The sequence below is a fragment of the Bacillus sp. FSL R5-0439 genome (assembly GCF_038008805.1).
GTDB lineage: Bacteria > Bacillota > Bacilli > Bacillales > Bacillaceae > Bacillus > Bacillus safensis.
The window spans coordinates 690,609-748,279 of sequence record NZ_JBBOZW010000001.1; the positions used below are offsets into that span (position 1 = coordinate 690,609).

53 protein-coding genes and 1 pseudogene (2 of these 54 cut by a window edge) are annotated in these 57,671 nt (G+C 41.7%); 34 read left to right on the forward strand and 20 right to left on the reverse strand.

Going from position 1 to position 57,671, the window contains the following annotated elements; genetic code table 11:
- From pcrA to NST59_RS03430, 4 genes are all read left to right on the forward strand, one after another.
- Positions 1-9: the final stretch of a DNA helicase PcrA gene (gene pcrA / locus NST59_RS03415; RefSeq protein ID WP_047204234.1), read on the forward strand. Its footprint begins 2,214 nt before the window's first position; only the last 9 of its 2,223 coding nucleotides appear in the window; its start codon lies beyond the left edge, outside the window; its stop codon occupies positions 7-9.
- Between the two features lie 44 nt (positions 10-53).
- A complete protein-coding gene (gene ligA / locus NST59_RS03420; protein WP_126681380.1) occupies positions 54-2,060 on the forward strand; it encodes an NAD-dependent DNA ligase LigA in 2,007 nt (668 codons plus the stop codon).
- Positions 2,061-2,075: 15 nt separating this feature from the next.
- The gene (locus NST59_RS03425; protein WP_039176984.1) at positions 2,076-3,272 is read left to right on the forward strand and encodes a CamS family sex pheromone protein; all 1,197 of its coding nucleotides are present in this window, start codon (positions 2,076-2,078) and stop codon (positions 3,270-3,272) included.
- 128 nt (positions 3,273-3,400) lie between these two features.
- A complete protein-coding gene (locus NST59_RS03430) occupies positions 3,401-4,408 on the forward strand; it encodes a phosphotransferase enzyme family protein (RefSeq protein WP_341040099.1) in 1,008 nt (335 codons plus the stop codon).
- 44 nt (positions 4,409-4,452) lie between these two features.
- Here NST59_RS03430 and NST59_RS03435 read toward each other — a convergent pair whose 3' ends face one another.
- Complete coding sequence (locus tag NST59_RS03435) at positions 4,453-5,145, reverse strand: MgtC/SapB family protein (protein ID WP_024424547.1); 693 nt, start codon at positions 5,143-5,145, stop codon at positions 4,453-4,455.
- Positions 5,146-5,312: 167 nt separating this feature from the next.
- A complete protein-coding gene (putP, locus tag NST59_RS03440) occupies positions 5,313-6,794 on the reverse strand; it encodes a sodium/proline symporter PutP (protein ID WP_064497689.1) in 1,482 nt (493 codons plus the stop codon).
- 423 nt (positions 6,795-7,217) lie between these two features.
- Here putP and gatC point away from each other — a divergent pair, with 423 nt between their 5' ends.
- The 3 genes from gatC to gatB are packed head-to-tail and all read left to right on the forward strand — an operon-like array spanning position 7,218 to position 10,424.
- Positions 7,218-7,508 (forward strand): Asp-tRNA(Asn)/Glu-tRNA(Gln) amidotransferase subunit GatC, encoded by a 291-nt coding sequence (gene gatC, locus NST59_RS03445; protein WP_024424549.1) that lies wholly within the window; start codon positions 7,218-7,220, stop codon positions 7,506-7,508.
- Between the two features lie 14 nt (positions 7,509-7,522).
- Positions 7,523-8,980 carry an Asp-tRNA(Asn)/Glu-tRNA(Gln) amidotransferase subunit GatA gene (gatA, locus tag NST59_RS03450; RefSeq protein ID WP_144491780.1) on the forward strand — a complete coding sequence of 486 codons (1,458 nt, stop codon included), beginning with the start codon at positions 7,523-7,525 and terminating at the stop codon, positions 8,978-8,980.
- Positions 8,981-8,993: 13 nt separating this feature from the next.
- A complete protein-coding gene (gatB, locus tag NST59_RS03455) occupies positions 8,994-10,424 on the forward strand; it encodes an Asp-tRNA(Asn)/Glu-tRNA(Gln) amidotransferase subunit GatB (protein ID WP_059374649.1) in 1,431 nt (476 codons plus the stop codon).
- Positions 10,425-10,604: 180 nt separating this feature from the next.
- Here gatB and NST59_RS03460 read toward each other — a convergent pair whose 3' ends face one another.
- Positions 10,605-11,450, reverse strand: a complete 846-nt coding sequence (locus NST59_RS03460) for a TetR/AcrR family transcriptional regulator (RefSeq protein ID WP_039176996.1) — start codon at positions 11,448-11,450, stop codon at positions 10,605-10,607.
- Between the two features lie 131 nt (positions 11,451-11,581).
- On the opposite strand from NST59_RS03460, the gene NST59_RS03465 reads away from it, so the two are divergent.
- Positions 11,582-14,791 (forward strand): efflux RND transporter permease subunit, encoded by a 3,210-nt coding sequence (locus tag NST59_RS03465; protein WP_144490780.1) that lies wholly within the window; start codon positions 11,582-11,584, stop codon positions 14,789-14,791.
- A 31-nt stretch (positions 14,792-14,822) separates the two neighbouring features.
- On the opposite strand, the gene NST59_RS03470 is transcribed toward NST59_RS03465, so the two are convergent.
- The gene (locus NST59_RS03470) at positions 14,823-15,779 is read right to left on the reverse strand and encodes a nucleoside hydrolase (RefSeq protein ID WP_144490781.1); all 957 of its coding nucleotides are present in this window, start codon (positions 15,777-15,779) and stop codon (positions 14,823-14,825) included.
- Between the two features lie 181 nt (positions 15,780-15,960).
- Here NST59_RS03470 and NST59_RS03475 point away from each other — a divergent pair, with 181 nt between their 5' ends.
- The 4 genes and pseudogenes from NST59_RS03475 to NST59_RS03490 all read left to right on the forward strand — a co-directional run.
- Complete coding sequence (locus NST59_RS03475) at positions 15,961-16,869, forward strand: diacylglycerol kinase (protein ID WP_039177003.1); 909 nt, start codon at positions 15,961-15,963, stop codon at positions 16,867-16,869.
- A gap of 61 nt (positions 16,870-16,930) precedes the next feature.
- A complete protein-coding gene (gene rlmD, locus NST59_RS03480; protein WP_341040107.1) occupies positions 16,931-18,307 on the forward strand; it encodes a 23S rRNA (uracil(1939)-C(5))-methyltransferase RlmD in 1,377 nt (458 codons plus the stop codon).
- 254 nt (positions 18,308-18,561) lie between these two features.
- Positions 18,562-19,536: a tRNA dihydrouridine synthase gene (locus tag NST59_RS03485; RefSeq protein WP_017366774.1), complete on the forward strand. Its 975-nt coding sequence runs from the start codon at positions 18,562-18,564 to the stop codon at positions 19,534-19,536.
- 108 nt (positions 19,537-19,644) lie between these two features.
- Positions 19,645-20,094, forward strand: a pseudogene (locus tag NST59_RS03490) (SMI1/KNR4 family protein); the annotation flags it as partial.
- Positions 20,095-20,229: 135 nt separating this feature from the next.
- On the opposite strand, the gene NST59_RS03495 reads toward NST59_RS03490, so the two are convergent.
- Entirely contained in the window at positions 20,230-20,994 is a 765-nt protein-coding gene (locus tag NST59_RS03495) for a MurR/RpiR family transcriptional regulator (RefSeq protein ID WP_341040109.1), read from the reverse strand.
- Positions 20,995-21,142: 148 nt separating this feature from the next.
- On the opposite strand from NST59_RS03495, the gene NST59_RS03500 reads away from it, so the two are divergent.
- On the forward strand, positions 21,143-22,729 hold the full coding sequence (locus tag NST59_RS03500; protein WP_341040112.1) for an alpha-glucoside-specific PTS transporter subunit IIBC: 1,587 nt from the start codon (positions 21,143-21,145) through the stop codon (positions 22,727-22,729).
- A 17-nt stretch (positions 22,730-22,746) separates the two neighbouring features.
- Positions 22,747-24,072: a 6-phospho-alpha-glucosidase gene (locus tag NST59_RS03505; protein WP_341040113.1), complete on the forward strand. Its 1,326-nt coding sequence runs from the start codon at positions 22,747-22,749 to the stop codon at positions 24,070-24,072.
- Positions 24,073-24,168: 96 nt separating this feature from the next.
- Here the strand turns inward: NST59_RS03505 and NST59_RS03510 are convergent, their stop codons facing one another.
- Positions 24,169-24,540, reverse strand: coding sequence for a hypothetical protein (locus NST59_RS03510; RefSeq protein ID WP_039177014.1), 372 nt, complete (start codon positions 24,538-24,540; stop codon positions 24,169-24,171).
- A 184-nt stretch (positions 24,541-24,724) separates the two neighbouring features.
- On the opposite strand from NST59_RS03510, the gene NST59_RS03515 reads away from it, so the two are divergent.
- Together NST59_RS03515 and NST59_RS03520 are read left to right on the forward strand one after the other, a co-directional pair.
- Positions 24,725-25,162 carry an Rrf2 family transcriptional regulator gene (locus tag NST59_RS03515; protein ID WP_107164025.1) on the forward strand — a complete coding sequence of 146 codons (438 nt, stop codon included), beginning with the start codon at positions 24,725-24,727 and terminating at the stop codon, positions 25,160-25,162.
- Positions 25,163-25,227: 65 nt separating this feature from the next.
- Positions 25,228-26,139, forward strand: a complete 912-nt coding sequence (locus tag NST59_RS03520; RefSeq protein WP_341040115.1) for an NAD(P)/FAD-dependent oxidoreductase — start codon at positions 25,228-25,230, stop codon at positions 26,137-26,139.
- Between the two features lie 10 nt (positions 26,140-26,149).
- On the opposite strand, the gene NST59_RS03525 is transcribed toward NST59_RS03520, so the two are convergent.
- Entirely contained in the window at positions 26,150-26,350 is a 201-nt protein-coding gene (locus NST59_RS03525; protein ID WP_064497696.1) for a hypothetical protein, read from the reverse strand.
- Between the two features lie 113 nt (positions 26,351-26,463).
- On the opposite strand from NST59_RS03525, the gene NST59_RS03530 reads away from it, so the two are divergent.
- Positions 26,464-27,111, forward strand: coding sequence for a DUF3885 domain-containing protein (locus tag NST59_RS03530; RefSeq protein WP_341040118.1), 648 nt, complete (start codon positions 26,464-26,466; stop codon positions 27,109-27,111).
- A gap of 32 nt (positions 27,112-27,143) precedes the next feature.
- Here the strand turns inward: NST59_RS03530 and NST59_RS03535 are convergent, their stop codons facing one another.
- Positions 27,144-28,472 carry a 6-phospho-beta-glucosidase gene (locus NST59_RS03535; protein ID WP_144495446.1) on the reverse strand — a complete coding sequence of 443 codons (1,329 nt, stop codon included), beginning with the start codon at positions 28,470-28,472 and terminating at the stop codon, positions 27,144-27,146.
- 197 nt (positions 28,473-28,669) lie between these two features.
- Here NST59_RS03535 and NST59_RS03540 point away from each other — a divergent pair, with 197 nt between their 5' ends.
- Positions 28,670-29,401 carry a MurR/RpiR family transcriptional regulator gene (locus NST59_RS03540; RefSeq protein ID WP_039177027.1) on the forward strand — a complete coding sequence of 244 codons (732 nt, stop codon included), beginning with the start codon at positions 28,670-28,672 and terminating at the stop codon, positions 29,399-29,401.
- A 17-nt stretch (positions 29,402-29,418) separates the two neighbouring features.
- Here NST59_RS03540 and NST59_RS03545 read toward each other — a convergent pair whose 3' ends face one another.
- Positions 29,419-30,618, reverse strand: a complete 1,200-nt coding sequence (locus NST59_RS03545) for an MFS transporter (protein ID WP_058837823.1) — start codon at positions 30,616-30,618, stop codon at positions 29,419-29,421.
- Positions 30,619-30,763: 145 nt separating this feature from the next.
- Between NST59_RS03545 and NST59_RS03550 the strand changes: the two genes are divergently transcribed.
- The gene (locus NST59_RS03550) at positions 30,764-31,243 is read left to right on the forward strand and encodes an aminoacyl-tRNA deacylase (RefSeq protein WP_039177033.1); all 480 of its coding nucleotides are present in this window, start codon (positions 30,764-30,766) and stop codon (positions 31,241-31,243) included.
- A 32-nt stretch (positions 31,244-31,275) separates the two neighbouring features.
- Here NST59_RS03550 and NST59_RS03555 read toward each other — a convergent pair whose 3' ends face one another.
- Entirely contained in the window at positions 31,276-32,184 is a 909-nt protein-coding gene (locus NST59_RS03555) for a LysR family transcriptional regulator (protein WP_041087143.1), read from the reverse strand.
- Positions 32,185-32,287: 103 nt separating this feature from the next.
- On the opposite strand from NST59_RS03555, the gene NST59_RS03560 reads away from it, so the two are divergent.
- The gene (locus tag NST59_RS03560; RefSeq protein WP_268475095.1) at positions 32,288-33,490 is read left to right on the forward strand and encodes an MFS transporter; all 1,203 of its coding nucleotides are present in this window, start codon (positions 32,288-32,290) and stop codon (positions 33,488-33,490) included.
- Between the two features lie 64 nt (positions 33,491-33,554).
- Here the strand turns inward: NST59_RS03560 and NST59_RS03565 are convergent, their stop codons facing one another.
- Entirely contained in the window at positions 33,555-34,634 is a 1,080-nt protein-coding gene (locus NST59_RS03565; protein ID WP_151284122.1) for a DUF3900 domain-containing protein, read from the reverse strand.
- 200 nt (positions 34,635-34,834) lie between these two features.
- Entirely contained in the window at positions 34,835-34,984 is a 150-nt protein-coding gene (locus tag NST59_RS03570; RefSeq protein WP_072367870.1) for a DUF1540 domain-containing protein, read from the reverse strand.
- Between the two features lie 355 nt (positions 34,985-35,339).
- Here NST59_RS03570 and rfbF point away from each other — a divergent pair, with 355 nt between their 5' ends.
- Genes rfbF through NST59_RS03595 form a run of 5 tightly spaced genes read left to right on the forward strand, consistent with a single transcriptional unit; the run spans position 35,340 to position 40,121 of the window.
- Positions 35,340-36,104, forward strand: a complete 765-nt coding sequence (gene rfbF, locus NST59_RS03575; RefSeq protein WP_039177042.1) for a glucose-1-phosphate cytidylyltransferase — start codon at positions 35,340-35,342, stop codon at positions 36,102-36,104.
- Positions 36,105-36,108: 4 nt separating this feature from the next.
- On the forward strand, positions 36,109-37,080 hold the full coding sequence (locus NST59_RS03580) for a GDP-mannose 4,6-dehydratase (RefSeq protein WP_039177044.1): 972 nt from the start codon (positions 36,109-36,111) through the stop codon (positions 37,078-37,080).
- A gap of 12 nt (positions 37,081-37,092) precedes the next feature.
- Positions 37,093-38,004, forward strand: a complete 912-nt coding sequence (locus NST59_RS03585) for a putative nucleotide-diphospho-sugar transferase (protein WP_064497701.1) — start codon at positions 37,093-37,095, stop codon at positions 38,002-38,004.
- On the forward strand, positions 38,001-39,191 hold the full coding sequence (locus tag NST59_RS03590; protein ID WP_059374568.1) for a glycosyltransferase family 2 protein: 1,191 nt from the start codon (positions 38,001-38,003) through the stop codon (positions 39,189-39,191). The genes NST59_RS03585 and NST59_RS03590 overlap by 4 nt, the downstream gene beginning before the upstream one ends.
- Positions 39,192-40,121 carry a putative nucleotide-diphospho-sugar transferase gene (locus tag NST59_RS03595; RefSeq protein ID WP_144490788.1) on the forward strand — a complete coding sequence of 310 codons (930 nt, stop codon included), beginning with the start codon at positions 39,192-39,194 and terminating at the stop codon, positions 40,119-40,121.
- A 221-nt stretch (positions 40,122-40,342) separates the two neighbouring features.
- Here the strand turns inward: NST59_RS03595 and NST59_RS03600 are convergent, their stop codons facing one another.
- Complete coding sequence (locus NST59_RS03600) at positions 40,343-41,578, reverse strand: MFS transporter (RefSeq protein ID WP_144490789.1); 1,236 nt, start codon at positions 41,576-41,578, stop codon at positions 40,343-40,345.
- 146 nt (positions 41,579-41,724) lie between these two features.
- On the reverse strand, positions 41,725-43,764 hold the full coding sequence (gene pbp4 / locus NST59_RS03605) for a penicillin-binding protein PBP4(5) (protein ID WP_341040128.1): 2,040 nt from the start codon (positions 43,762-43,764) through the stop codon (positions 41,725-41,727).
- Between the two features lie 536 nt (positions 43,765-44,300).
- Here pbp4 and NST59_RS03610 point away from each other — a divergent pair.
- Positions 44,301-45,263 carry a helix-turn-helix transcriptional regulator gene (locus NST59_RS03610; protein ID WP_341040130.1) on the forward strand — a complete coding sequence of 321 codons (963 nt, stop codon included), beginning with the start codon at positions 44,301-44,303 and terminating at the stop codon, positions 45,261-45,263.
- Positions 45,264-45,337: 74 nt separating this feature from the next.
- Positions 45,338-45,970, forward strand: coding sequence for a type 1 glutamine amidotransferase family protein (locus tag NST59_RS03615; protein WP_341040132.1), 633 nt, complete (start codon positions 45,338-45,340; stop codon positions 45,968-45,970).
- 131 nt (positions 45,971-46,101) lie between these two features.
- On the opposite strand, the gene NST59_RS03620 is transcribed toward NST59_RS03615, so the two are convergent.
- Positions 46,102-46,446 carry a hypothetical protein gene (locus tag NST59_RS03620; protein ID WP_341040134.1) on the reverse strand — a complete coding sequence of 115 codons (345 nt, stop codon included), beginning with the start codon at positions 46,444-46,446 and terminating at the stop codon, positions 46,102-46,104.
- Positions 46,447-46,538: 92 nt separating this feature from the next.
- Between NST59_RS03620 and NST59_RS03625 the strand changes: the two genes are divergently transcribed.
- A complete protein-coding gene (locus tag NST59_RS03625; RefSeq protein WP_058837813.1) occupies positions 46,539-46,766 on the forward strand; it encodes a hypothetical protein in 228 nt (75 codons plus the stop codon).
- Here NST59_RS03625 and NST59_RS03630 read toward each other — a convergent pair.
- Positions 46,747-47,226, reverse strand: a complete 480-nt coding sequence (locus NST59_RS03630; RefSeq protein WP_024424582.1) for an Hsp20/alpha crystallin family protein — start codon at positions 47,224-47,226, stop codon at positions 46,747-46,749. The genes NST59_RS03625 and NST59_RS03630 overlap by 20 nt on opposite strands.
- Positions 47,227-47,291: 65 nt before the next feature.
- Here NST59_RS03630 and NST59_RS03635 point away from each other — a divergent pair, with 65 nt between their 5' ends.
- Together NST59_RS03635 and NST59_RS03640 are read left to right on the forward strand one after the other, a co-directional pair.
- Positions 47,292-47,549 (forward strand): hypothetical protein, encoded by a 258-nt coding sequence (locus NST59_RS03635; protein ID WP_003213975.1) that lies wholly within the window; start codon positions 47,292-47,294, stop codon positions 47,547-47,549.
- Positions 47,550-47,555: 6 nt separating this feature from the next.
- Positions 47,556-47,789, forward strand: coding sequence for a hypothetical protein (locus NST59_RS03640; RefSeq protein WP_024424583.1), 234 nt, complete (start codon positions 47,556-47,558; stop codon positions 47,787-47,789).
- Between the two features lie 36 nt (positions 47,790-47,825).
- Here the strand turns inward: NST59_RS03640 and NST59_RS03645 are convergent, their stop codons facing one another.
- A complete protein-coding gene (locus NST59_RS03645; RefSeq protein WP_039177068.1) occupies positions 47,826-49,217 on the reverse strand; it encodes an amino acid permease in 1,392 nt (463 codons plus the stop codon).
- A gap of 180 nt (positions 49,218-49,397) precedes the next feature.
- Complete coding sequence (locus NST59_RS03650; protein ID WP_144490795.1) at positions 49,398-50,471, reverse strand: tetratricopeptide repeat-containing glycosyltransferase family 2 protein; 1,074 nt, start codon at positions 50,469-50,471, stop codon at positions 49,398-49,400.
- 132 nt (positions 50,472-50,603) lie between these two features.
- Between NST59_RS03650 and NST59_RS03655 the strand changes: the two genes are divergently transcribed.
- On the forward strand, positions 50,604-52,487 hold the full coding sequence (locus tag NST59_RS03655) for an ABC-F family ATP-binding cassette domain-containing protein (protein WP_058837811.1): 1,884 nt from the start codon (positions 50,604-50,606) through the stop codon (positions 52,485-52,487).
- A 31-nt stretch (positions 52,488-52,518) separates the two neighbouring features.
- On the opposite strand, the gene folE2 is transcribed toward NST59_RS03655, so the two are convergent.
- Positions 52,519-53,415, reverse strand: a complete 897-nt coding sequence (folE2, locus tag NST59_RS03660) for a GTP cyclohydrolase FolE2 (RefSeq protein ID WP_144490796.1) — start codon at positions 53,413-53,415, stop codon at positions 52,519-52,521.
- 143 nt (positions 53,416-53,558) lie between these two features.
- Here folE2 and NST59_RS03665 point away from each other — a divergent pair, with 143 nt between their 5' ends.
- The gene (locus NST59_RS03665; protein ID WP_041087175.1) at positions 53,559-53,984 is read left to right on the forward strand and encodes a MerR family transcriptional regulator; all 426 of its coding nucleotides are present in this window, start codon (positions 53,559-53,561) and stop codon (positions 53,982-53,984) included.
- A 56-nt stretch (positions 53,985-54,040) separates the two neighbouring features.
- Positions 54,041-55,231: an MFS transporter gene (locus tag NST59_RS03670; protein ID WP_039177075.1), complete on the forward strand. Its 1,191-nt coding sequence runs from the start codon at positions 54,041-54,043 to the stop codon at positions 55,229-55,231.
- 46 nt (positions 55,232-55,277) lie between these two features.
- On the opposite strand, the gene NST59_RS03675 is transcribed toward NST59_RS03670, so the two are convergent.
- Positions 55,278-56,831 carry an ABC-F family ATP-binding cassette domain-containing protein gene (locus NST59_RS03675; protein ID WP_024426645.1) on the reverse strand — a complete coding sequence of 518 codons (1,554 nt, stop codon included), beginning with the start codon at positions 56,829-56,831 and terminating at the stop codon, positions 55,278-55,280.
- 152 nt (positions 56,832-56,983) lie between these two features.
- Here NST59_RS03675 and NST59_RS03680 point away from each other — a divergent pair, with 152 nt between their 5' ends.
- A protein-coding gene (locus tag NST59_RS03680) for a DEAD/DEAH box helicase (RefSeq protein ID WP_058837808.1) crosses the window boundary here: on the forward strand, positions 56,984-57,671 show its 5' portion. It continues 455 nt past the right edge of the window; only the first 688 of its 1,143 coding nucleotides appear in the window; it begins with the start codon at positions 56,984-56,986; the stop codon falls past the right edge of the window.

A 57,671-nucleotide genomic window follows, 5' to 3' on the forward strand; every position in this document is an offset into this window, starting at 1 on the left:
AAGCAATAAACTGATAGGACTGACAAAACGGATGAATTGAAAGGAAGAAGCAGATGGATAAAGAAGCAGCGAAACGCCGGATCGAGGAACTGCACCAGATTTTGAATCAATACAACTACGAATATCATACACTTGATCGTCCAAGTGTTCCTGACGCTGAATATGATGCGCGGATGCGTGAGCTGATCTCTTTGGAGGAAGAGCACCCTGACTTAAAAGCAGCAGATTCTCCATCACAAAGAGTAGGCGGCGCTGTTTTAGACGCCTTTCAAAAAGTGCGTCACGGCACACCAATGCTCAGCCTTGGGAATGCGTTTAATGAACAGGACCTTCTTGATTTTGACCGCCGGGTTCGTCAAGCAGTCGGTGACGATATCGCATACAATGTCGAGCTGAAAATTGATGGACTCGCTGTTTCTCTCCGTTATGAAAATGGCGTGTTTGTCCGAGGAGCGACGCGCGGCGATGGAACAACGGGTGAGGATATTACTGAGAATCTCAAAACAATTCGTTCCATCCCGCTTAAAATCAATCGCCCACTGTCGATTGAAGTGAGAGGCGAGGCATTTATGCCAAAACCTTCTTTTGAAGCATTAAATGAAAAAAGAATACAAAACGAAGAAGAGCCGTTTGCAAACCCGCGTAATGCGGCTGCAGGTTCACTTCGTCAGCTTGATACGAAAATTGCAGCGAAACGAAACCTTGATATATTCGTCTACAGTATAGCGGAGCTTGATGAAATTGGTGTTGAAACGCAAAGTGCAGGACTTGATTTTCTCGACGAACTTGGGTTTAAAACAAACAAAGAAAGACGGATGTGCCAAACGATCGAAGAAGTCATCGACCTCATTGAAACATTAAAAATAAAGCGTGCCGATTTTTCATATGAAATCGATGGAATTGTCATTAAAGTCGATTCACTCGCTCAGCAGGAAGAACTCGGCTTCACAGCAAAAAGCCCGCGCTGGGCGATTGCGTACAAGTTTCCGGCTGAAGAGGTCGTTACGAAGCTGCTTGATATTGAACTAAGTGTCGGACGTACAGGCGTGATTACACCAACAGCGATTCTTGAGCCTGTCAAAGTAGCAGGGACGACAGTGCAGCGTGCGTCTCTTCATAATGAAGATTTGATCAAAGAAAAGGATATTCGCTTGTTCGATCAAGTGATTGTGAAAAAAGCCGGGGATATTATTCCTGAAGTCGCAGGTGTCCTTGTTGATCAGCGTACAGGCGAAGAAAAACCGTTTCACATGCCAACTGAATGTCCAGAGTGTCATAGTGAGCTGGTGCGAATCGAAGGCGAAGTGGCCTTGCGATGCATCAACCCAGAATGTCCTGCCCAAATACGTGAGGGACTCATTCACTTCGTTTCCCGTAATGCAATGAATATTGATGGACTTGGCGAGCGGGTCATTACACAGCTCTTCAAGGAACAGCTCGTTTCTCGTGTGTCCGACCTTTATCGATTAACGAAAGAAGAGCTCATTCAGCTTGAACGAATGGGCGAAAAATCTGTCGACAATTTACTGCGTTCAATTGAACAATCGAAAGAAAACTCTCTTGAGCGGTTACTATTTGGACTCGGTATCCGATTTATTGGTTCAAAAGCGGCAAAGACCTTGGCGATGCATTTCGAAAACATCGATCAATTAAAGCAAGCGACGAAAGAACAATTACTTGAAGTCGACGAAATCGGTGAAAAAATGGCTGATGCCGTCGTCACGTACTTTGAGAAAGAAGAAATACTCGATCTGCTGAACGAACTAAAAGAGCTCGGAGTCAATATGACCTACACAGGGCCAAAGCCGGTAAAAGCAGAAGAAAGTGATTCCTACTTTGCAGGAAAAACCATTGTGCTGACAGGAAAATTAGAAGAAATGGCTCGAAACGATGCAAAAGCAGCGATCGAAGCATTAGGCGGAAAGCTGGCAGGCAGTGTGAGTAAAAAAACAGATCTAGTCATTGCCGGAGAAGCAGCGGGAAGTAAGCTGACAAAGGCAGAAGAACTCAATATTGAAATTTGGGACGAAGCTAAAATGCTCGAGGAGCTAAAGAAATAAGAGGAGTGTTTTCTATTGAAAAAATTGTTATTGCTGCTGACAATGCTCACACTGGTATTGTCAGCGTGTGCACCTTTTGGGGGAAAGGAAGAGGAAGAGGTCACACAAAAAACGGATGAAACGAAGGAAACAAAGGAAACAGCCATCATCCCGATGTACAATATCTCAGACTCCTATTACAAAATGGTGCTGCCGTTTAAACAAGGAGCTGCTAGAGGTCTAACAGCGGAGCGTCTCAATACACGCTTGGACATTGATGAATTTGAAACTGGACTCATGCGACTTGCAACAGAGTCATTTAATACAAACGACTATCTTTTCCAAGAAGGACAGCATTTAGATGAGGACACCGTTCTCAGCTGGCTGGCGCGCAAAAAAACAGGCAGTGATCTGAAAAAGGCAGAAAAAGAAGATAAAGACTTTAAGAATCTGGGCTTAAATCCTGCTCTTCCAAACTCAGGTTCAACAAAGTCTAAAAATGAAAATAGTCCAATTTATTTAGCTTCAATGCTAGAGCATAATTACTTAATTCGAAAAGACAAAAACAGCTTACAGCTTGGCGGAGTTGTCATTGGTCTTGCGCTGAACTCGGTTTATTATTACCGTGAAAAGATCGGTGACCCGCAGCAAGAGGTGACCATCGATTCATCGAAAAATTCAAAGAAACTTTTGGCAGAGGGTGAAAAAATCGCTGAACAAGTGATCAAGCGAATTCGTCAAATGGACGGACTGCAAAAAGTGCCTGTCATGATTGCCCTTTATAAGCAAGCACCAAAATCATCTATCGTTCCAGGTAACTTTATCGCCAAAACAGATGTGAAAGCAGGCTCCGCTGATATCGGAAATTGGGATACGATCAAAGAGGAGAATGTATTCTTCCCTTCAGATAGTGCGAAAAGCAGCTACAAAGATGATTCAGAGCGATTTGACCGCTTCAAGACAAAGGTAGAAGATTACTTCCCGAATTACACTGGTGTTGTAGGAAAAGGCTTTTACAAAAACGGCAACCTGCAAAAAATGAAAATCGAAATTCCAATGCAGTTCTATGGAAAAACGGAAGTCGTAGCCTTCACACAATATTTAACCGGAGAAGTCATGGATTACTACAAGAGTACCAATATTGAAATCAACATCACATCTTCTGATCAACAAGAAGCCCTGATCACGAAAAATGCTGAGGACAAAGAACCGACTGTTCATATATATGACTAAATAAGAGGGATTTCCAAACTCTTGTCAAAATATTAGTAGAAACCAAGAAGAAAGGCAGGTATGTTGATGCTCGTATAATGCTGATTACCGTCAAGAACATTTAAAAAGACGATAAAAGGAGAATCAGCATGCATAAAGAAGTAAAAGCACGATACGATGAACAGAAAGTCTTAAAGAAAGCGGCTCACTTGTATGACTTTCAGCTTGACCAAGTGACATTTCTAGCCGATGCAGAAAATTATGTGTATGAATATAAGGCAATGAATGGGGAGAATTATATATTAAAAATCACCCATACCATTCGTCGCTCACCCACATATATTTTAGGAGAAATGGACTGGCTTCGATTCCTGTCTCATCATGGTATTTCCGTAGCAAAGCCGATTTCATCAGCAAGAGGAAAAGACGTTGAAACCATTCCTGATCAAGTCGGAGGCGCATTTTTACTCCGTGTGTATGAAAAAGCACCGGGGAGAAAAGTGAATGAAGGAGATTGGAATGGGAAGCTGTTTGAAGCGTTAGGGTCCTATACAGGACGAATGCATCAAATAACAAAACAATATCAAGTAAAAGATCCTCTCTATAAGCGTCAAGAGTGGTATGAAGAGGAGCAATTAAAGCTTGATCAATATATTCCATCTGATCAAACGGTTGTGCTTCGAAGAAAAGATGAACTGATGCAAAAGCTTCACCAGCTCCGAATTTCGAAGGATGTGTATGGACTGGTGCATGCCGATTTGCATCACGGGAACTTTCATTATCATCAAGGAGAGATTATCGCATTCGATTTTGATGATATTGGATACCACTGGTTTATCAATGATATTAGTATTTTGCTATACAATGTTCTTTGGTATCCAGTGATTCCATATGATGATAAAGCTGAATTTACGGCAGAATTTATGAGTCATTTTCTAAAAGGCTATCGACAGGAGAATGAGCTTGATGACGCGTGGCTGGCAACAATCCCTGATTTTCTCATGCTGCGTCATATGCTTATTTATGGGCTTTTACATCAAGCATTTGATCTCCAAACATTGACTTCTGACGAAAAAGCCATGCTGTCATGTTTTCGAAAGGAAATTGAGCAAAAAACACCCATTACTCCTTTTGACTTTCAACAGCTGGCACGATAAAAGAAACCCCTTGCTGTGTTAAACAGCAAGGGGTTTTTTTATGACTACACCGTATCACACTTCACGCCAACGACGCCTTCTAGATCTTTAATATCAAAGTACACATCGGTTGTATAGCGGTCTTTATGCACACGTACGCGTACTTCCATGATCGGATAGTCTTTTTCTTTTAAATCATCAATTCGTACAGAATGAATGCGAATATTGAGGGCTTTCATTTCTTTTAAAATATCGGTCATGCGGTTTCGGTCAGAAAGAGACATTCTGATGCGGATTTCTTTTTCCTGCAGGCGAATCGGTCCGATCCGCTGGAAGAGCCATGGCAGGAATTCGACACTAATTAGAATAAAGAAAAGACTGAGGAAGGCTTCTTTATAAAATCCTGCACCGGTTGCAACCCCAAGTCCTGCTGCTCCCCAGATCATCGCAGAAGTCGTGAGACCTGAGATGACATCATTGCTTTTTCGAAGAATCACACCTGCTCCAATAAAACCAACACCAGATATAATTTGCGCCGGTAACCTGAGTGGGTCCATTTGAAGCTTAGAGACTCGAGGGAAATTGTAGGCTGCATCAATGCTGATGATGGTTAAGACGCAGGAGCTGACAGCAATGACAATACACGTTTTTAAGCCGAGGGGCTTTTTCTTCAGCTCTCGTTCAAGCCCGATAATCAGCCCGATTAAAGTGGCCACGGCTAATTTTAAGACTGTATCCCATTCAATTGTCCAAAACATGCGTATCGCTCCTTTCACTTCATGTACGTTTCACAACATGTATATGATCTTCTCACAGCCCATATGGCTGCACAACTCTTATTTTATTCAGTTTCTGAAGAAAGAAAAGCTTTTTATTTTATTTAAAAAGAGAGTCATCCGCATAGGGCAGATGACTCTTCAATTCTTTATTTTGTTTCTTCCTCAAGATGATCTTCCATTTTGTTAAATAGCTGTTTTGATGCTTTTGACGGCTTACTTGTCAATAAGCTGACAATAATGGCAGCTAATCCACTTAGCGTAAAGCCTGGAATCATTTCATAAATACCTGTGGCATGGTTGAGACCTGTCGTAATCCATGTCAGAACCACAACTGCACCAACGATCATCCCAACTAGGGCACCATGATGATTCATTCGTTTCCAGTATAGGCAAAGCAAGATGACTGGACCGAATGAAGAACCAAATCCTGCCCATGCATAACCGACAAGATCAAGAATGGTGTCACTTGGGTTAAGTGAAAGGCATAAGGCAATCACAGCGACAACGAGTACAGACATCCGGCCAATCATGACAAGCTCTTTGTCTGAAGCTGTTTTTCTAAAGAACGTTCTGTATAAATCCTCTGTCATTGCACTTGCTGTGACAAGCAGCTGAGACGAAATTGAACTCATAATCGCAGCTAAAATCGCAGAAAGTAAAAATCCAGTGATATATGGATGGAACAATACTTTAGAAAAGACGATAAAGATGGTTTCAGGGTCAGCAAGGTTCATGCCCGTTTCATGAACATAGGCAACACCCACTAAACCGACAGACAGTGATCCAATCACTGAAATAATCATCCAGCTCATTCCGATTCGGCGTGCTGGTTTTAAATCTTTTACAGACGTAATGGCCATAAAGCGCACGATAATATGCGGCTGTCCAAAGTAACCTAGTCCCCAAGCGAGGAAGGAAATAATGCCAATGACGCTCGTTCCTCTAAAAATATCTAGCAATTTAGGATCAATCTGTTGAATATCTTGGAATGTAGCAACAGGTCCGCCTAATTGTGTAAAGGCAACGATCGGCACGAGCACTAATGCTAAAAACATGATAGCCCCTTGGACAAAGTCCGTTAAGCTCACTGCCAAAAATCCGCCGAACAATGTATACAAAATGACAATACTTGATGTTAAGATCAGTCCAAACATGTAGTTAGCACCGAATGCTGACTCAAATAAACGTCCGCCTGATACCATCCCAGACGATGTATACAGCGTAAAGAAAATTAAAATGATGACGGCTGACACAGCTTTTAATAAAGCAGATGATCCTTTGAATCGTTTATCAAAGAAATCAGGAATCGTAATCGCATCATCCGCAATTTCTGTATAAGAACGTAAACGAGGTGCAAGAATGAGGTAGTTCAAGTAAGCACCAACGATTAAACCAATTGCAAGCCAGGCTGTCGATAAACCTGTTTTATACATTTCACCTGGCACACCCATCAGCATCCATCCGCTCATATCCGCAGCACCTGCTGAAAGGGCTGTAACGAATGGACCAAGCCCGCGTCCACCAAGCATATAATCATTTAAATCATGTGTTTTCCTGAATGCATACCAGCCAATGGCAAGCATCCCGATAAAATAAATAGATAAGGAAATTGTAACTTCAATACTCATTTTGTGTTCTCACCTTTTTCGTATTAATTTGACATCACCTCAATCAAAATATACAGAAGTGCGATGGCAGCTTTTTTGTTTGACTGTCCCGCTCACTGCTATGGTTACTTAACCTAACAGAGTATTCCCAAGTGATCAACCTGCCTAAACCTCTTCATTTTGAAGAAAAAATGTACCGATCGATGATAAGAATCAATATGTAAGCGATTACAAAAATAATCAAAAGTAAAAATTTTCTGAAAAATAAAAAGTCACCTGATGAATATTTCTTTTATCGATTTGATCATAAAGACGTTTCAAGAGAACGGACCTTTTACCGCACCTGCGTAAAGTTGCTTTAGAACAGTAAAATTTGATATGATAAAGTGTATATGACTTATGATCATGACCACGATCACGCATCATTTTTGGAGGTGAACCTGCATGTCAAGAATTTCAATAGAAGAAGTCAAGCACGTTGCGCATTTAGCAAGGCTTGCGATTACAGAAGAAGAAGCTGAGATGTTTACAGAACAGCTTGATAGCATCATTTCATTTGCAGAGCAGTTAAACGAGGTAGATACGGAAAACGTTGAACCTACTACACACGTATTAAAAATGAAAAACGTCATGAGAGAAGATGTTCCGAATAAAGGTCTTTCCATTGAGGCAGTCGTCAAAAACGCGCCTGATCATAAAGACGGCTATATTCGTGTGCCATCAATTTTGGACTAAAGGAGGCCCGAGACATGTCACTGTTTGATCACAAAATTTCTGAATTAAAAGAGCTTTTACATAAAAAGGAACTGTCTGTTTCTGATTTAGTGGACGAGTCTTATAAACGAATCAATGAAGTAGACGGGAAAGTACAAGCATTCCTTGCACTGGACGAAGAAAAAGCTCGTGCGTATGCAAAGGAATTGGACGAGGCAGTTGGTGAAAAGGACGAGCTTGGCCTATTGTTCGGTATGCCGATCGGTGTGAAAGATAACATTGTTACAAAGGATCTGCGTACAACAGCTTCAAGTAAAATCCTACAAAACTTTGATCCAATTTATGATGCAACCGTTGTGAACCGCTTAAGAGACGCAGAAGCAGTCACAATCGGTAAATTAAATATGGACGAATTCGCAATGGGATCTTCTACGGAGAACTCAGGCTTCAAAGCGACGAAAAACCCGTGGAATTTAAACACCGTTCCAGGCGGATCAAGTGGTGGATCAGCAGCTTCTGTTGCAGCAGGTGAAGTACCGTTCTCACTTGGATCAGATACAGGCGGTTCTATTCGTCAGCCGGCATCTTTCTGCGGAGTTGTAGGTCTTAAACCGACATATGGCCGTGTATCCAGATACGGATTAATTGCATTTGCTTCATCATTAGACCAAATTGGTCCGATTACACGCAATGTAGAGGACAACGCTTATGTTCTTCAAGCGATTGCTGGTGTCGATCAAATGGACGCAACAAGTGCAAATGTCGATGTGCCAGGTTTTCTTTCTTCATTAACTGGCGACATCAAAGGTCTGAAAATCGCTGTGCCGAAAGAATATCTTGGCGAAGGCGTTGGCGAGGAAGCAAAAGAGTCTGTTCTTCAAGCGTTAAAAGTATTAGAAGGACTTGGTGCGACGTGGGAAGAAGTGTCTCTACCGCATTCTAAATATGCGCTTGCGACTTACTACTTACTGTCTTCTTCAGAAGCATCTGCAAACCTTGCACGTTTTGACGGTATCCGCTATGGCTACCGTACAGATAATGCAGACAACCTGATTGATTTATACAAAAATACTCGTTCTGAAGGCTTCGGAGACGAAGTGAAGCGCCGCATCATGCTTGGTACATTCGCGCTAAGCTCAGGATATTACGATGCGTACTATAAAAAAGCGCAAAAAGTCCGTACATTGATCAAAAAAGACTTTGAAGATGTTTTCGAAAAGTATGATGTCATTGTAGGACCGACAACGCCAACTCCCGCATTTAACATTGGTGAAAAGACAAGCGATCCATTGACTATGTACGCAAACGATATTTTAACGATCCCTGTTAACCTTGCAGGCGTTCCAGGAATCAGTGTGCCTTGTGGATTTGCAAATGGCCTTCCGTTAGGACTGCAAATCATCGGCAAGCACTTTGACGAAGGAACAGTGTACCGCGTGGCTCACGCTTTTGAGCAAGCAACAGATCATCATAAAGCAAAACCTGAACTGTAAGGGGTGAATCAGAATGAACTTTGAAACGGTAATTGGACTTGAAGTCCACGTAGAGCTAAAAACACAATCGAAAATTTTCTCAAGCTCGCCGACACCTTTTGGTGCAGCTGCCAACACGCAAACAAGTGTCATCGACCTTGGATATCCTGGCGTACTGCCTGTACTGAACAAAGAAGCGGTGAACTTTGCGATGAAAGCGGCTATGGCGCTGAACTGTGAAATCGCAACGGATACAAAATTTGACCGTAAAAACTACTTCTATCCTGATAACCCAAAGGCGTATCAAATTTCTCAATTTGATAAACCGATCGGTGAAAACGGCTGGATTGAAATTGAAGTAGAAGGCAAAACAAAACGAATCGGTATTACGCGTCTCCATTTGGAAGAGGATGCAGGGAAACTAACGCACACAGGCGACGGTTACTCACTCGTCGATTTCAACCGTCAAGGAACACCACTTGTTGAAATCGTATCTGAGCCAGACATTCGCACTCCAGAAGAAGCGTATGCTTACTTAGAAAAATTAAAATCCATTATTCAATATACAGGCGTTTCTGACTGTAAGATGGAAGAAGGCTCACTTCGCTGTGATGCCAACATTTCTCTTCGCCCAATCGGCCGTGAAGAGTTTGGTACAAAGACAGAGCTCAAAAACTTGAACTCATTTGCTTTCGTACAAAAAGGCCTTGAATTCGAAGAGAAGCGTCAAGAGCAAGTATTGCTTTCTGGCGGCTTGATCGAGCAGGAAACACGCCGTTATGACGAAGCGTCTAAAAAGACAATTCTCATGCGCGTTAAAGAAGGCTCTGATGATTACCGCTACTTCCCAGAACCGGATTTGGTGGAGCTGTACATTGATGACGAGTGGAAAGAACGCGTAAGAGCATCCATTCCAGAGCTTCCTGACGAGCGCCGCAAACGCTACATCGATGAGCTTGGCCTTCCTGCATACGATGCAATGGTACTCACGCTGACGAAAGAAATGTCTGATTTCTTTGAAGCGACCATTTCAGAAGGTGCAGAAGCGAAGCAAGCATCGAACTGGCTCATGGGTGAAGTATCTGCATACTTAAACTCTGCTCAAAAAGAGCTGGAAGATACAAAGCTAACGCCGCAAGGGCTGGCTGGTATGATCAAGCTGATTGAAAAAGGAACGATTTCCTCTAAGATTGCGAAAAAGGTATTCAAAGAGCTCATCGAAAATGGAGGAGATGCAGAAACAATCGTCAAAGAAAAAGGACTTGTCCAAATTTCTGACGAAGGTGCACTGCTCAAACTTGTCACAGAAGCACTTGATAACAACCCGCAATCCATTGAAGACTTTAAAAATGGTAAAGACCGCGCGATTGGTTTCTTAGTCGGACAAATCATGAAAGCATCGAAGGGCCAAGCGAACCCACCGATGGTGAACAAGATTCTCCTTGAAGAAATCAAAAAACGCTAAATAGCAAAAAAACCGCCTGATGAAAAAGGCGGTTTTTTTGATTGAAATGACAGGGTCTTACTATAGATTCGGACCACAGCCGTATATCAATTTAGAGATACTTTTCTTATAATGAAGCATAAGCGAAACTGCACATTCGAAGGGGGAAAGGTGAGCTAAATCAAAAAACAGCACGTTATGTTACTGAAGAAACAGCCTCAATTGTTCCACTGCTCTTAGAACAGCAGGGTCCTCGCACTTTTCTAAATTTGTCAGCATTCCTTGGATGACTGGCTTACGAGGTTCAGCTTTTGCCAGCTCTTCTTCAATCACTTCAATGGATACAACGGTATCATCAGAAAGCAGATGCTCCAGCTTTAACAAACGAAGTTCCTCTTGAAGGGAAGCAGCACTAGGCGCTTCGTCGTCCCAAATGGTTTGCTTCAAAATCGGCTTCGTCTGAGAACGAAGCAATCCTTGAACCAGATCATCAAACCGTTCGAGTATAAAGGATGAGAGCTCATCAAATGATAATTGCATTTGATCCTGTAAAAGCAGAACCTGCACATACGATTGGATAATTCCTTGAATCATGACTGACAGGTCAGTTATATATGGTTCGATCTCCTGTCCATAAGTGGTCAAGATGGAAATTTGAATTTCATCATTCATTTGCTTTTTCACAGTTTTTGAATACTTTTTAATTTGCTGGTTTTCCGGAATAATGTTCTCGCTGAGGATCAGAATGATAAAATCCTTGTTCTCAGCAAAATGCTGAAACTGTTCAGCAATTTGTTTCTGAAAGATCTCTCTCGGCGCGAGATGCTGATTCTCTTTTCGAATCGTTTCGATTGTTTGCATCGAAGTGTCGATATAATATTCAAACGCTCGGTTGAAAAGCTGTTCTTTTGATTTGAAATGTAAATAAAATGCGCCTTTTGATATTCCGCATTCATCTGCAATTTCCTGAATGGTCGTAGAAGAAAAACCCTTTTTCGCAAACAATTGGATGCTTGCTTTAATGATTTTTTCTTTTTTTTCGTTCATGAAATAAGGCCCCTTCAGCTTTAGAATGTTACGTCAAACGCAAGTGAAATGGTTGACGGCATTGTATATCACCGTTTATTATGATATAGAATGACCAGTCAGTCAATACATAAAGGAAAATGGAGGATATAATGAATTCGATCATCAATTTTGTATTAAAGAATAAGTTCGCTGTATGGCTCATGACGATTATCGTAACAGTTGCTGGTCTATATGCCGGATTGAATATGAAACAAGAATCAATCCCGAATATCAACACTCCAGTCATTACGGTTTCTACAACGTACCCTGGCGCAACGCCGGACGAAGTATCAGATAAGGTGACAGATCCAATTGAAAAGTCAATTCAAAACCTCAATGGGGTCAGCGTAGTCACTTCTAATTCTTTTGAAAATGCATCATCCATTCAAATCGAGTACGATTACAGCAAAGACATGGATGAAGCAAAAAAGGAAATTGAAGATGCGATTAGCAATATTGATTTCCCTGAAAATGCAGAAAAACCTAAAATCGCACGCTTTAGTATTAATGCGATTCCAATTCTAGCCCTTAGTGTCTCAGGTGATAAAGAATCATTACAAGACCTTACACAAAAAGTAGAAAATGACCTCGTTCCTTCACTTCAAGGATTAGACGGCGTCTCTTCTGTGGAAGCTTCAGGACAGCAAATCAAAGAAGTTGAATTTTCGTTTAAAGAAAAGAAACTAAAAGAATACGGTTTAGATGAAGAAACCGTCCAAAACATGATCAAAGGCTCTGATGTGAATGTACCATTAGGTCTATACACATTTGGCAACAAACAAAAATCAGTTGTCGTGGACGGCAATATTTTAAGCGTCAAAGATTTGAAAAACATGCGAATTCCAGTCACACCAAGTGCAGGCGGCGGTGCGGGAAGCGCTGGAGCTGGATCCCCTTCTAGCAGCGCAGGTGCGCAAGGTGCCGAGCAGCAGGCGGGAAGTGCAAGTCAGCAGCAAGCAGCAGCACAGCAGCAAACAGGTGCAGCAAGCAGTCAATCTGTAGAGCTACCAACGATCAAGCTGTCTGAGATTGCAGATATTAAAGTCGTCAAAGAGGCAGAATCGATCTCTAGAACGAATGGGAAAGACAGTATCGGTCTGCAAATTGTCAAAGGCTCTGATGCCAACACAGTGAGTGTTGCAGAAGAAGTGACAAAAGAGCTTGAGAAATTCAAAAAAGACAACAAAGGAATCAAAGTAAGTACCACATATGATCAAGCAGAGCCGATTAAAGAGTCTGTCAGCACAATGCTGAACAAGGCGATCATCGGAGCAATCTTTGCGATCATTATCATTCTCTTGTTCCTGCGAGATATCAAATCAACATTAATCTCGGTCATCTCCATTCCGTTATCTCTGTTGATTGCTGTTTTACTATTAAATCAGCTAGATATCACGTTAAATATCATGACACTTGGTGCCATGACCGTCGCCATCGGGCGTGTTGTCGATGACTCGATAGTGGTCATAGAAAATATCTATCGACGAATGGCGTTAAAGGATGAACCGTTAAAAGGCAAGGCACTCGTCAGAGAAGCCACAAAAGAAATGTTTATCCCAATCATGTCTTCAACGATTGTGACAATTGCGGTATTCTTACCGTTAGCATTAGTAGGTGGAATGATTGGTGAACTATTCATCCCATTTGCCTTAACGATTGTGTTTGCGTTACTTGCTTCACTGCTTGTCGCCATTACAATTGTTCCAATGATGGCACACACTCTATTTAAAAAGAACCTGTACGGCACAGCGAAAAAGGTAAAAGAACATAAACCAAGTAAGCTTGCTGGCGGTTATAGACGTGTACTGAATTGGACACTCAACCATAAATGGATCACATCAGGAATTGCCATTCTTATGCTTGTCGGAAGCTTATTCTTAGCACCACTTGTTGGTGTCAGCTTCTTACCACAGGAAGCAGAGAAAACCGCGATGGTGACATATACACCTGAACCTGGACAAACGAGAGAGCAAGCAATTGATGAAACGAAAAAAGCTGAAGAATATTTGATGAAACGTGACCATGTCAATACAGTTCAGTATTCTCTTGGCTCTTCAAATGCCATGACAGCAAGTGTTGGCGGTAACTCTAACGGTGCATTATTCTTCGTACAATATGACGAGGACACACCGAATTTTGATAAAGAAAAAGATCGTGTAGTCAAAGCCCTGCAAGACAAAGCGTCTAAAGGGGAATGGAAATCACAAGACTTCTCATCTGCTGGCGCCAGCAATACTGTGACGTACTATGTGTACGGTGACAAAGCAAGCGATATTGAGGGCACAGTAAAAGATGTTGAGAACATCTTAAAAGATGAGAAAAACCTGAAAAATGTCAGCACAAGCTTATCTGAGAAATACGACGAATATACGTTTAATGCAGATCAAGAAAAACTGGCGAAACTGGGTCTAACTGCTTCACAAATCGCTCAAGCGATTGCACCTCAAAATAGTGAAACAACACTGACGAAAGTCACAGAGGACGGCAAAGAACTTGATGTGAAGCTTCAAACGGAAAAAGATGAATATAAGAGCAAAAAAGATTTAGAAAATAAAAAGATCACTACACCAACAGGGCAAGAAGTCCGAATTGGTGATGTCGTCAAAGTAAAAGATGGGACGACAGCAAATACGGTGACAAAACGTGATGGAAAAATCTACGCAGAAGTGTCTGGTGACATGACAACAGACGACGTCTCAAGTGTGACACAAGATGTTCAGAAGAAAGTTGACAAGCTTGATCTGAAATCCGGCGTAACGATTGACACAGGCGGCGTAAGTGCGGATATCCAAGAGTCCTTTACACAGCTTGGCCTTGCAATGCTTGCAGCGATTGCCATTGTGTATCTCGTTCTCGTCATCACATTTGGCGGAGGTCTTGCACCATTTGCAATTCTCTTCTCACTTCCATTTACAGTTATTGGCGCTCTCGCTGGATTGTTTATAGCAAAAGAAACCATCAGCTTAAATGCCATGATTGGATTGCTTATGCTGATCGGTATCGTTGTAACAAATGCCATTGTCTTGATTGACCGCGTGATTCATAAAGAACAAGAAGGTCTCTCAACAAGAGAAGCGTTACTTGAAGCAGGTGCAACAAGATTACGTCCAATCTTAATGACGGCACTTGCGACAATTGGTGCACTGCTACCACTCGCATTAGGTTTTGAAGGCGGAAGCCAGATCGTATCAAAAGGACTTGGTGTTACCGTAATTGGCGGTTTAACAAGTTCTACACTTCTCACATTGGTCATCGTTCCAATCGTGTATGAAATGTTAAGCAAGTTTAAACGTAAGAATAAATACGCAGAAGAAGAATAAGAGGAAGCCCCGCTCATTGGCGGGGCTTTTTTTATTTTGAAATCTGGCAAACAGCTTTTCTCATAAGTTCTTCAAATGCGTGGAAAAAGGCACCACGATCGACATGGTCAATCACTTGAATTGATTTTCCATCTGGATGTTCTTCTGTCCGTCCTTGCTTTGGCGTCTCGGTATAAACGATCGCATTCACTTCTTTTGAACGGGTAAATGATGTAGAAGCAAGAGTAATTGTTGTCAGCACGTCCCATAAGTAATACGTCGAATTGGTTTCATGATGAATGAGCGGCGGACAAAAGGCGTAGCACTGACCGATAAAATCTATTCCAATATGAGAACGAAGAGAAGCCCAGCGCTGACGTACATCAAGTGTAAGCGGGACTTGATTTGTACTTTCAAGTGCAACCATTTCAATAGGAAACGGTTCCTGAAAGACAGTGCTCACAGCATAAGGATCCCAAAATGCATTCCATTCTGCTGTCCCGTCATGCTCAGGTTCTTCAACATTGCCTTTTTCAAGGAACGTGCCGCCCATCCACACCAATTTCTCAATTTTGTTAGAGATTGAAGGATCTTCTTCTAAAGCGCGTGCAAGATCTGTGAGCGGACCAGTAAAGAGCAGGGTGACAGGTTCTTTTGCCTTCTTAACTGTTTCAATCAGATGAAGGTGTGCTGGCAGCTTGGACACCTTTGTATTATCAACATTGCCTTTTTCATTTAAAATTGGCAAAGCATCTACATAGAAAGCATGCATACGCCACTCCTTCGGAAATGGATTGACGCCTCTAGAAGTTGAAGCAGCGACTTCAATTTCATAAGGGCTGAATCGATCAATGATTTTTTGAGATGCACTGAGAGCAGGCTCTAAATAACAATCAGCAGGAATCACAGACATTCCGATGACTTTCAGATGTTCCATTTGAAGGAGAAGAAATAAAGAGACGAGGTCATCAACACCGCCGTCATGATTAAAATAGACAGGCTTTTTCATCGCATATCATCCTTTACAGCGTTTTCTTTTATCTTATCAGAATGCTTTCTTACTGAGGGAAATGTGCTTGGAGATTTTACATATTAGGCGGTTGTTTTGTTGCCATTTTCAAATCTCATAGTATAATTAAAGGTTGTTAGTGGTGAAAATAGATTGCATAATGAATATAGGATGATGATGAATGAAACGTGCTCGAATTATATACAATCCGACATCTGGGCGTGAACTCTTCAAGAAGAATTTACCGCAGGTTTTGCAAAAATTTGAACAAGCTGGCTATGAAACTTCTTGTCATGCGACGACATGTGCAGGAGATGCCACGCAAGCAGCAGAAAAAGCCGCACAGAGAGATTTTGATTTAATTGTAGCAGCAGGTGGAGACGGCACGATCAATGAAGTCGTCAACGGACTAGCACCGCTTGAAAAAAGACCAAAACTAGGAATTATTCCAGTTGGAACGACAAATGATTTCGCAAGAGCACTTGGAATTCCACGAGAAGGTGTTTTGAAAGCGACAGATGCCATTATTGAGGGTGTAGCGAAGCCGCTTGATATCGGTAAAGTCAATGGCCATTATTTTATTAATATTGCTGGCGGCGGCCGGTTAACAGAGCTCACCTATGAGGTGCCTAGTAAGCTGAAGACCATGCTTGGACAGCTTGCTTATTATTTAAAAGGCATGGAGATGCTTCCATCTATCCGCCCGACAGAAGTCGAAATTGAATATGACGGCAAATTGTTTCATGGAGAAATCATGCTGTTCCTTGTTTCACTCACAAACTCAGTAGGCGGCTTTGAAAAACTAGCGCCAGATTCCATTTTAGATGATGGGATGTTTGACCTGATTATTCTAAAAAAGGTCAATCTAGCAGAAGCCATTCGAGTAGTCAGCCTTGCTCTCAGAGGCGAGCATATTCATGATAACAATGTCATCTACGCAAAAGCGAATCGCGTAAAGGTAGATGTAAAAGATAAAATGCAATTGAATTTAGATGGTGAATACGGCGGCATGCTGCCAGGTGAATTTGAAAACCTGTATCGCCATATTGAATTTATTGTGCCAAAAGAAACAGCTGAAAAAATAGGGTGAAGACTGAACTTGGTTCCTTATGGCGGCCAAGTTTTTCTTTGCAAATGAGGTGATAAAATTGGTGAAAATGAAACCGCCTGTTCAAAAGAATGAATACTACAATGTAACCTTCGAAGACTTAACGCATGAAGGTGCAGGTGTAGCAAAAATTGAAGGATTCCCTGTCTTTGTACCAAATGCCCTTCCTGACGAACAAGGGCAAATCAAAGTCACACGAGTCAAAAAAGGATTTGCTTTTGGACGACTCATGGAGCTGACAAAGGAAAGTCAGCACAGGCAAGATGCGCCATGTCCCATTTACAAGCAGTGCGGCGGCTGTCAAATTCAGCATATGAGCTATGAAGGCCAGCTGCTATTTAAACAAAAACAAGTAAAGGACGTTTTAGAGCGGATCGGCAAGCTTGATATGAGCCGTGTAAAAGTTCATCCTGTACTCGGCATGGAAGACCCTTGGAATTACCGAAACAAAGCACAAGTTCCAGTTGGCGAACGCGAAGGCGGACTTGTTGCAGGATTTTATCAGCAGCGTACCCATGAAATCATTGATATGGAAAAATGCTTGATTCAGCAGTCAGAAAACGACGAAGTGGTACAGGCAGTAAAAGACATATGCAATGCGTTTGGCATCAAAGCATATAACGAAGAGCGGCACAAAGGCTGGCTGCGTCATGTGATGGTTCGCTACGGTATTGCAACAGGTGAAATGATGGTTGTGTTTGTTACTAGAACAGCTGACTTTCCGCAAAAGCAGCAGGTGATTGAGCAGATTATAGCACGCTTCCCACACGTTCGGTCAATTGTACAAAACGTGAATTCAAAGAAAACAAATGTCATTTTCGGAGACGAAACAACCGTTTTATGGGGCGAAGAATATATTTATGATACGATTGGCGACATCAAATTTGCCATTTCAGCCCGCTCGTTTTATCAAGTGAATCCAACCCAAACAAAGGTGCTTTATGACAAAGCGCTTGAATATGCCGAGCTGCAAGGCGAAGAAACTGTTATCGATGCCTACTGCGGAATCGGTACGATTTCCTTATTTCTCGCACAAAAAGCAGGCAGAGTATATGGGGTTGAAATTGTTCCAGAAGCAATTGAAGATGCAAAACGCAACGCTGCCTTAAACGGAATCAATAACGTCGAATTCGCAGTCGGCGAAGCAGAAACCGTCATCCCAAACTGGTACAAAGAAGGCATCAAAGCAGACACCCTCGTCGTCGATCCGCCAAGAAAAGGCTGCGACGAAGCACTGCTTGACACGATTTTAAAAATGAAACCAAACCGTGTTGTTTACGTCTCCTGTAACCCAGGGACGCTTGCTCGTGATTTGCGCATTCTTGAAGATGGCGGGTATGTGACGGAGGAAGTGCAGCCTGTGGATATGTTTCCGCATACGTCACATGTGGAATGTGTAGCAAGTCTTGTGATTAATTAGTAATGTATTGAGACATCCCGATTTCGTGAAAAACATCGATATTGGGGTGTTTTTATTTTTGTATGTTCAATCGGCACTAAAAAATGATATTTGGAAGTGGAATCAATATTTTCCCCCCACAATTCATTACCAAATGCCCTTTTTTGCAATTTTGCCCGGTTCATATTAAAGTATATAATGATAAAAATTGCTGAAAGACTTTATAGAAGGACATGCCCTTTAGGCGCTATGTCATGAGAGGAATTGGATGAAAGATGAGTAAAAATTTCTGGCGTGATTTACCACGGCCATTTTTTATATTAGCACCAATGGAAGAAGTGACAGATGTTGTGTTTCGTCATGTTGTGAGTGAGGCGGCGAGACCTGATGTGTTTTTTACAGAGTTTACGAATAGTGAGAGCTATTGCCATCCTGATGGCATTCAAAGTGTGAAGGGGCGTTTAACGTTTACAGAGGATGAACAGCCGATTGTTGCTCATATTTGGGGAGACAAGCCTGAGAACTTTAGACAAATGAGTATTGGAATGGCGGAATTAGGATTTCAGGGGCTTGATATTAATATGGGCTGTCCTGTTCCAAATGTCACGCAAAACGGGAAGGGCAGTGGCTTGATTCTTCGTCCAGACGTTGCCGCAGAGCTGATTCAAGCGGCAAAAGCTGGGGGATTACCTGTCAGCGTGAAAACAAGACTTGGTTTTACTGAGGTCGACGAATGGCGCGGATGGCTTAGACACATTTTGGAGCAAGATATTGTGAATTTATCAATCCATCTTCGTACAAGAAAGGAAATGAGCCAGGTGGATGCGCATTGGGAGCTCATTCCTGAGATTAAAAAACTTCGTGATGAAGTAGCCCCTGATACTCTTTTGACAATCAATGGTGATATTCCTGATCGTCAAACAGGCTTAAAGCTCGCTGAACAGTATGGAGTGGACGGAGTGATGATTGGGCGCGGGATTTTCCATAACCCATTTGCCTTTGAAAAAGAGCCGAAGGAGCATACAAGTGATGAACTGCTTGGTCTTTTAAGATTACATCTTGATCTCCATGATCAATACTCATCATTAGGCTTGCGTCCATTCAAGGCACTGCACCGTTTCTTTAAGATTTATGTAAAAGGATTCAGAGGAGCGAGTTTCTTAAGAAATCAATTAATGAATACATCATCAACAGATGAAGTGCGTGCCATGCTGGATGAATTTGAAGCGAGAAATCAAGAACAATCATGACCAACAAGAGGAGGGGGCGAACCCTTCTCTTTTTTATTAAATAGGACTATTAAACTAGTTCTCTTAAATGGTAAAATGAGATAGAAATAACAATTGGAGGTATTTTATTTGAAACCATTTTGGGATAAAGACAGTGAAAGCGATGAAACATTTAAGAAAATCAATGAGAAAGGCATTGCAAAAGCGGAAAAGAAGCTAGGCGTCATCTTGCCGGATACATATAAAAAACTGATTCTCGAACAAAATGGCGGGTATACCCTGCATAACGCTTTTCCCACGGACCAACCGAATGGATGGGCAGAGGATCATGTGTCATTTGATCATTTAAGAGGAATTGCCAAGAATGAAGGCATTATGGATAGTGATTATTTAATAGAAGAATGGGAATTGCCTGAGGGACTTGTGCTCATTTGTGGAGATGGTCATACGTGGATTGCATTGGATTACAGAGAAACAAAGGAACATCCGCCGGTTCATTACTTTGATCTAGAATATGAGACGGATTTCAAATTAGCAGATTCGTTTGATGAACTGCTTGCTGGGCATTATACTGCTGAATAGGAAAAGGCAGCCGCAAGTAGATATATTTCATTAAATCCGCTGTTATACAGTGTTTTTTGAGAGAGACAAAAGAGTCTCTCTTTTTTTTGCGAAGCAACATTGAATCTCTCTCCAAAACTGTACCTGTTATGTTTAAGTCCTATTATTCAATTGGTTCACTTTCCACTCACTAAATTTTCTGACGATAATATCTGCCACAATGTAAAATGGCAGAAAGCTGGAGTTGTCCACTTTGTTATATAAGTGAAACGGGGTGCTGCTTACATAGATGTTAAACATGGCATTTTGTGCAAGGAGGTTATTCCTTAATGTGGTCATGCTGATAAATTTGATATGTCTCGTTTTCACCAATTGAATGATTTCATCTAAATTCTTCGATTCACCCGATAAAGAAATGATAAATAAAAGGTCATCCTCACCAAATTCAATGATTCCATCTGTTAAGTCCCGCTTGCTTCGTAATACTTGAGATTTCTTATGCAGTGACCATAGCTGCCGCTGTACATCATTGGCCAAATCGAGCTGTGCAGTTCCTGTACCATAAATATAAATATACGGTGCGCGATCTATCAGTTGATTTAATTGATGAAAGTCCAGCTGCTCCATATATTTTCTTGTCTGCCGGATATCTTGATCGAGCAGCTGCATTAAATCTTGTGTTGTCTCTTCAGTGAAAGCATTTAATTTCACATAAGACTTTAAGTCACTATAGCCGTCGAACCCTATTTTCTTGGCAAGCCGATGGATGGATGAGATGGAAGTATGAGCATAACGAGCAAGGTCCTGAATTTTCATTGTCTTCATTTCTTCAAGATGATCATGGATCGTTTTAATAATGTGCAGGTCATTCTTATTTAAATCTTCGAAGTATTCATTAACCAGCTTGTCCAGTATCATGCGATGTGCCCTCCAACATGAAAATATTTTCTTCCTATGAAAATATAATCTAATGTTACAACTTGATTTCTAAATACGTCAAACCTATTGGTTTTTGTAAGCGCTACCTTTACAGTGGTGTTATGGATCAAGCAAAGGGGTAATGCTTATGAATGCAATCAAGCGGTTTGGCAGTGCTATGGTAGTTCCTGTACTTTTATTCGCGTTTTTTGGTATTGTTGTCGGCCTCGCGACTTTATGTAAGAATCCAGCGATTATGGGGGAAATGGCTGCAGAAGGTACGATGTGGTATAAGGTTTGGACACTGATTGAAAGCGGAGGATGGACGATTTTCAATCATATGGAATTAGCCTTTGTGATTGGATTGCCCATCTCACTTGCAAAAAAAGCGCAAGCTCGTGCGACGCTCGCAGCTTTGATGATTTATCTCGTATTTAACAATTATATTCATGCTATTTTGACACTTTGGCCGTCTACTTTTGGTGTTGATTTATCGCAAGGTGTTGAGAATGTAGCGGGAGTAAAAGAAATTGCGGGTATACCTACGCTGGATACAAGTATCATTGGTGCGGTGATGATATCTGGAATCGTCATTTGGATCCATAATCGTTTTTATGATCAAAAGCTGCCTGAAATGCTTGGGATTTTCCAGGGGCTTGTATTTGTTGTCATCATCGGATTCTTTGTGATGATTCCTATTGCTTTTGCCGTTGCGTTTGTCTGGCCCTATGTTCAGCAGGGGATTCAATCTCTCCAAGGGTTCATGGCACAGTCTGGTTATATTGGTGTCTGGCTGTTTCATTTCTTGGAAAGGGTGTTAATTCCAACAGGACTTCACCATTTTATTTATACACCTTTTGAGTTTGGTCCAGCGGCTGTAAATGGGGGGTTAAAACCATATTGGATTGCTCACTTAAATGAATTTGCGTCCTCAACTTCCGATTTAAAGGATCTTTATCCATACGGATTTTTATTGCATGGGAATATTAAGATGTTCGGCTGTTTAGGGATAGCTTTAGCCATGTATTTTTCTACACCGAAGGAAAATAGAAAAAAGGTTTTGGCTTTGGTATTACCCGCCACATTGACAGCCATATTTGCGGGAATTACAGAACCGCTTGAATTTACGTTTCTATTTCTCGCGCCTTATTTATTTGTGATACATGCACTTCTTGGAGCGACCATGGTGACAATCATGAATATGTTTGGTGTTGTCGGAATGATGGGTTCCGGGCTGATTGAAATAGCTGCATTGAACTGGATTCCGCTCTCTTCAAATCATGGAGGGATTTATCTGATCCAAGCGATGATTGGACTTCTCTTTACTGCATTGTATTTTGTCATATTTAGATGGATGATTGTGAAATTTGATATTCCATTACCAGGACGAAAAGATGAGGAGGAGACGAGGCTATATACAAAACAAGATTATGAGAGTCATAAAAAAGGTCATGACAAAAAGGAATCACCCGTTTATGCATCAGAGTATGAAAAGAAAGCCGTTTATTTCTTAGAAGGCCTTGGCGGTAAAGAAAACATTAAAGATGTGACAAACTGTGCCACGCGTCTGCGTATTACAGTGATTGACCCTAGCTTGGTGAAAGATAGGGACTACTTTACAGAGAATAAACTGGCACACGGCATGGCTAAGAGTGGTCAAAGCATTCAAATCATTGTTGGCTTAAGTGTACCGCAAGTAAGAGAGTCCTTTGAGACTAAACTTTCATTAGATTGAAAAAGGAGCTGGATATCATGAAAAGATTTAATATTACCATCGCTGGAGGCGGAAGTACATTTACACCGGGAATCATTTTGATGCTGTTAGACTATTTAGATGAGTTCCCAATTCATACAATTAAACTCTATGATAATGATGAAAATAGACAAAAGACGATTGCAGATGCATGTGAGATTATGTTAAAAGAACGAGCACCAGAAGTACGATTACTGGCAAGCACGGACCCAGAAGAAGCGTTTACTCAAGTCGATTTTGTGATGGCACATATTCGTGTCGGAAAATATGCAATGCGTGAATTAGATGAGAAAATTCCATTGAAGCATGGAGTTGTCGGACAGGAAACATGCGGTCCAGGCGGGATAGCTTACGGAATGCGTTCTATTCCAGGTGTATTAGAACTTGTCGATTATATGGAAAAATACTCACCTGAAGCTTGGATGTTAAACTATTCGAACCCTGCAGCGATAGTAGCAGAGGCAACACGTAAGCTAAGACCGAATTCTAAGATTTTAAACATATGTGATATGCCAATTGGCATCGAAGAATTAATTGCAAAAAATTTAGGCTTATCTTCACGGAAAGAACTAGAAGTAGATTACTATGGTTTGAATCACTTTGGCTGGTGGACAGATATTCGAGATAAATCAGGAAATAGCTTAATGCCTGAGGTGATTAAGCATGTAAGCCAGCATGGTTATGCAACAGATGGAACATCTGAACTAGAACAGCAGAAGAGCTGGAACAGCACATTAAAAAAGGCCAAAGATATTCAAGCGCTTGATCCAAAAACGGTCCCTAATACGTATTTGAAATACTATCTATTTCCAGATGAAGAAGTAGCACATTCCAATATAGAATTCACACGTGCCAATGAAGTCATGGAGGGACGGGAAGCTTTTGTTTTTAGTGAGTGTCAGGCCATCATTGATAAAGGAACTGCAAAGGAAACAAAGCTGACCATTGATGAGCACGCTTCCTATATCGTTGATTTGGCAAGAGCCATTGCTTTTAATAAAAAAGAACGGATGCTGATGATTGTAGAGAACAATGGCGCCATTAGAAACTTTGACCCAACAGCAATGGTCGAAATTCCTTGTATCGTTGGCAGCAATGGTCCAGAAAAATTAGTAGTTGGAGAAATTCCTAGATTTCAAAAAAGTCTCATGGAGCAGCAAGTTGGCGTAGAAAAATTAGTAGTAGAAGCATTTGAAGAAGGGTCCTATCAAAAACTATGGCAGGCCATCACATTATCGAAAACGGTGCCAAGTGCAAAAATAGCAAAAGATATTTTAGACGACTTAATTGTGGCAAATCAAGCATTTTGGCCAGAGTTAACATAACAGGAGAATAAGCAATATGGGCGTGACAGCGCTCATATTGCTTATTTATTGTGATGGAGACGAATAGACCCCTTACCAAAAGGGGCCCGTCATTCCTTACTCCGCACTCTCCTCAACCTCACGGCTATCCTCAGTTTCACCAATATAAATAGGGCCGTTTGCGTGGTCGATTCGGATTGGCCATTCGTATGGAATTTGAAGACGTCTAGCAATGGCTCTCCAGAATTTTGTGGAATCCAATTCGAATTCTTGGAAGTCTTTTAATAAGTCTTTGTAAGACGAGCCATCAAATTGAATGTACATATCTTGAAGGCGCATGAACGCGACATGTCTCACTTCTAGTGCTGCTGCGGCTTCCATTTCTTCTTCTGTTGCTTCTCCGATGATTGTACCTGCAGGCGGTAGCATGTCGTATACGTTAAATTCCTCTTCTTCTTCGTGTGCTGCATTGTGCTGTTGATCTGACATTTTTCTTCACTCCTTCTCGTTTTCAAGCAAAACTTTATTCCGTGCTTACTTCTATTATCGGAAGGAAATGTGAAATGTGGAATGAAAAGAGGAGCAGATCCACAGCACTTGCTTTTTTCTCTTGAATCATCTATGATCAATTACAGATATAAAAGGTCTATAATAGATAGAAAGGAGCTTCCTTATGAAATATTCTAAAGCGACCAACTATGCGCTGCATACGATGGTGTTTTTAACTCTTGCGCCAAAGGGTAAAGCGATTGGCGTTGAGCCACTTGCTAAGATGCAAGATCTTTCACCAACCTATTTATCCAAAATTTTAACAAAGCTTGTGAAGGCGGGATTGATTGAATCAACACCTGGTGCAAAGGGAGGATACACCCTTATCAAACGAAAGGAAGACATTTCGTTTTTAGATGTCATTCAGGCTGTAGAAGGACAAACGAATTTATTTCGCTGCTCTTTAGAGCATGACTCCTTCATGCCTCATGATGGCTGTTTGATTGAACAAGTCATGCAGGATGTGGAAACGAAAATGCAGGAGACGTTAAGTCAAAAACGGTTAATTGATATTGCGAACCAAATTGAGCAGACAGAAAAAAATCCATTTTTCAAGATGTGATTTTTTTTGAACTAATTATAGATATTAAGAGTCTTTAAAATCTTTAATAAAAAGGAGAGATTGATATGTTATTAGATTGCGCCATTATCGGAGGCGGGCCAGCCGGATTAAATGCAGCACTTGTTGTGGGCCGGGGCAGAAAGCAGGTCATTGTATTTGATGACGAGCTGCCGAGAAATCGAGTGACTCAGGAATCACATGGATTTATTACAAACGATGGAATGACACCGTTTGAGATCAGACAAGCCGGAGAGGCAGATCTTCAAAAATACCCTAATATCCAAATCAAACGAAGTAGAATTAATGATATACAAAAGCGAGAGGAATTCTTTACGTTACTGACACACGAAGGGGATACATTCGAAGCGAAAAAAATCATCTTGGCAACTGGACTTCAGGATATATTACCAGAGATCGAAGGAATTCATGATGTGTATGGAAAAACGTTGTTTAGCTGCCCTTTCTGTGATGGATGGGAATTAAAGGATAAAGAGCTTGCCCTTATTGCGGAGAATCAGCGAGCCTTGCATATGGCTAAGCTTCTATCCAATTGGACAAAGGATTTGATCGTGTTTACGAATGGGCACGTGTTGGCTGAAGAGGACAAGTCACTTCTGACGGAGCATTCTATTCAAGTCATTGATGTGCCTATTGTATCGATTGATCATGACAATGGTGAGCTGCGCTCTCTCCAGCTTGCAAATGGGGAGACAGTAAAAAGGGAAGGCGGTTTTGTCGCAAGTGAATTCAAGCAGTCAGCCCCATTTGCTGAAAAGCTTGGCTGTCAAATGACGAAGAATGCAGGTATTGAAACAGATATTCTTGGACGTACAACCGTCAGTGGTGTCTTTGCATGTGGTGATAATTTAGGCGGTCCTGCTCAGTTAGTTCTCGCAGCAGCAGCTGGAAGTCAGGCAGGAATGGGCGTCATTCATGAACTTGTGCAAGAAAAGTTTCAGGAAAAAACATCTCTATGAAAAGAGATGTTCAGCGATGAGCGGTTTTCTGTTTTGCTAAGACGTGAGCTGTCCATTCAAAAAGTGCGTAGATGACAAAGAAGATCAGGATCCAGCTGCTGGCATCGACCCATACATTGGTGATATGAATGATGTTCGCCTGATCAAGTCCAGTCTGTATCCACATAGTGATCAATGCGGTGAGGAACACCTGTAAAAACCATTTTTTCAATTGGTCACACCTCCATCTCTTTCTATCATATAAGAAATGACAGTTAATTCCTAATTGTTTTCCTGTATGTTTCAACGGTAAAATAAGAAATAAAATCAATGGAAGGACATGACATGAGCGATCAAACAAATAGCTTTTTAAAAAGTCATTTTCCTGATCTTGTCCTCACCCCGCCTCTTTTTTATGGGTGGCCTTTTGGTCTTCGCTTTGAAGTGGCAGATTGGTCATTAGGAAAAGAATCGATTGTATTAGAAAAATCGGGAGATCGTGCTTTTGAGATTGTAAAATATGCTTTTGATCCAGAAGACGAAATGCTGCTTGTAACGGATGTGTATACAGAACATGAACATGAATTAACGAAGCGTAAGCTCCTGGTTTATCAAAAATATGTGCATCGGCAAGTAAGGAAGCGGTTGCGTCACGAGCTTTTGACTTATGTACGTCCAGAAATAGAAGATTCACTGACATTAGAGAGATTTACACTCAAATGCCAGCTGCAAGACATTCGATTGCGTCCGCTTCTCCATGCGATCTGCCAGGAGGACTTTTATACACCGAATCAAATCTTGAAGGGGAAACTTGGTTATGAAATTTACCTAATGAATGTCTCGAAAAAAATGATTTTTCATTTATATGATGATCGAGCCTGTGATCTCATTGCAGCAGAGCCTGAGCGTTTAAGACCAGTCTATGAAGGCTTACAGCACTGGCTATTAGATTATGATCGTCCTAAGATGGACCGGCTGTTTGCAGCCGAATAAAAAACCGCACTTTCGACAAGTGCGGTTTCTTTTTATGCTTCTACTTTATTGAAAAACTGTGGCAGATAATCTTTGTGTGCTTCTAGCATTTCATCTAGGATGCTTTTTGCAACAGCATCTGATGGGACAAGCGGGTTGATGGTCATTGCGACAAGGGCAGTGTTGTAATCGCCTGTCACAGCTGCTTCAGCAGCTACACGTTCAAAGGATTTAATTTGAGAAATAAGTCCTTTGACAGCGACCGGCATTTCACCAACAGCGATTGGTTTAGGACCGTCTTTTGTGATAACGCAGTTGAGTTCAACGGCAGAATCATTTGGAATGTCACTGATGGCGCCATTGTTAATCGTGTTGACAGGCTGAATGTCATGCTTATCGTTATAAATGGATGCAATTAAGTTACAAGCTGCATCACTGTAGTAGGCACCGCCTCGTTTTTCAAGCTGTGGCGGCTTGATGTCTAGATCAGGGTCTTTGTAAAGCTCGAACAGATCATTTTCTAATGCGCGAACGACTTCTGCACGAGTTCCTTCGTTTGCTGCTGCTTTCTTTTCCTCAGCCAGCATATCACTTGTTTTGTAGTAGTAACGGTGATACGGACAAGGAATAACGCCAAGCCCTTTTAAGAAATCAGCATCCCACGGAATCGCTTGAATGTTGTTCATCGACATGCTGGAGTTTGGATCCGCCATGTCTTCGATCACTTGATCCATGATGCTTTTGCCGTCTAAGAATACATTGAGTCCAAAGACCATATGGTTTAATCCAGCAAAGCTGACTTCGACTCTGCTTGCGTCGACATCAAGCCCTTTGGCGATTCCCATGCGAATGCCGATTGGCACGTTGCATAAGCCAACGACTTTTCGATGGTTTGAATAACGAAGTACGGCTTCAGTGACCATACCAGCTGGATTTGTGAAATTCACAAGCCATGCATTCGGGCAAAGCTCTTCAATATCTTTGACAATATCAAGAATGACAGGAATGGTGCGAAGTCCTTTGAATAGACCCCCTGGACCATTTGTTTCTTGACCAATGACATCATATTTTAAAGGAATGCGTTCATCCTTCATACGTGCTTCAAGAAGTCCGACACGGAATTGTGTTGTAACAAAATCAGCATCTACAAGCGCTTTTCTACGATCTAATGTTAAATGAACCTCGATTGGAAGTCCTGCTTTTTTGACCATGCGTTTTGCAAGATTTCCTACGATCTCAAGCTTTTCTTTTCCCGCTTCAATATCAACGAGCCAAAGCTCGCTAATCGGAAATTCATCGTATCGTTTAATAAATCCTTCTACAAGCTCTGGTGTATAGCTTGATCCTCCGCCAATTGTGACAACCTTTAATCCTTTTGCCATGCTCTGCACCTCCGAATAATGTAACGCGCAATGTTATAATAGAGAAAAGTCTTTTTTATTTTGTACATCTATAGCTTATCGTGAGAGCATCTCATGCGTAAATGACTTCAGCGTCTTTAGGCAAGGGTGCCCTATTTAGAGATTTGTTACATAAAAGAAACACCTTGTGACATGTTGTTGGAGAAAGGGGAAGTCAGATGTTTTCAAGTGAGGTCATTTCCAGCTTTAATGAACTAGAAAGCGCTTTATACCGATATATCATGGAAAACAGTGAAAAGGTCGTATACATGAGAATTCGAGACCTTGCAGATGCTGCACATATTTCCACCTCGTCTGTCCTTCGTTTTTGCCGAAAAGTAAATTGTGAAGGCTTTTCAGAGTTTAAAGTGAAGCTCAAAATGTATTTAGAATCAGAGCAGACACCTTCTTTAAAAAGCACACAGCACTTTCTATATGAATTTATTGAACGAACATTAAAGGGAGACTTTGAGGGGAAAATTAAGGAGGCAGCGAAACTCATTGCTGAGGCAAAAAATGTGCTGTTTATCGGGACTGGCAGTTCTGGCATTTTGGCGCAGTATGGTGCGAGGTACTTTTCAAGTCTTGAGAAATTTTCATTTTACATCAATGATCCGTTTTTCCCGATGAATATGCAGTATTTAGACAATAGTGTCACCATTGTGCTGTCTGTATCAGGGGAGAACAGTATTACGATCGATCATATTTCAAAGTTAAAAAGGGAAGGCAGCACAATCATTAGTATTACGAATAACCAGCACTGCACGATTTCGCGCATTTCAGATTTAAATATTGCCTACTACGTCACAGATGAGCGGGTACACAGAGCCAATATCACCACACAGACGCCAGTTGTGTATATTTTAGAAGCAATGGCCCGTGACATGTTCGCGATGTTAAAAGAAAAGTAAAAGAGCCGCTGCATGAATCAGCTGCTCTCTTTTTTCTGCTTCATAAAAGAAAGGATGGCAATACCAGAACAGACGAGCACAAACAGACCGCCTAGCAAATACACAGACCTCGCCCCATATGCATCCGCAATCAATCCAACAAAGAAAATAGATAAACCGACAGATACAGAAGAAAGGACGTAATGAGCTGAGTACACCTTTGATAAATCTTGGACAGGTGTTTCCGTTTGAAGAATGGTTTGCTGCGAAACATCACGAATTTGATAAGCAGGCCCCATCAAAATACAAAGCAGTAATGCAAGCCATGGCAGGTTGTTCAGTGAATAGACAATAGTCAGCACTGCATAAATGAATGACCCAGCTGCCATAAAGAGAAGAAGCTGTTTTTGAATAAATTGACTCATCCATGCAGCTAAGAGACCGCCTAGAATGGTGCCGATATAATAAGCGGCATTGATAAAGCCCCACCATTCCTCACCTTGCTTTAAATCTTGTGTGACAAAGGCAAGCGTAATTGCCCCGATCCATACAGCACCCGCAATATTTTCACAAACATCCATAAACGTCAGGGTGCGCACCGTTTTATTTGTCCAAATGATCGTCCAGCCATCTTTGAAGCTGTTCGTCTTATTTGCTTTTCGAACCGTCTCTTCTTGCTTGAGAAGAGGAAAGACAGGGATGAAAAATAGGTAAGACAACACAATCATGACACAAGTGATCCACATTAAATAAAATGGCCCGATCCATAGGACGAGCATTCCAGTGAACGAATAGCCGGCGATTTGAACCATTTGATGAAATATGGACGCTGTACTGTTTGCTTTCACAAGCTGATTTGCTGGCACAAGCATCGGCATGATCGCCTGCATTAAAGGACTGATGAACCCGCCTGTGAGGGAAATCAAAATGAGTGCACTAAACAGCCAGACCATATGCTGCTGAAAGAAATGAAATTGGGCTGTAAACACGATGAGCATCCCAAGACGTAAAAGCGGGACCCATTTCAATAGGCGGCCAGCTTGAAAGTAATCAGTTAAAACAGGAGAGAAAAGCCCAGCCAATAGCTGGCATATCGTTCTGATCAGTGGAAAGACAGCCGCATAGGCAACAGATTGTGTATCTTGATAAATGACAAACGTGATCGTCATGACAAATAAAATATCACTCAACATGAGAAGGCTTTTACTGCTTGTATAACACCAAAACTTGTTTCCCATATTAAACCGGCTCCTTTTCAAAAACATGTTTAGTATAGCATGGTGATGAAGGGTTCAGAGGCTTTCCATTGAAAAATACATCTTAAGGATGAGAAGATTGTGATAAGCTAAATGAAGGACATTGTAAGGAAAGGGGTTCAATCACTTGAGAAAATTACCAGCACATGACTTTTTGGACAAACATGGCATCCCATATGAGATCAAAACATTTTCTGCCGAAACAGAAAAAGGAGCAGCAAATGTAGCGGCAGCCCTTGGTTTTCGTGAAAGACAAATGATCAAAACATTGATCTTTGAAACAGGAGAAGGGGAGCAGCTGCTTGTGATGGTTGGCGCTGACCAGCATATTAAGTCAGGGAAACTAAAGAAAGCGGCCGGCTCCCGTAATATTAAAATGGCTTCACCGGAGAAGGTTCTTGAAGTGACGGGCTATCGAATTGGTTCGATTCCGCCGTTTTGCTGGCAGCCAGAAGGATTCCGCACGATCATTGAAGCTTCATTATTAGAGGAAGAGATATTAGGGGTTGGAGCAGGAGAATGGGGAAATGAAATCCTCATCACACCAGAACAATTAGTGAAAGCCTCAAAGGCTGTACCGTTTGACATCGTGCAGCCAGCCGAATAAAAAAAGTGCCTGTTTTTGGAGCAGGCACTTTTTTAATTGGCAGCAGGCGTAGTGAATGGACCGATACCTTTCATTTGCAGGAAGGCATCCACGGTTCTATTTTCTTCAAGATCATTCGCCCGCTTGCACACAACAACTGGTCTGACGATCTCAATGCCTTCAATGTACACCCGCCCAATTTCTTTCCGCTTGAGACTGCCTTGAACCGCATCACGGGGAACAAGTGTGATACCATATCCAGCTTTGATCATTTGTATCGCTTCATGAACACCGCTGAACTGTAAGTCCACGGTCGGTTTTTTGATCCCTTTCGAGGTAAAAAGAGAAAAAAGTTTATCTCTTGTGGAACTGCCTTCTTCTCGCATCAAAAAAGGCTCCTGGCTCAGCCGCTCTAGCGGGACAGTTTTTCCGTTCAACGGATGGTCTGCCGGGACAATAAAATCATAGCTTAAATTCGTTAAATGAGAGGTGAGAATCTCCTCATGGTGCAAATCCTCGATCACAGCGATGGCCACATCTGATTCATATTGAAGCAGGCTTTCTAAAACCTGAGCGGAGTTTCCACTTTTTAATTCAATTTCCGTTTCGGATGAAGATGTTTTAAAAGCAGCGAGCCAATCTGGCAGTAAAAAGTTGAGTGGTACATAGGTAGAAGCGATGCGGAGCCGCCCCTTTTTTCCGTTTTGTAAAAGTGCAATCTGATATTCTACTTCCTTTTCAGCCTCGAACACTTGCCTGGCATAAGGGTATAGAATTTTCCCCATTTCCGTAAGTGTAATCCCTCTGCCATTTCGTTTAAAAAGACGGAACCCGATCTCACTTTCAATGCTTCTAAGCTGAGCCGTCACAGCTGGCTGTGTCAAAGATAGCACGTCTGCTGTTTGTGTAACACTTTTTGTCTCTGCGACTTTTGCAAAAATTCGAAGAGCATGTAAATTCAACTTTGCACCACCTATCAATTATTTTGATGGTTCAATCAAAAACATTCATTAGATTTATTATAAGGCATCCCTTATGGTAAAGATAGCGAAGGGGGAAGGGAAAATGGATCATCGTCAAAAGCAAGTGGTGTCAATATCGCTTATCACAGCATTTGCACTGATTGGGGATTCAATGCTTTATATTGTTCTTCCGATCTATTGGAAAGAGATTGGTTTATCATCTATTTGGGAGGTTGGGCTGTTACTGTCCATCAACCGATTCATCCGCATCCCGCTAACGCCTGTCGTTTGGTGGCTCTATCGGTTTGTCCCAATGAAAACAGGTGTATTGATCGCTATATTGATTGCATCAGTAACCACGATGCTATATGGTGTGAGCGGTTTTTGGCTGCTACTGATTTGCCGCTGCGCTTGGGGGCTGGCATGGACGTTATTGCGTATGAGTGGAATGAGGTTAATTGCTGAGATGGACGAAGGCTCACAGGGGCATTATACGGGCATTTATAATGGGCTTTACCGGCTGGGCAGTTTATTTGGCATGTTATTTGGCGGAATATTTGCCAGCCTGATCGGCTTCCAGTCCATGACACTTGTTTTTGGTTTACTCACATTACTAGGGGTCATTTTTTATGTCTCTTTGGATGAGATTGAAAAGGGAGAAGAGGGGCAGGTGTATCAAGTCATCAAACAGCGGTGGCTTGCACGAGATGTTGTAAAAGTATTAATGACAGGTATGCTGATCGCACTTGTGATACAAGGGTTATTCGCATCAACACTCAGTCATGTCATTGAAGCAAGGATCGGTGATGGTGAATTTGCTCTGTTCGGCTTTGTCATCGGAGCTTCGGCTTTAAGTGGAATCATTCAAGCGCTCAGATGGGGGTGGGAACCATTTGTAGCACCGAAAACGGGCAGATGGTTTGATGGCCTTGTGATGAAGGAACGAACGCTTTGCTGGATGTTTCTTTCATTTGGAGGTCTCAGTCTTCTGGCGGTCATGCTGAAGGTCAGCGGCTGGTTTCTTGTGATGCTGCTTTTGATCCAGCTGCTGTCAACAGTCTTAACGACATTAACAGATACGCTTGCCTTTCAAAAAGCCTCTGCTCAAACCGATAAAAACCGCTTCCTCGCAAGCTATTCCTTTGTTCAAGATATGGGAGCAGCTTTAGGACCCTTGTTCGGATATACGATGATTCAGTTTTTTGGATCAAGCAGCGTCTTTTGGCTGATGCTCATCATAAGCTTATTGCTTGTCAGCATGTGGGCAAGAGGCAGGGAGCTGCATGTTTCTTCTGATCCAGCATAATAAATTCAGGTCTTATACAAAAAAACTGCCTCTTGCGCTGAATGCAAGAGGCAGTCATGGTTTCTTATTCTACATCTGAATCATAGGCTTTTTGCGTCAGCTGGCTGACCACCTCTTTTAACCCATTTGGTTTATGAAACTCAACAGGTGTGCTTCCTTTTTCGAAGACGATTTGATCTGCTTCAACGAGCACGACATACCGATTGTTGAGCTTTGCAATATGGATCGAGTGGCCAAAGTCTGCTAGAAGACCTTTGATTTCCGTCTCGCCTAGACGCATTTTCATTGTGATATCAGGAGTTTGTTCAACAATATGAGAGGCTGCTTGTGTAACCTGCTCTGTATCGAGTGTTTCTCTAATTTCTCGTTTTTCACTCGCTTCCCATATTTCAAGATCCTCTTCAAACTGCTTTAATTCTTCACTTTCATCCTGTAATGTTTCAAAAACCTGTTCCTGTACCATATTCATGACCTGTGATTTCATGATTTCAGGCATGGATTCACCGTATTCGACGAACTTCAAAAAGTCCTCAAAATAACGAGCGTGTGAGGATTGGTGAATTTTCACTTCCGCTTCCTCAGTCATGCCCTCTTCTGGCATAAACGGGTATTGAATTGATTTCATGTTTTTTGTCGTAATGGCCATTTCGACTTTTCTGATCAAGGTAGATGTATCAGCGATTGAAGCCACTTTCTGTTCGAAATCGCATTTCATAATAAAGACAAAGGATTCGTCGAAATACTTTTTAGGAACGGCAGAAGCCACTAAAAAAACGCCGCCTCTGACAGCACTTGTATCTAAATATGTGCGAACAAACTGTTCACTGCATTCATTAAACAATTCTTTTGTATCTGCAAATCTCGTTTGATGAAATAGGTTGTAGTTTGGGTTTGAATCGAGCTCATGACCGGGTTCTACAATAAATCGGCCAATTTTGGTCGGTACTTGTTCAGATTTAGGGTGTCTGTCCACTTTTCGTTTGACGATTTTTTTCAGTTCACCGTCTAAAAAGTCCTTCAGCTCACTTTGTTCAAATTCCTCTTGATCTAGTGTTTGATAATGTTTAAATCGTTTATTTGCTTGTTCATCTTTGCCTTCGATTTCCACGACAAAGAATGATAGAAAACGTATCGTAAAATCCATTGATTGGTCACCACTTTTTCTTCTTCGGATATGTTGAGTATAGAAAAAGGAGTGAAAATCGTCAACGAATGGAGAAATATCGTGTCATTATTTCCCGAGAAATGTTTATTGAAAAACACTTGATAATAATTATCATTCTTGATAGAATGATAAAAGAAAAGAAGGAACCTGCCAGTTCCTTCATCTCAGAGAAAAATAGATTATTTTGTTTCAAATGTTTCGCAATCAGTTTCAGTATTGCGAGTCACTTCAGTCATCGTGTTTTTACCAATTTTAATGGTAGAAGCGGTACAGCTGTTTTCAGCCCAGAAACGGCAAGAGTTCACTTCACAAAGAACGTTTTGTGCCATGGGAATTCACCTCCGTGATTCATATTGAGAATGAAGCAAGCTGCCACTTGTATTCATTCAATCTAGTAGTCTCTTTATAGAAAGAGGCTGTTTGTGCTGGTTATGCACATGTTTATCATACCATCTACCCTGAAAATATACAATTTAAACTTTGAAAGAGCGAGAATATGAATCTCGCTCTTTTTTTATTTGTAAAAATAGTTAAATGCTAGGTGGCACACTCTCTCATTTCGACATATGAATAGAGTAGATTCAAAACCTGATGTCGGACAAAGTATGAGGGTACATGTACTGATTTTCCGCATAAAGATAGGGTTTTTAATCAAAAATCTTCATAGAGAGATGAGGGGAGAAGATGAAAGCAGTCATTCTCTGCGGAGGAAAGGGAACGAGAATGAGTGAGGTCACACAAGCGCTTCCTAAACCACTTGCTATGATCGGAGATCGGCCTATTCTATGGCATATTATGAAAATCTATCAGTATTACGGTGTAGACGAATTTATCCTATTGCTTGGTTATAAAGGAGAGAAGATCAAAGAGTACTTTCTAAACTACGACTGGCAGCACCACAGCATGCAGCTCGATATGGCGACAGGAGAAATGAAGCTATTAGGGAAATCGGAGAACTGGAAAATCACCTTTTTAGATACAGGTGAAGATACGATGACAGGCGGACGTTTAAAGCAGGCACAGGATTACATTGGTGATGAGACCTTTATGATGACGTATGGTGATGGACTGGCCAATATCAATATGTTTCATTTGCTGAAACGTCATCAGGATCTTGGTGCAGCTGCGACTGTCACAGGCATTGAAAAGAAGTCCCAGTACGGGACACTGAAGGTGTATAACGGGATGGCACAATCCTTCTCTGAGAAGACAGACAGTATCGGGATGATCAATGGAGGATTTTTTGTGTTGTCTCCAAAGGTATTTGATTATTTGACAGACGATGACCAATGCGTGTTTGAAGCGGAGCCTCTTCAAAACCTAGCGGATGATGGAGAGCTTGCCGTTTATGAGCATCACGGATTTTGGACAGCAATTGATACGTATAAAAACCTGAAGGAAATCAACGACATGTGGACAGATGGAAAACAACCATGGAAGGTTTGGTGACAGCATGAGCGGATTTTGGAATGGAAAGAACGTATTTGTAACTGGATGTACAGGGCTGTTAGGGAGCTATCTCGTCAAGGAATTGATTGATCAAGGGGCAAACGTGACTGGACTTGTGCGTGATCAGGTGCCTCGATCGAATTTATATCAAGGCAGTCAATTTGAAAAAATGAATGTGGTGCAAGGCGCATTGGAGGATATGCAAACGATTGAACGTGCGTTAGGTGAATATGAAATTGACACCGTCTTCCATTTGGCTGCCCAAGCCATTGTGGGGGTCGCAAATAGACATCCTGTTTCTACATTTGAAGCGAATATCTTAGGGACATGGAATGTACTGGAGGCTTGCAGAAGACAGCCGCTGATCAAACGAGTGATCGTGGCATCAAGTGACAAAGCATACGGTGATCAAGAGCAGCTTCCATATGATGAAGACATGCCATTAAACGGGAAACATCCGTATGATGTCTCGAAGAGCTGTGCAGATCTCATTTCTCATACGTACTACAACACATATGGTCTTCCGGTTTGTATTACACGCTGCGGTAATTTATACGGAGGCGGAGATTTGAATTTCAACAGAATCATTCCGCAAACCATTCAGCTTGTGTTAGAAGGAAAGGCGCCGGAAATTAGAAGTGACGGGACATTTATTCGTGATTACTTCTACATTGAAGATGCAGTGAAGGCATATTTGCTGCTAGCTGAGAAGATGGAGGAAAAAGGGCTGGCGGGAGAAGCCTTTAACTTTAGTAACGAAATTCAGCTGACAGTGCTTGACCTTGTGGATAAGATTTTAAAGGCAATGGGAAGTGAGCTGAAGCCTCGTATTTTGAACCAAGGAACACATGAGATTAAGCATCAATATTTGTCGGCAGAGAAAGCAAGAAAGCTGCTTGATTGGAAGCCTGACTACTCCATTGATGAAGGTTTAGAGAAGACGATTGAATGGTACCGCGAATTCTTTCAAAAATAGAGGTGTAAAAAGATGAACAGCATATATTGTACGGTTCTTTCAAGTGGAAGACTTTATCAAGCCATTGCGTTTTTCTTATCGTTGAAGCAAGTAGAAGATGATGCTGTCATCAAGACGTTATGTATGGATGATGCTGCATTTGATTTGCTTCATCAAATGAATTTCCCGCATGTGGATCTTGTTCATGTACGGGAGCTCGAGACACCAGAACTGCTAGAGAAAAAAGAGGAACGGGATGCATCGGAATATTGCTGGACCTTAAAGCCGATTTGGATTGAGTGGTTATTTGAAGAGGAGCAGGCAGAGAGCGTGACTTATCTTGATGCGGATTTATTCTTTTATGAGAGCCCTCAGGTTATTTTTCAACATCAGCCGAATGCCTCTGTTTTAATTTCAAGAGGGGATATTGTCATTCCAAGCTTTGATGCTGAGGAAGTGAAGATGCTACAGAAGCTTTTAGGCCGCTATAATTCAGGCTTTCTGCATTTTAAAGGAGATGAAGCCGGACGAAAATGCCTCAGCTGGTGGAAAGAAGAATGCTTAAAAGAATGTAAAAATGCACCGGGAGAAGGCAAGTTTGGCGATCAAGGATATCTGGATCATATGCCGAGGCTGTTTGACAATGTAGAAGATATTGAGACAAAAGGCGTGAATATTGGTCATTGGAACTATGGGCAGCATTCTTATCGGGAGGAGAATGGACGTATTCTCTTGGAGGATGGGCACCCGCTCATTTGCTATCATTTCAGCGGCTTTCGGATTGTGAGCAAGGATGAGATGCAGCAAATTCATGAAAAAGGACGAAATGACCTGCCGTTTTTCCAAGAAGCCTATCGGGAAGTGCTTCGCCATGTGATTGAATCTGTGGAGCAGGTCGATCCGCTGTTTAACGGCTATGCCAAACGTGAGGAGGATGACGCATGAATGAAAAGCCAAAGGTAAGCGTCATTATTCCAAGCTATAATGCCAAAGAGCGTTTAGAAGGAAGCCTTTTTTCCTTAACACTTCAGGAAACAGATATTCCATTTGAGGTCATTGTTGCCGATAATGGCTCAACAGATGGCACGATGGAAATGCTCGAGAATATTGAGGTGAACTTCCCATTTAAAAAGGTGCGTATTCCTGTCAATCAAGGGATTGCAAAAGGGCGTAATCATGCCATTCGCGAGGCGGAGGGAGATCTGCTCATTTTTCATGACAGTGATATGCTGGCAGAACCGAGATTTATTGAAAAGCATGCAGAGGCTCATGCTGGCAGAGAGGATCTCGTTATTTGCGGTGTGTGCTGGAAGCGGATTTATCGCTATTTTTACACAGCTTTTGATAAGGATCATATGAAGCGGTTGAAAAAGCAAGGGCTGTATAAACGGAAAATGGAGGACAAAACGCCTCTTTTATCATTGGAAGAAGTCGAAAATGGTGCATTTCTTGAGAAAAGTTTCGATTTGCAGTCTGAGTTTATAGATATCCTGAAAGACATTTTAAATACGTACCACTATGATTTAGGTTCTTATGAGCTGCCATGGCGATTTTTTATTACAAATAACTCCTCTGTCAAACGGAAGCATGTCATGGCACTAGGGATGTTTGATGAAAATATCGTTCGGTACGGATTTGAGGATTATGATTTAGGGATTCGTCTGCATCAGCTTGGTCTCTCCTTTGAATTGCGAGAGGATATCATGAGCGTGCATCAAGAGCATCCAAGTAATTTAACGTCGTTTGATGACATCAAATACAACATTTTGTATATGTGTGAGAAGTACAACAATATTGATTCTATTGATGTCCATTTGGCTTTCTCCGGTCCGTTTTCTCATACTGTGACAAATGATATTGTGAAAGAAGTTCGGCAGCTGCGTGAGAATTCAGCATTTGATGACCTGTTATCTTATTTTTTAGAACTGATTCACTTGATCACAGAGCGGAATGTAGGCATCAAACGCGATAAAAAAGATATGCTGACAGCCAAGCATGTTCCTTTGAAAAAGCTGGCAGAAGCCGCGCAGCTTGCACGGCAGGAGTATGGCTGCACGGTACTTGTAGAAGCCATTCAAGGGCTGACGAAAGAGCTGTTGCGCGTTGATTTGTTCCAAGTGGATGTGTTGTAAATGGCGTCTTATCACTTTACAACCATTGTGTCGAATACCCATGTCTTTAAGCTTTTGGCGCTGATTCATTCGCTTGAACAAAACGCTCATGCCTTCAAGCTGTCCGTTTTATGTGCAGACCCTTTGGCTTATAAGGTGTTAAGGGAGTTCCCTCATCCGCATGTTCAATATGAACAGCTTGAGGACATTGAAGATGACACGCTGCGAAAGGCAAAAGAAGATCGAACGTTCCATGAGTATTGCTGGACGTTAAAGCCTGCTTTTCTGCTCAAAATTCTTGAGTCCTCAGATGCGGATTATCTTGCCCATCTGGATACAGATTTGTATTTTTATCATGATCCAGAGGCGATTTTTGCAGAGAATCCAAGCGCTCATTTATTTTTAACGGATCATATGAATTCCGAGCGGTTCTATCGTTATTACGAGTTGTCTGGCCGTTTTAATACTGGGTTTGTAGGCTGTCGTAACACAGATGTTGCCAAACAGGCAGTCACGCAATGGAAAGAAAACTGTCTTGCACATTGTACAGTAGAAATGGATACAGAAAAAAAGACGTATGGAGATCAGCGATATGTGGAAAGATGGGTTGATGATTTTGAAGGGGTTCATATCGTTACATCTAAAGGAGCCAATGCGGCGATTTGGAACATTGAAAACTACAAGCTTTCAGTTGTAAAAGGGGATATGTATCTCGACGAATGTCCACTTTTGTTCTATCATTTTTCTGCCTTTACGATCATTGATGAGAAGAGCTTTAATCTGAATTGGTATTACTATATGACAGAACAAAAGCTTGTGGATCACCTGTATATTCCTTATGCTGACTTGATTCATCGAAAAATCAAACAGGTGCAAAAGGTATTTCCGGAATTTAAGCAAGGGTTTATTGCAAAGAAGCATGTTCCTGACACGCATTTTTATGAGAGATGAAAACCGCTCATTTATTGAGCGGTTTCTGCGTGTAGACAAACCCTCGCATTCTTTGTCAGTCCTGCGCGCTGGTGCTCACGAATGTTCAATTCGCTCCGCGCCAGTGCTCGTCCTTCCTAGACTGCAAAGGTTTTCTATCACGCTGAAAAGAAGACAAAGGGCTAAAATACACATCATTTTAACAATCGGAAAAAACCGCTCATTATTGAGCGGTTTTCTTTTTATGATTCATTCCATTTGGAGATGGTTTGGTCGCTGGGAAGTAAGAAGGCTAGGATGCCTAATATCGGTAAAAAGGCAACACCGAGCATGGTAGGCGTTAAGCCAAAGGCATCAATGAATGAGCCGAGGGCAACCGATCCGATTGCACCCATACCAAACGCAAGCCCAACAGTTAAACCAGACATTGTGCCAATTTTCCCGGGAAATAGTTCTTGGGCATAAACCACGGTGACAGAGAAGCTTGATGTCAAAATGAGCCCAATCAGCCCGAGTAAAACATAAGCAAAAACGGGTCCGGCAAATGGCAGCAGCAGGGCAAGCGGGAAGGATGCCAATAAGGAAACTAAAATCACGTTTTTCTTGCCAAAGCGGTCTGCAAGTGGCCCGCCTAAAAATGTCCCAATTGCACCTAGAATGAGAAATAAGAAAATATAAGTCTGTGATTCTTTAATCGTCAAACCGTATTGTTCAATCGCATAAAACGCATAGAAATTCGAAATGGCATTTCCATACCAAGAGCGGGCGAAGATGAGAAAGACGATAATGCCAAGTGCAATGAGTGCTGATTTACGATGAATATCAGATCTAGCAGCTTTTGCAGGTGTTTTTTTCGCTTGGGCCCGAATGGTTTGAAGTCTTCCGGCATACCATCTTGAAATATAAAGAAGAAAACCGACCGCTATCATTCCAACAATCGTAAACCAAGCCACGCCTGTCTGACCGAGCGGTACGAGCATTAATGCAGCGATAAGCGGAGCAAAGGCTTGACCTGTATTCCCGCCTACTTGATAGATGGACTGTGCAAGTCCTCGTCTTGGACCAGCTGCCATGTTCGCAACACGGGAGCCCTCTGGATGGAAGATCGCAGAGCCAAGTCCGATAAAGACAACGCAAAGCAAAATGGTGGCAAAAGATGGAGCAAACGCGAGTCCGAATATACCGATAGCACTTGAAAATAAAGCAATCGGAAGTGCATAAGGCATCGGCCGTTTATCTGTGTACCAACCAATAGCAGGCTGCATCACGGAGGAGACCATATTTAATGTAAAGGCAATCAGCCCTAATTGTGTAAAGGTCAGCCCCATTGAGCGTTCCAAAATAGGGAACATCGCAGGAATAACGGCTTGAAGTGTGTCGTTCAGCATATGACAAATACCAATAATCAATAGGATGGGATAAACCGTTGAGCCGGTAACAGAATGTTGTTTATCCTTTGTACGAGCAGCAATGGCCAATGAGACTTCCTCCCTTCATTTATCTGTTTTCTGATTTTTGCATTCTTCTCATTTTATTCATAAGGTGAACTATAAAACAATAGCAAATTGTCATGATTTAGAAAAAAGAGACACAAGCGCTTGATTGAGCTTGTGTCTCTAAAGAGTTATTTGTAAAAAGAAGCAATCACAGGCTTCATTTTTTGAACGACAAGTCCACTGCCGCCGCGGTTTTTCACACCTTCGATCATGCCGACGAGGACGTAATCTTCTTTTTTAGGATTAAACGCAAGTAAAAATCCATTTTCAGTGCCGTCTGTTGCACCTTGTTTGCTCTTTAATTCTGCCGTACCCGTTTTAGCGGCAATATCCGCTCCTTCGATTTGTAAGGAGTGGGCTGTTCCGTTTGGACTGGTCACGACCTTAGTCAATGCGTCTTTCACTGTGTTTGCCGTGCCTTCTTTGATGATTTGTTTTGGTGATGCTGTTTTTTCATCTTGAATCACTCGAGGGTAGACAAGCTTGCCTCCTGTGGCAAATGGAGAATAGGCATGTACTTGTTCAATTGGTGACATGAGTAATTCGCCTTGGCCATACGCCGAGTCAGCCAGTAAGATATCCGATTGAATGCCATCGTTCGATACTTGTGCAGGCTTCATTGTAAATGGCATGTGTAAGTCTTCGCCAAACCCAAATGCTTTCACTTTTTGCTCGTAGGTGTCTTTGCCGATTTCGAGTGCTTCCTGTCCAAAATAAATATTGTCTGAGTATACAAGGGCATCGACCATATTTACTTTTTCTTTATCGTGAACCCGTGTGATGCGATAATTTCCCCAAGATTGATCCTTTTGCCATTTTAGTCCGTGAATGGTACGCACTTTGTCAGGCTTTGTGACACCTGTTTCCAGCCCAATGGCTGCTGTAATGGTTTTGAATGTGGACCCTGGCGCATACCGGCTCGCATATCGAGCTTGGAATGGAAGGTCTGGATTTTCACTGTATGCCTGATATTGCTTAGGTGTAATCCCGTTTGTCATGAGATTGACATCGTAGGAAGGGGTGCTGACAAGCGCTAATAGATCGCCTGATGATGGATTCATGATTGTGACGGCCCCTTTTTCGCCTTTCAACTGATCATAGGCTTTTTTCTGTAAAGAAGCATCAATCGTCAGCTTCACTGTTTTTCCATCTTTTCGATCTGATTTTTGCAATGTTTCTTCAATACCTGTTTCATCATGGACGATGAGAATGCTTCCGCCATCTTGTCCGCGTAAGTTTTTGTCAAATGTAAATTCAAGGCCGGTTTTGCCGATGATTTGATCTGCCTTTAATGCTGGATTTCTTTTGATATCATCCGCATTTGCTTTTCCGACATACCCGGTGAGATGAGCGGCGGCTTTGTTATATGGATAGTAGCGCATTTCCTTCGTTTGATAGGTAACGCCATTTACGTCCTTTGGAATCGGTTTTTGTTTTAACATCGATTTGAGCGGGACAAACGTGTCGTCTGTGACCCATGCTTGTTTCAATTGATTGTTGATTAGTTCTTCCTCTATATCAAACGCTTTGCTGATCTTTTTGATATTGCGTTCTTTTTCTTCTCCTGTTCCGAGCTTTCCTGGGATGACGCCAAGTGCGTTTCCACCAGTTGTTTCTGCCAGTGTACGTCCTTTTCGGTCGACAATGTTTCCGCGGACAGCAGGGTCAGCTTTGACCTTGATGGTATCTCCTTTCTCCATTTGCGGGAAGATGAGATTTGGCTTCCAGTCCACTTTCCACTTGTCGTCCTCTTCGGAAAGAACGCCCTTGTAAGACAGCTTATGCAGCTTGCCAAGAGACGTTTTCATCGTGACATCATAGGAAAATTGATATCCATTTCCTTTGTCCTGTTTTTCAACGTGGAGCTTTGAAATGTTCAGGTCATAAGCACCAATACCGTTGAAAATATTGTCGTATTTTTCGGCTAGTTGTTTTTTTGAAAAGTCATTGGCTCTCAAAGATGCACTTGTCACCTCATCTGCCAGCTTCGTAAAGTCTTTCTTCTTCATATGTTCCGTAAAGTTTTGAGCGGCTTTTAAAGCTTCTTTTTCTTTTGAGAAAAGAGTATCTTTTAAGAAAAAGAAAGCAGCAGCAACTACGATGATACTAAGAATGGGAATTATGACTTTTTTCTGTTTCCAAAATGATTTTCGTTGACCCGTATACAATGAAAACACCTCAATTTTTGATTAGATCCTCTATATTTTACAGTGATTGGTCTTGATTTGTATAGTTTCTCATAGAAACCTAGCGAAATAGATAAGAAAAACGAGCTGTGATTTGTCGTTTAGGATACCCGATTTTATTAAAAAAATTTAAATTCTCTATTGAGGAAAAAGGTAAAATCATTTAAGGTACAGACCTAGCCTTGTATGATTCACAGTAAAAAGACAAATTTAAAATTCTTAAAAAATATGTGGCTAGATATTAGAAGATAATGCCCTACAACTAATTCTTAATTTACGGTTATGGCGGGGTAAACCAATTAGAACGTGATCTTATCCGTATGCGACAGCATGAACCGAATAAATTAAAAAAGCTTATAGGTCAGCTAAAGAAGTGCCGTGATGAAGTAAAGCTTAATCAAGAGGAACATATCATTTTAAATCAAATGTGTGTAGAGCTTCAATATATAGAAAGCTGCCGGAAATGAATAGTTGTTCCGGACATTGTATAAATAAATCTCATATAAAGGAGGTATTATATGCCTAAAGTTGACAACCTGTTAGCCATTCTATGGATGCTTCGCTCAGATAAAAAAATAACTGCAAAACAAATTTCAGATAAGTTAGAGATGAATATAAGAACTGTTTATCGTTATATTGATACACTTTCAACGAGTGGTGTACCTATCATTTCAGAACCAGGTCATAACGGTGGATATAGTTTAATGAACAATTTTATAGAGGCTCCTCTATTTTTTGATTTTGAGGAGCAAATTTCACTATTTCACGCTGCTGTTTTTGCAGAAGAAGCGGGATATTATGGAGGTGAAGCGCTACAAAGAGCCATTTCAAAACTTAGTAAACACTCAAATCAAGAGCAAGAAACAAAGGTAAACCAACATATAACTAGTCTTGAAGTAATAAGTCGAACCAGTTCAATCTCTTTGGAACCTTCCTTGAAAAAGTTGGAAAAGGCAATAGCGGCCAAAAACACGGTGAAAATTCTTTACCATAAAAATGGAGAAAAGCAATTACATCATAGATGTGTCGATCCATACAGAATGATCTATTGGAATAATAAGTGGTATGTGATTGGATTTTGTCATCTTAGAAATGATATGCGCAGTTTTAGAGTAGATCGAATTGAAAATCTAATGGTGACTGAAAATCAGTTTGACCAGCAAGAAAATTTTTCAGCACGTGACTTTTTTATCAATAGTCTCCTACCAACTTTAAAAGATAAGGAAGAGATTATTTCTTTGGTGATTCATGGGGATAAAAATGTATTGGCTGATATTTGCCAACATTGGTTTTTAGGACATTATTTACAAGAACGGAGTTCACATCAAGCAGTTTTTCTTCTTCCAAAAGATATGATACATACATATGTACCTTATTTACTTTTACCTTACAATAAATCTATTAAAGTGGTTGAGCCAATTAGTCTTAAAAAAAGAATGATTGAAGTTTTGTCGGATTTAATCAAATTTTACCAAGTATGATAACTTCCCTGACGCTAACTGTCAGGGAAGTTATTTTATAATCGCTATATCAACTGTGATTGGAGCGTGATTGGATGCAAACACAAAAAGCTTATCTATATGTATTTGATACGATGTCTGACTGGGAATATGGATATTTAATTGCTGAACTAAACTCAGGTAGATATTTCAAAAAAGATTTAGCACCTTTAAGAGTCATTACAGTAGGAGTTAATAAAGAAATGAAGACGACTATGGGAGGTTTGAGTATAAAACCAGATATTTCCCTTGAAGAATGTAACCTTGAGAACAAAGATCTTTTCATTTTACCAGGAGGTACGACTTGGGGTGAAGACATTCACCAACCTATCTTGGAAAGAGTTGGCCAAGCTTTAGAGCTGGGCACTATTGTTGCTGCAATTTGTGGTGCAACTGAGGGGCTCGCGAATAGAGGATACTTAAATACTAGAAGGCATACAAGTAATAACTTAGAATATACTAAAATGGTATGTCCTAACTATAAAGGAGAGAAGTTCTATGAGTTGGCACCTGCGGTATCTGATGCGAATTTAGTTACTGCATCTGGAATAGCCCCTTTAGAATTTGCAATGGAAGTGCTGAAAAAAATAGAAGTATTTACACCAGATACCTTACATTCTTGGTATAACCTGAATAAGACACATCAATCTGATTATTTCTTCAGGTTGATGAATTCAATAAATAAATGAAGTAACTGAAAAAGCTCAATTTCTCTATTTTGATTAGTAGAGAAGTGGAGCTTTTTATTTTGGACTTACCTTATCGTTTTCAATTTGCATGTTCCTGATACTGGCCCGATTGTACTAAAAAGCCGAGCGCCTTAAGAAGAAGGCTTTGATCGAATTGAGACGACCGGTGTTTTTGTTTCTTTTGGCTTCGGTGTTTGTGTGGATTTTTTGATGCGCGTTTCCTTTGGCGTGTAATAGGTTGCCCCAATATTGAGCCTGCCTTGAAGCTGGTCAATAGAAAGCTCCCCAAATTCTAAATGGTAATCAATTTTGTCCACGTGCAGGGATTCGATATGAATATGTGTATCCTCTGAGACAGGAGGAGCTGGTGCAGACATTTTTTGCTCAAGAGCGGCGAGTCTTTTTTCTAGCTCAACGACAGATGGGGATGGACTGTATTCAGTTTTTTTAAAGAGTGATTGAATGAAATGTTTCAAGTAGACCACAACCTTTTCTTCCGCCTTGCTCTAGTCTATGGAAAAGCTGCCCAGTATATACTTATAGAGATGACAAGAAAGGGGAGAAGCATATGCTGCCTACTCAGATTCACATTGCCCATATGAAAACGAATTCGATTGGCACAGGATCATCCATGACGTTTGGCTCGACGTTTGTTCGCAAACATTGCAGTACGATCAAACGAAACAATGGCTTTGGGGAACAGAATGCTGATGGCGTGATCACGATCCTGCCAATTGAAACAATTGATGATCGTGATCAAATAGACGCAGTGAGTATCAATATTCGTCATCTATGATGATAGCAGTCGCTTTTCCTTCATCCTTTTGCAGACGGATGTAAAGTACCCCGTCTTTAAAGGCAGCATTCATTTGACCAAGAATCATTTCTGGAAGGCGGATTTTCTTTTCAAACGGACCATACTTCCCTTGTTTTTGGCGAAAGTCCTGCTCGTTAAAAAAGGAAAAACGCTGTCCTTTCACAACCAAATATTCACCATATGATAACACCTGAACATCTTCCTTTCGGTATCCAGGCAAATAAATTAAGTATTGAATTTCTGCATGGGTTTCCACCATGTCGATTGGTGGAAACGACGCATCTGATCCCCGCTGATCCTGCTGTGTGAATGTAAATGGAGATGGACCGTTTGCCATAAAGGGGGATCTTTGCTCATCGTCGAAGATCATTTTCCAAAAATCATCTCCATGCATTTGCTGGGCAATATCCATCCACTGTTTCATTTTTTCGAAGTCCATGTGAAGACCTCCCGTTAACATACTTGATGGGTGCTTGCATATACCTATAAAAAGGAGGTTTATCTGTGGTTCAACCAACTCCGTATATCAATATTAATATTTTCATGTTAAAAATTAATTCCTTTGAAAATGCGTCGGCGGTGAATGTCGGACAAAATTTGTTAGCAGAGTGGCAAAACTCAGATAAAAAAAATCAGGGTTACGGACAGAATTTTGGAGATGCCAGCGGTTTTGTCGGTACAAAAAGCCATGTAGATGATCGAGATCAAGTGGACTCACCTGCCTCTTTTTCACCAGCAGCTAAACCCATTCAAAGGAAGTGACGTGTGATGTTATTCTCACCTTCAGTCGTCAATGTCGGTGCTTTTAAAATCAATGCAATGGATCGGGGTGCATCACTGACGCTAGGACCTTATCAGCAGATTGATTATTTTCTCTCGATGAAATTGAATCAAGGTTTTGGTGAGGACAATGGAGATTGTTCACCGCTTGTCATTCCGATTTCAAGCGTGTTAGATCCAGATATGGTGGACTCAAATTCAGTCAAAAACAGCGTGGTTTAAGGAAAAAAAGAGACCGGGAATTCTCGAGTCTCTTTTCTAATTTGTTTCATTCAGATGGCTTTTTCGTCTTGCATAGGTGAAATAGACAACAACACCGATGGCGATCCAGATGAGGAAGGCTCTCCATGTCTCCCATTTCAGTGTGGCAGCCAATGTCATACAAATGATCGCACTGATAATCGGAAGCACAGGCACGAACGGTACTTTAAATGCTGCTTTAAGATTCGGATGTTTTTTCCGTAAAATGATGACCGCAATGGAAATCACCGTGAAGGCTGCTAGTGTACCGATGCTGACTAAATTCGCAAGCGTCGATAAATTCACAAAACCTACGATACACGCTGCGACTGCACCTGTCAGCCAAGTGTTGGCAACGGGCGTTTGCGATTTTGGATGAACCTTTGAGAAAATATTTGGCATAAGCCCATCGCGGCTCATCGCAAAAGTTAAGCGAACCTGTGCATAAACCAAGGCAATGAGAACCGTGGTAATCCCAATAATAGCACCGGCTGATATGATACCCGCCACACTATTCAGGCCAACTACTTGAAGAGCAAATGCGACAGGATCACTGACATTCAGCTTCGTATAGTGAACCATGCCTGTTAAGACAAAGGAAACCCCGATGTATAAAATGGTACAAACACCGAGCGCTCCGATAATCCCAACCGGCATCGCCTTTTGCGGATTTTTGACCTCTTCAGATGCATTGGCGATCGCATCAAATCCGAGGTAAGCAAAAAAGACGGTTGCCGCGCCTGCGATTACGCCGTTAAAGCCCATTGGCATAAACGGTGTCCAGTTTTCAGGTTTGACGTAAGCAAAGCCTGAAATGATAAAGAGTAGGACGATGGCAATTTTGATCAGCACAATGATGTTATTCAGCTTTGTACTTTCTTTGACGCCTCTTGAGACGATAAAGGTGATAAGCAAAATAATGAGTGCGCCTGGAAGGTTAAAGACGGCCCCGTCAGCGGCTCCAGGTGCAGCTGATAAAGCCTTCGGTATGTGAAGACCGAATCCGCTGAGCAGTGATTGGAAATAGGACGACCATCCACTTGCCACAGCAGAGAGCGCAATGACATATTCAAGCATGAGATCCCAGCCCATTAAGAAGGCGAGAAATTCTCCAAGTGTTGCGTAGGAATACGTATAGACGCTTCCTGACACAGGAATGGATGAGGAGAATTCAGCGTAGCAAAAAGCAGCAAGGGCGCATGCGATCGCAGCCAAAATAAAAGATATAATAATCGCAGGTCCTGCATCATTTGCAGCAGCAACCCCCGTAATGACAAAGATCCCAGTCCCGACCACACAGCCAATGCCAAGCAAGATTAAATCAAACGTATTCAAAGAACGGCTGAGCCGCTTCGTTTGACTTTCAAGCATGAGCTGGTCGAGAGATTTTTTTCGAAATAAAGAACTCATGTTGACCTCCTAATGGATAAATCTTTTCGTAAGACGAATGTTAGTATATGCGCAAATGACAATTTAGTCAATTGGTTGAAAAACGCTTTAAATCACTAAAGTGTTAAACCTCACAACCGAATAAGCCTTTAAAAAGAAACATCCGCCGAGAGATCGAAGGCGGATGTGGTGTCAGACAATCTAAGTCTGTTCAGCAAATATTTTTTCATTGTACAGCACACTTGGATGAGTTGGATGATGGGCCGAGGAGGCACGGTGATGTATTTTGGCTTGTTCCAGGTTGCCGAGCTGATAATAACAGTAGCAAAGCTGAAGGTGAGGATACCACGTTTTATATTGTGTCAGTGTGAAGGCTGTTTCGTTTTCAGGAGCCTTCAGCGCCTGCTCATACCAAAAGATGGCTGCCTGATGTTTATTTTGTATTTTTAAATGATCCCCGATCCGGCAGCAAAATTCTGGCCGGGGCTGATCATATAAGAAGGAACGTAATAATGAGGATAAGGCTGCTTCCTCATAGCCTACCGCATAATAGCAGTCCGCTAAATATTGGCATGTGCGAATTTCATCCTCAATCCAGCACTGTTTTGTGTTTAAAAATTCATGATAAAAACGAATCGCTTTGACACGCTGACCGTTGTCTCTTAATTCATTGGCAAAGTAAAAGAGATCACGGGGCGTCATATCCTCTCCTTTTGCCAGCATGTCTTCATAAATTCGCAAGTTGCGCCCAGGCTCACCAGCAGTTGTTTTCTTGCGTTTTTGATGTGTGACGGCGATATCTGCAGGAAGGATGTTTCCATACACTTGAAGAAACTCATGAACGGCCCCGTACCACTGAAAGTTCAAGGAACGCTTCACAAGGCGATTTCTTCTATATTTGAAATTGACTTGACCGTTTTCATCGAATCCCACATGATAAAACATCGAAACAGCATCCACCGAGGGATCAAGTGTCTGCTTGAGCTGAAGCAGTTTTTGGCGGTCTTCTTCAAGCAGAACATCGTCAGCATCGAGCCATAAAATATACTCTTTCGCTGCATGTGAGAAAGCAAAGTTGCGTGCTTTTGCAAAATGCTGGACCCATTCAAAATCCAGCACTTTTGCTGAAAAGGAATGAGCGATTTCCTTCGTTTGATCTGTTGATCCTGTATCAACGATGATCATCTCATCGACAATGTCTTGAACAGACGAAAGGCAGTCCGCCAGCACCTCCTCTTCATTTTTCACAATCATACATAAGCTAATGGTTATCATCTTTAGATCACCTCTTCATAGTGTATCGAGCATCAAAAGGAAACATTCTTTTCTGCAGCGGGTTTTTTAAAACTAGTTTTCTGCTACTGGCTGATTTAAAATAAAGAAAGAATCTATGTAAGGGCTGATAAAATGAGTTTATTGAATGTTGAAGGATTATATAAAACCTATGGCGAGAAAACGCTGTTTGATCATATTTCTTTTCATATAGAACCAAAGGAACGCATCGGATTGATTGGACCAAATGGAACAGGGAAGTCAACGCTTCTAAAGGTCATTGCAGGACTTGAATCGTTTGAGGAAGGTGACATCACGAAGGCAGGGACACTTGATATCGAATTTCTCGAACAAGATCCTGAAATGAGCGGGAATGAAACGATTCTTGACTATATTTTTTCGGGAACGGCACCAATGATTCAAACGATGAAGGCGTATGAAAAGGCACTCGCCGATTTAGAGCATGATCCGCAAAATGAGGCAAAACAAGAGGCACTGATGCGCATGCAAAATCGAATGGATCAAGAAGATGCTTGGGATGCGAACCTTTCAGCCAAAACGATTTTGACAAAGCTTGGCGTGAAAGATGTAAGCCGCTCTGTACATGCATTATCAGGCGGACAGAAAAAACGTGTCGCCATTGCTAAAAATTTAATTCAGCCTGCTGGTTTGTTGATTTTAGATGAGCCAACCAACCATCTTGATAATGCAACGATTGAATGGCTTGAAGGATACTTAAGCCAATATAGCGGTGCTGTCATCCTCGTGACGCACGATCGTTATTTCTTAAATCGGGTAGCCAATCGGATTTATGAGTTAAATCAAGGACAGCTTTATACGTATAAAGGAAATTATGAAGTCTTTTTAGAAAAAAGAGCGGAGCGGGAAGCAGAAGCTCAGGTGAAAGAAACGAAGCGTCAAAACTTGCTTAGACGAGAGCTTGCATGGCTAAGACGAGGAGCGAAAGCAAGAACGACAAAGCAGAAAGCACGTATTGGCAGAGTCGAAGAGCTGAAGGATCAAAAAGGACCTGATGCGAAGGGAGAGCTTGATTTTGCCATCGGCTCGCACCGCTTGGGGAAACAAGTGATAGAGGCAGAAGACTTATCAATTTCATTTGCTGGCCAGACTCTTGTGGAGCGGTTTACAGATTTAGTCGTGCCGGGCGATCGTATCGGATTTATCGGACCGAATGGAGTCGGCAAAACCACTTTACTGAACTGTCTAGCAGGTAAGATTGAACCGACTTCAGGACAATTGACCATTGGACAAACCGTTCGTATTGGTTACTACACGCAGGATCACAAGGAAATGAATGATGAGCTGACCATCATTGAGTACATCAAGGAAACAGCTGAGATCGTCAAGACGTCTGATGGCGCCATTGTAACAGCAGAGCAGATGCTGGAGCGCTTCCTTTTCCCAAGATCGATGCAGCGGACGTATATTCGTAAACTGTCAGGGGGAGAACGCCGCAGATTGTATTTATTGAAGGTCTTAATGGAAGAGCCGAATGTTCTCTTTTTAGATGAGCCGACGAACGACCTTGATACAGAAACCCTCAGTATTTTAGAGGATTATTTAGAGCAGTTCCCTGGCGTCGTCATCACCGTGTCCCATGATCGTTATTTCTTAGACCGAGTGGTTCACCGCCTGCTTGTCTTTGAAGGAAATGGGCGAATCTCACACTTCCAAGGTGCATACAGCGATTATATGGAACAGGAAAAAGAGCAGAAACGGACAGAGACAAAGCCTGCTGAAAAACAAGTAGAAGCTGCGCCTAAAAAGAGAAAAAAACTTTCTTATAAAGACCAGCTTGAATGGGATGGGATTGAAGACCGGATACAAGCATTAGAGGAAAAACATCAGCAGCTTGAAGCCAGCATTGCAGAGGCAGGCAGTGATTTTGGGAAAATTCAAGAGCTGATGGACGAACAAAAAGCCGTTGCGGAAGAATTAGAACAAGCAATGGACCGCTGGACAGAACTATCTCTTATGATTGAGGAAATGAATGAATAAAGATGTGGAAATAAAAAACCTGTAGAGCGATCTACAGGTTTTTTTGATAGGAGCATTTGGCATACGCATCATGCTGGTGGATGGATTCCTCATTACGACACTCGACTTGAAAGCCTCTGATCCATGGCTGCTCATATAATTCAATGGCAATTAACCTTGTGATATCTTCTACAAAGCGCGGATTTTCATAAGCCTCTTCTGTCACTTTCTTTTCATCAGGTCTTTTGAGCACGGGATAAAGCGGTGCGCTCGCATTGGACTCAATGATATGTAAAAGAGCGGTCTTGATGTCGTCAGGGAGCGCTACTTGTTCAAACAACTCTACTTGAATGGAAACAGACCCACGCTGATTATGGGCACCATATTCACTGATTTCTTTGGAACAGGGACATAATGTCGTGACCTGTGCATCGCACCCAACGTGACAGGTCCATCCGTCCTTTTCATGAAAATGGACGTCATATTTGACAGTTGCATGCATCAAGCCTGACCGCCCGGTGACTGGACTCTGTTTTTCCATGTACCATGGAAATGAAACTTGAATGGAAGCAGAGGATTGATTCATTTTCCGGGCGAGCGCTGCCGTCAATTCTTTTAGGGTATTCACATCAAGAGGCTTGCTGCTCTCATAAAACGAGTGCAGCTGTTCAGTGAGACGGCTCATATGAATGCCTTTTTGATGGGCTGGCAGGGATGTGCTCAGTGAGAATTCAGCAGTGGTTGTTTGGCGCTGTGGTGCTGTTTTAGATACGATATGTATGGGATAGGACATGCGGCAGATCCCGACTTGTTCAAGATGAAAATAAAAGTCCTGCTCTGTTTTTTGAATGTCAGACATGTCCTCTTTTTGCCAAGGCTTTGTGCCAAGACTTGGCGGTACTGATCCAAATAGCTGGTGCCGTTCTACTTTAGGTGGAAATGAGCGCATATAGTACCTCCTATAAATCGTAATTATTACTATTTATTTTGCGATAACATATGAAATAAATCAAGTGTTAAAACTTTGACGTTTACGTTAAGGTTATAAAGGTGTATAATAAAACATGAATTGATGAGCAGGAGGCACTGGCGATGGAATGGATGAAAATTGATCAAGTGGCGAAAAGAAGCGGACTGACAAAACGGACGATTCGTTTCTATGAAGAGATTGGTTTATTATCAGCACCAAAGCGGACTGAGGGCGGTGTCAGACTTTACTCAGAGGACGATATGGAAGAGCTAGAGAAAGTGATGCAGGCAAAAGAGGTACTCGGTTTTTCTTTACAGGAGCTTCAATCGTTTATGGAAATCGGAAAGCAGCTAGAGTTGAATAAAGAAGGCTACTTGCTGTCGCTTGATCCGAAGGAACGATTAGAGAAGCTTTTAGATATTGATGCGCAGCTCAACATACAGCATCAATTGATAACAAAAAAGCTTGAAACGATTCAATCCTTTAAAAAGGATCTTGAAGCGATGAAAGAAAGAGCGGCTCATGCAATTGAGCAACTACAAAAATAAACACCTCTGCGTGTTTATTTTATTTTGTCAACATTTGAAGGAAAGGTTCTGATGGAATGAAGGAAGAAGAAGTGTTGAAACAGCGTACAAGTCTGCTTAGGCAGCCAAAAGCCGTTTGGGCTGTTGCCTTTGCGTGTGTGATTTCGTTTATGGGAATAGGACTCGTCGACCCGATCCTGCCAGCCATTGCATCGCAATTACACGCATCTCCAAGCCAGGTCTCTCTTTTATTTACAAGCTACTTACTTGTGACCGGCTTTGTGATGTTCTTTACCGGCTTTATTTCTAGTCGGATTGGTGCGAAATGGACGTTATTAGTTGGACTCATTTTTATTATTGTTTTTTCTGCTTTAGGTGGTACTTCTTCAACGATTAATGAATTAATTGGCTTTAGAGGCGGATGGGGCATTGGGAATGCTTTATTTATTTCAACTGCACTCTCTGTCATTGTTGGTGTATCTGTTGGAGGAAGTGCGAAGGCTATTATTTTATACGAGGCAGCACTAGGTCTTGGGATATCGGTTGGACCGCTGCTTGGCGGTGAGCTTGGCACAATTTCTTGGCGCGGGCCTTTCTTTGGTGTTGCCGTGTTAATGCTTATTGCTCTTTTAGCGATTACCTTTATGCTTCCACCTATGCAAAAGCCGCAGAAAAAAGTGAAATTATTTGAGGCTGTCGGGGCGTTAAAATATAAAGGGCTTTTAACGATGGCATCTGCCGCTTTCTTATACAATTTCGGTTTCTTTGTGCTTTTAGCGTATTCGCCATTTGTGCTCCATCTTGATGAGCATGGACTTGGATATGTCTTTTTTGGATGGGGGCTATTCTTGGCTGTGACCTCTGTCTTCTCAGCGCCAGTCATTCATCGCAAACTTGGGACATTGACCTCGCTTGTCGTTCTGTTTGCTTCGTTTGCTGTGATTTTATTCGGTATTGGGGTATGGACGTCTCATGCTGTGGTCGTGATCTGCGGAATTGTCATTGCTGGGGGAATTCTCGGTATGATCAATACAGTGCTCACGACAGCTGTGATGGGGTCAGCACCGGTTGAACGTTCAATTGCTTCATCCTCTTACAGTGCTGTACGATTTATTGGGGGCGCGATTGCTCCTTGGATTGCCGGAGTTCTCGCTGAATCCTATACAGCAAGTACACCTTATTATGTCGGGGCTGCTGTGGTTCTCTTAGGCATGATCATCCTCCTCCTTGGACGTAAGCATTTGGTGAATATCCAAGCAGGTCATTAATGAGAAAAAGCCTTATATCTTTAGAAGATATAAGGCTTTTTTGTCGTTATAATACTTTTGTTGTCCAAGATTCGCAATTCCAAGTTTCGGTTGCCACATCTTGATAAAATTCAGGTTCGTGAGAAATCAATAAGACGCTGCCTTTATATTCTTTTAACGCGCGTTTTAGTTCTTCTTTTGCATCGACATCTAAGTGGTTTGTCGGCTCATCGAGAACAAGTAAGTTGGTTTCTTCGTTGATCAGCTTGCAAAGACGGACCTTTGCTTTTTCTCCTCCACTTAAAACAGATACACGGCTTTCAATATGTTTTGTCGTTAATCCGCATTTTGCAAGAGCGGCTCTGACTTCATATTGCGTGTAAGAAGGGAAGGTGCTCCATACTTCTTCAATACAAGTATTGCTGTTCTGCTCTTTTACTTCTTGCTCAAAGTAGCCAATATGCAAGAATTCTCCACGTTCCACCTCACCAGAAATAGGTGTGATTTCCCCAAGAAGACTTCGGAGCAGCGTCGTTTTACCGATACCGTTAGCACCGTACAACGCAATTTTTTGCCCGCGTTCCATTTTCAAATTCAATGGGCGGGAGAGCGGTTCATCATAACCGATGACCAAATCTTTCGTTTCAAAAATCAGTTTCCCAGAAGTACGTGCCGGTTTAAAATGGAATTCAGGTTTTGGCTTTTCTGCTGCGAGTTCAATCATATCCATCTTATCCAGTTTCTTTTGGCGGGACATCGCCATATTTCTTGTGCTGACACGTGCTTTGTTTCTTGCGACAAAATCCTTTAGTTCAGCCACTTCCTGCTGCTGTCTTTTATAGGCTGCTTCGAGCTGCTGCTTTTTGACTTCGTACACTTGTTTAAATTGGTCGTAGTCGCCAACATAGCGCGTGAGTTCTTGATTTTCAACATGATAAATCAAGTTGATGACACTGTTTAAAAACGGAATATCATGTGAAATGAGGATAAACGCATTTTCATATTCTTGTAAATAACGCTTCAGCCACTCAATATGCTGCTCATCCAAATAGTTGGTCGGCTCATCGAGAAGGAGAATTTCTGGCTTCTCTAACAGCAATTTCGCTAGCAGCACCTTCGTACGCTGACCGCCGCTGAGCTCCGTCACATCACGGTCCAGCCCGAGATCCGTTAAGCCAAGACCTCTTGCAATCTCCTCGACCTTAGAATCAATGATATAGAAATCATTGTTTGTCAGTGCATCCTGAATGACGCCCACTTCCTCTAACAGCTTTTCCAGCTCATCAGGATCGGCTTCACCCATTTTGCCATAAATGTCATTCATCGCGGCTTCCATTGAAAATAAATAATGGAATGCATCCTGAAGGACTTCACGGATCGTTCTTCCCTTTTCTAGCACGGTATGCTGATCAAGATAGCCGACACGGACATTTTTTGCCCATTCGACTTTTCCTGCATCTGGCTCCAGCTTGCCAGTAATAATATTCATAAACGTTGACTTTCCTTCACCGTTGGCGCCGATTAAGCCGACATGCTCGCCTTTTAATAAACGGAAGGACACTTCGTGGAAAATGGCTCTGTCGCCAAAGCCATGACTTAAATCTTTAACAGATAATATCATTTTTTACACCTCAAATAGATTCAAAACGGCTAGTGCCTCTCATGATTATATCGAACTGTCCGGCTCGATAAAAGCATCAAAAGAAAAATTGCGTTTCAAAGCTGATTTTGAGATACTAAAGGATAGATTGAATGAGGATAAAGGAGATCGACATGACGGAAAATTGGGCATTTTTGAAAGAAGCAAAGCCATTTATTCAAGAGAACTTTCAAGCGGCTGGCTTCGAAAAACCAACAGCTATACAAGAAAAAACAGCAGAGTGGATTACGGAGAAGCGTGATGTGATCGCAGAATCGCCAACTGGAACGGGGAAGACACTTGCGTATGTTCTGCCGCTTTTAAATAAAATTGATGTCAATATCAAGCATCCGCAAGTCTTAATCTTGGCACCTTCAAGAGAGCTTGTGATGCAAATCTTTGATGTCGTGCAAGAGTTCAAACAAGGATCAGACATCAAAGCGGTTTCCTTGATTGGTGGAGCGAACATCAAGAAGCAGCAAGAAAAGCTAAAGAAACACCCGAACATCGTTGTGGCGACACCTGGCCGAGTACAAGAATTAATCAAAATCAAGAAACTGAAAATGCATGAAGTCAAAACGATCGTATTAGACGAAGCAGATCAACTTCTTGTGCCAGAGCATATGAAAACGATCCAAGCGATCATTAAGTCCACATTAAAAGAAAGACAAATCCTTTGTTTTTCTGCCACGTTGAAAGAAGAAACCGTTCAGCTGATCAAAGAAATGACATCTGAACCAGAAGTATTGAAAATTGCTAGAAGTGAGGAAGAAGCGCAGAAAGTGGGTCACTATTATCTGTTATGTGATCAGCGTGACAAAG

Bases quoted from the DNA above. Each gene is read 5' to 3' on its own strand.
- ligA (WP_126681380.1), top strand. From the start codon at position 54: ATGGATAAAGAAGCAGCGAAACGCCGGATCGAGGAACTGCACCAGATT.
- NST59_RS03430 (WP_341040099.1), top strand. From the start codon at position 3,401: ATGCATAAAGAAGTAAAAGCACGATACGATGAACAGAAAGTCTTAAAG.
- NST59_RS03435 (WP_024424547.1), bottom strand. From the start codon at position 5,145: ATGTTTTGGACAATTGAATGGGATACAGTCTTAAAATTAGCCGTGGCC.
- putP (WP_064497689.1), bottom strand. From the start codon at position 6,794: ATGAGTATTGAAGTTACAATTTCCTTATCTATTTATTTTATCGGGATG.
- gatC (WP_024424549.1), top strand. From the start codon at position 7,218: ATGTCAAGAATTTCAATAGAAGAAGTCAAGCACGTTGCGCATTTAGCA.
- gatA (WP_144491780.1), top strand. From the start codon at position 7,523: ATGTCACTGTTTGATCACAAAATTTCTGAATTAAAAGAGCTTTTACAT.
- gatB (WP_059374649.1), top strand. From the start codon at position 8,994: ATGAACTTTGAAACGGTAATTGGACTTGAAGTCCACGTAGAGCTAAAA.
- NST59_RS03460 (WP_039176996.1), bottom strand. From the start codon at position 11,450: ATGAACGAAAAAAAAGAAAAAATCATTAAAGCAAGCATCCAATTGTTT.
- NST59_RS03465 (WP_144490780.1), top strand. From the start codon at position 11,582: ATGAATTCGATCATCAATTTTGTATTAAAGAATAAGTTCGCTGTATGG.
- NST59_RS03470 (WP_144490781.1), bottom strand. From the start codon at position 15,779: ATGAAAAAGCCTGTCTATTTTAATCATGACGGCGGTGTTGATGACCTC.
- NST59_RS03475 (WP_039177003.1), top strand. From the start codon at position 15,961: ATGAAACGTGCTCGAATTATATACAATCCGACATCTGGGCGTGAACTC.
- NST59_RS03485 (WP_017366774.1), top strand. From the start codon at position 18,562: ATGAGTAAAAATTTCTGGCGTGATTTACCACGGCCATTTTTTATATTA.
- NST59_RS03495 (WP_341040109.1), bottom strand. From the start codon at position 20,994: ATGATACTGGACAAGCTGGTTAATGAATACTTCGAAGATTTAAATAAG.
- NST59_RS03500 (WP_341040112.1), top strand. From the start codon at position 21,143: ATGAATGCAATCAAGCGGTTTGGCAGTGCTATGGTAGTTCCTGTACTT.
- NST59_RS03505 (WP_341040113.1), top strand. From the start codon at position 22,747: ATGAAAAGATTTAATATTACCATCGCTGGAGGCGGAAGTACATTTACA.
- NST59_RS03510 (WP_039177014.1), bottom strand. From the start codon at position 24,540: ATGTCAGATCAACAGCACAATGCAGCACACGAAGAAGAAGAGGAATTT.
- NST59_RS03515 (WP_107164025.1), top strand. From the start codon at position 24,725: ATGAAATATTCTAAAGCGACCAACTATGCGCTGCATACGATGGTGTTT.
- NST59_RS03520 (WP_341040115.1), top strand. From the start codon at position 25,228: ATGTTATTAGATTGCGCCATTATCGGAGGCGGGCCAGCCGGATTAAAT.
- NST59_RS03530 (WP_341040118.1), top strand. From the start codon at position 26,464: ATGAGCGATCAAACAAATAGCTTTTTAAAAAGTCATTTTCCTGATCTT.
- NST59_RS03535 (WP_144495446.1), bottom strand. From the start codon at position 28,472: ATGGCAAAAGGATTAAAGGTTGTCACAATTGGCGGAGGATCAAGCTAT.
- NST59_RS03540 (WP_039177027.1), top strand. From the start codon at position 28,670: ATGTTTTCAAGTGAGGTCATTTCCAGCTTTAATGAACTAGAAAGCGCT.
- NST59_RS03545 (WP_058837823.1), bottom strand. From the start codon at position 30,618: ATGGGAAACAAGTTTTGGTGTTATACAAGCAGTAAAAGCCTTCTCATG.
- NST59_RS03560 (WP_268475095.1), top strand. From the start codon at position 32,288: ATGGATCATCGTCAAAAGCAAGTGGTGTCAATATCGCTTATCACAGCA.
- NST59_RS03565 (WP_151284122.1), bottom strand. From the start codon at position 34,634: ATGGATTTTACGATACGTTTTCTATCATTCTTTGTCGTGGAAATCGAA.
- NST59_RS03570 (WP_072367870.1), bottom strand. From the start codon at position 34,984: ATGGCACAAAACGTTCTTTGTGAAGTGAACTCTTGCCGTTTCTGGGCT.
- rfbF (WP_039177042.1), top strand. From the start codon at position 35,340: ATGAAAGCAGTCATTCTCTGCGGAGGAAAGGGAACGAGAATGAGTGAG.
- NST59_RS03580 (WP_039177044.1), top strand. From the start codon at position 36,109: ATGAGCGGATTTTGGAATGGAAAGAACGTATTTGTAACTGGATGTACA.
- NST59_RS03585 (WP_064497701.1), top strand. From the start codon at position 37,093: ATGAACAGCATATATTGTACGGTTCTTTCAAGTGGAAGACTTTATCAA.
- NST59_RS03590 (WP_059374568.1), top strand. From the start codon at position 38,001: ATGAATGAAAAGCCAAAGGTAAGCGTCATTATTCCAAGCTATAATGCC.
- NST59_RS03595 (WP_144490788.1), top strand. From the start codon at position 39,192: ATGGCGTCTTATCACTTTACAACCATTGTGTCGAATACCCATGTCTTT.
- NST59_RS03610 (WP_341040130.1), top strand. From the start codon at position 44,301: ATGCCTAAAGTTGACAACCTGTTAGCCATTCTATGGATGCTTCGCTCA.
- NST59_RS03615 (WP_341040132.1), top strand. From the start codon at position 45,338: ATGCAAACACAAAAAGCTTATCTATATGTATTTGATACGATGTCTGAC.
- NST59_RS03625 (WP_058837813.1), top strand. From the start codon at position 46,539: ATGCTGCCTACTCAGATTCACATTGCCCATATGAAAACGAATTCGATT.
- NST59_RS03630 (WP_024424582.1), bottom strand. From the start codon at position 47,226: ATGGACTTCGAAAAAATGAAACAGTGGATGGATATTGCCCAGCAAATG.
- NST59_RS03640 (WP_024424583.1), top strand. From the start codon at position 47,556: ATGTTATTCTCACCTTCAGTCGTCAATGTCGGTGCTTTTAAAATCAAT.
- NST59_RS03645 (WP_039177068.1), bottom strand. From the start codon at position 49,217: ATGAGTTCTTTATTTCGAAAAAAATCTCTCGACCAGCTCATGCTTGAA.
- NST59_RS03650 (WP_144490795.1), bottom strand. From the start codon at position 50,471: ATGATAACCATTAGCTTATGTATGATTGTGAAAAATGAAGAGGAGGTG.
- NST59_RS03655 (WP_058837811.1), top strand. From the start codon at position 50,604: ATGAGTTTATTGAATGTTGAAGGATTATATAAAACCTATGGCGAGAAA.
- folE2 (WP_144490796.1), bottom strand. From the start codon at position 53,415: ATGCGCTCATTTCCACCTAAAGTAGAACGGCACCAGCTATTTGGATCA.
- NST59_RS03665 (WP_041087175.1), top strand. From the start codon at position 53,559: ATGGAATGGATGAAAATTGATCAAGTGGCGAAAAGAAGCGGACTGACA.
- NST59_RS03670 (WP_039177075.1), top strand. From the start codon at position 54,041: ATGAAGGAAGAAGAAGTGTTGAAACAGCGTACAAGTCTGCTTAGGCAG.
- NST59_RS03675 (WP_024426645.1), bottom strand. From the start codon at position 56,831: ATGATATTATCTGTTAAAGATTTAAGTCATGGCTTTGGCGACAGAGCC.